This is a genomic window from Nocardia vulneris (genome assembly GCF_001613425.1).
In the GTDB taxonomy this organism is placed as follows: Bacteria; Actinomycetota; Actinomycetes; order Mycobacteriales; family Mycobacteriaceae; genus Nocardia; species Nocardia vulneris.
In genome coordinates this window covers 230,686-286,873 of sequence record NZ_BDCI01000001.1, presented here as the reverse complement: position 1 = coordinate 286,873, position 56,188 = coordinate 230,686, and the positions used below count along the sequence as shown (strand labels likewise).

Below are 56,188 nucleotides of genomic sequence, written 5' to 3'. Positions count from 1 at the left end.
GGTGAAATCGGCACCGGCTTCGGCCGCCGCCCGCAGCTCGACCCGCAGGGTCAGCGTCTGTTCGAAGGCGGCGCCGGTCACGGTGGCCAGCACGAACTTTCCGGTCACCTGCGCGGCGACCTCGGGCTGCTCCAGTGCCGCGCGGACGTTTTCCGGGTACAGCTTCACGGCATAGAAGCTCGCGGCGACGTCCCGGCGCCGGTGCAGCGCGAGGAAGCCCGCACCGATGGTGTTGGTGTGCACCGGAATCCGGTGCCCGCAGCGGCGCAGCGCCGCGGCGACCTGCCACGGGGTCAGGATCGACCCTTCGTCGTTGATCCGGTACCGCACCAGCGGCAGGGCGCCGTCGACAGTGAACAGGAACCGGCCCTGCGCATCGGTTTCGGTGTAGCGCAGGTGTGGGTCGTACTCGACGAAGGTGGGCAACGCGGGATCGTCGTCGCCGAAAAGCGCCGCGCGCAAACGGGCATCGGTGCGGGCCAGCCGGCGGATGGCGATGGTGGTCGGTGTCTCGTGCCCCATCACACCCGCGTCGGCGGTGCCGTAGATCGCACAGGTGCGCTCCGGCCGATCCGGTTGCCCCGTACGGGCGAGCACGTGATCGCGCCAGGCTTCGGTGATGTTCTCCCCCGCCAGCAGCAGCGCGGGTTTCAGCGCGCGCACCTCGGCCGGCGCGTGGTCCAGCACGTCCTGGGCGAACGGCGGGTACGCGGCGAGCACCACCTGGTCGTAGTGCGGGCCGAGATCGGCCATGGTGGCGAGGACCGCGTCCACATCGATGCCGGGCGTGGCCACCGAGACCCGGTGCCCCCGGCGGCGCGCTTCGAGCACGCCGTGGTGGGTGTAGGTGCCGCCGATCCACGTGCCCATCGCGAAAGCGTTGACCAGCAACGTCGTCCGGCCCGGAACGTCGAACGCGCGCAGGATGCGGTCGTAGTACTCGCGGCTGTGTTGCAGCGACAACAGTTCTCGCGGCCAGTAGGTCGGCTTCCCGGTGGAGCCCGAACTGCTGGACCAGGTGCCCGCCTCGCTGATGTCGCCGTGCGGCATCAGCTCCGCGAGCGCGTGCGCCTTCAGGTAGTTGTCCTTGGTGACCACCGGCAGCTCGGCGAAATCCGCCGGCGTGCGGATCGTTTCGGGGTCGACGCCGTGGCGGGCCAGATGCGCCGGGTAGGCCCGCACGTGCCGGACCGTGCGGTGAAAAGTCGCCAGTGCCCCGCCGAATCCGGGCGGGCCGTCCGGGACGAGCGACAGTGGTGCGGTCATGGTGTGCTTCTCCTTCGTGAGCGGCGGACCGGAGTCCTGTGCTCGGAGAAGCGATCCCCCGGCGGGTGGGGTCAGAGGCCGCCGCCACCGCCGATCAACCACGGGTTGAAGGTGCAGACGAGATCGGGGTGCCCGGCGGGATCGAGCGCGCGCAACACGATCGAGAGCGCACGCGGCGAATACATGAGCGTCTGGTGATCGGAGAGATCCTGCTCGCAGCCGTCCTGCAGGGTGATGTCGGCGACAGACGCGCCCGCGCCCGGGCGCAGAAAGGTCGACTGATATGGCGTGACGATCTCGTCGTAGCGGGTGCCGACCACGGTGTAGTCGATGCCGGGCACCGTGTCGCCGTCCGCGTTCAGCCGTCCGACGAAGTTCGAACCGACCGTCTGCTGGATCGCGGCGTCGCCCACCACGACACCGGCCGCGCCGATCACGTTCAGGCCGATGTTGTTGATCATCCGGCCGAGCAGGCCGATGCCGTCGAGGGTGGTCCCGTGGTGGGTGCCGCCGAAGCTGACCAGCTGCCCCACCTTGTCCGCGCCACCCTCGAACCTGGTGTACCAGTTCGCCATCGCCGCGCCCTGCGAGTAGCCGACGAGATCGACCTGCGCCGCGCCGGTGGCCGCGCGCACCCGGTCCACGAAACCGGCCAGCTGCCGAGCCGAATCCGCGATGTCACCGGTGCCCATCACGCCGGGCAGCAGCGGCGGCACGCCTCCGCCCTGGATCGGTCCGGAACGGCCGTAGTTGAAGGCGAAGGTGCACAGGCCCGCGTCCTGTAGCGGCCCGCTCATGTACGCGAAGCTGTTGTACGCGTTCATCCAGGTGCCGTGCAGCAGCACGACCGGACGCGGATGTGCCGCGGTCGGCCGGCAATTCCAGTCGTTGCTGCCCGGCGGCGCCGCGTCCGGATGGAACAGGCCGTAACCGAAAGCGGCCAGGAACGAACGCTGTGGCGGACCGTAGCCGACGGTGTCACTGGCGAATCCGCCGGACAGGCCCGAGATGCTGTCGGACGCCGCGATCGCCGCGGGCCGCCCGTCCACCCCGATCAGCTCGGCGAGTCGCGCCGCCACCGACGGATCGGACGGTGCGGCGCTCGCGGCCGGGGCCGCCACCCCGAGCACGAGCATCGCGACACCGACCAACACCGCGGCGATCGGCCACCTACCGGCTGACCTTCGTCTCATCACACGCCTTCCGCTTCGCACACCTTGCCGAGAACTGCCGCACAACAACGCGATCCGGTGCGGGCGGGCCCGGATCCCCTGCACGTGGTCCCGGACCTGCCCGCACCGGATCGGCGCGACTTCGAGCAAAACAGCGCTCGATGGAGACGATGCGACAGCGCGGCCAATGGGCGGTGAATCTCGTTCAGGTGCCCCTACAACGAGTACAGATGCCGCCACAACGAGTACAGACCGAGCGGCGCGTGCGATCGCCGCTCGGTCTCTCACCCGTGCGTTGCTACAGCGATCCGCCGCCGCCGACCACCCACGGGTTGAATGTGCACTCCAGGTTCGGATGACCGACCGGGTCGAGCGCGCGCAGCGCGATGGAGAGGGAGCGCGGCGAATACATCATCGTCAGATGGTCCGAAAGGTCCTGTTCGCAGCCGTCCTGCAGGGTGATGTTCTGCACCGTGGCGCCCGGCCCGGGCTGCAGGAACGTCAGCGGGTACGGGTTGGTGACCTCGTCGTAGCGGGTGCCGACGATCGTGTAGTCGACGCCGGGCACGGTGTCGCCGTTGGCATTGAGCTGGTTGACGAAGTCCGAGCCGATCGTCTGCTGGATACCCGCGTGCCCCACGAAGATCTCGATGAAGCCGAGGATATCGATGCCGAGGTTGTTGATCGCCCGGCCGAGCGCGCCGATGCCGTCGAGCGAGGTGCCGTGGTGGGTGGCGCCGTAGGTGATCAGATTCTTCGTCTTCTCGGCTCCGCCTTCGAACTTGGTGTACCAGTTCGCCATCGAGCCGCCCTGCGAGTGCGCCACGATGTCGACCTCGCCGGCGCCGGTCGCCGCGAGCACCCGGTCGACGAAGACGGCGAGTTGCTTGGCGGAATCCTGGATGTAGCCGGTGCCCATCACGCCGGGCAGCACCGCGCCGAGCCCGCCGCCCTGGATCACACTGGAGCGGCCGTAGTTGAACGTGAAGGTGCAGAAACCCGCGTCCTTGATCGGCTGGCCCATGTACGCGTAGCCGTTGTAGGCGTTCATCCAGGTGCCGTGCAGCAGCACGACCGGTCGCGGATGCGCGGCGGTCGGCTTGCAGTTCCAGTCGTTGGCGCCGGGCGGCGCGGCGTCGGGATTGGCCAGGCCGTAGCCGAAGGCCGCCAGCCAGGAGGTCATCGGCGGTCCATAACCGACGGTGTCACTGGCGTATCCACCCGAGAGCCCCGAACTGCTCCCCGATCCGCCGTAGCAGTTGCCGGAGCCGTTGCCCGACCCCGCGCCACTGCCGGAGTTGCACGCGGAACCGGACGAACTGCCCGAGTCCGCGACCGGCGCGGCCTTGCGGCCCGCCGCGATGTAATCGGCCAGCTCTTGTTCGGTCGGTTGCGCTGTGGGTTCGGCGTTCGCGCCGACACCTCCGACGCCGAGCACGAGCACCGAAACACCCAGCATCACCGCCGCCGCGAACGACGAACGGCCTGAGGTACTTCGCTTCATTGCATACCTTCCTATTTCGAGCAGAAGAGTTCGGACGCGCTGCCGAATTCCGCTCGACAGCGTGGAAACTGCGCCAACGCTAAATCCGCCGGAAAGTGCGACCTAGCTCACGACGGGGTATCTGGACAGCTCACCAATGTCGTTGTCGGGCTTAGGTAAACGGCACAGTTCGCCCGCTCCGGAGCTTTTCCCAAACACAGCGGCCCGCGGATCGTGAATTCTCCAGAAAAGCTGCCGACCAGCAGCTGTCGACCGCGCACGGACCGAGTATGGGCCGATGACCGAGGTGAACACGTGGACGCCGGCCGACCGGCGGTGCCGGGCGACGGCGCCCTATCTGGTCGATGCCGCCCGGATTCGCGAATTCGCCCGGGCCGTCCAGGATTTTCATCCGGCGCACTGGAGTGCCGATGCCGCCGCCGAGCTCGGATTCACCGGCCTGGTCGCCCCCGCGACATTCGCCGGCGCAATTCTCGGTGATGTCCAGAGCGAATTATTGGATGCGGTGCTCGCCGACTATCGGCCGACCCGAATTCTGCACGCGGACCAAGTGTTCGACGCCACGCGGCCACTGGTCGCGGGCGATCGGCTGACCGGCGACCACACCGTCGAATCATTTCGCCAGTTCGCCGATTACGACGTCCTGACGATCAAGAGTGTGCTCACCGACCAATACGGCACACCGGTGCAGACCGGCACCACCTCACTGCTCGCGCATACCGGGGCGAGCGGGCCGCGCCGCGCCGAGCCGGTCCGCGCGATCGGGACGCGTGGGCCGTCCTCATCGCACCCCCGGCACACCGAGCATCGAGCACTCGCACGGCGCGGGGCCACGCCATTTCCACTGCGCCACACTGCGTTCCGTACCTTGACCATCGGCACCGTGCTGCCCGCACAGACGGTTCGGCTCTCCCGTGACGACCTCTTGGACTTCGCCGCGATCGTCGGCGACCGGGCCCCCGACACCCCCGGCACCGCCTCGGCCACGGAGTACACGCTGCCCGCGACCACCGCACCGAGCATGCTGAAACTCGGCCTGGCCGCGGCCTTCGTCAGCTCGCGCCTCGGCCACCCGGCCGCAATCACCCGGCTGCGCGCCCAGTTCGCGCACTACACGCACTATCTGCGGATCGGACCGGCGGCGACCTGCGAGATCGAATTCACCGGCCGGGTCACTGCGGTGGACGCGCGGCGCCGCCGTGCCACCATCGCCATCGACGCCCGATCCCGCGGCCGCACGGTATTCGGCTATGCGGCCGCCGAAGTCGCCTTGCCCCCGCAGGATTGAGCTTTCAGGCGGCCGATTCCGTTCGCGCGGTGGTCAATCCGGCCACCCGCGCCAGCCGCCGGTGCGATTCCAGGCGCGCCGCGCGGTCGAAGGTGCTGGTGTGCACCAGGATCTCGTCGGCGCCGGTGGCGCTCACCCAGTGCTCGAGTTGCTCGGCGACCTCGTCTTCGGTGCCGTGCACGTGCCCGGCCAGCGATTCCTCGAAGATCCGCCGTTCCCGCTCGGTCATGCTCATCGCCTCGATCTCCGCGGGCGGGATCAGAGCCGGAAACTCGCCGCGCGTGCGCGAGTACGCGGCCGACCACGCCTCCGGCAGCAGCAGCCGCCGCGCCTGCGCGGTGGTATCGGCGATCACGACCGAGCCCGAGACCATGACGTACGGCTCGGCGCCCCACGCCGTGGCCTGGAAACCGTCGCGGTACCGGGCGATCGCCTCGATCATCCGATCCGGCCCGCCGACCGCCGCGATCACCAACGGCAACCCGAAACGGGCTGCCCGCTCCGCGCCCGAGCCGGTGGCCAGCAGGAACGCCGGGACCCGCAGACCCTCGGCCGGCCAGCCGTGTACGCCGTCGCGGCCGTGGGTGAAATAGTCCAGCACTTCGGTCAGCTGCGCGTCGAAGTCCTCGGCGTCGCGTTTGTCGTGCCCGAGCGCGCGCCGGACCCCGTCGGTGAAGCCGACCGAGCGGCCCAGACCCATATCGATCCGCCCCGGATACAGCGATTCCAGCACGCCGAACTGTTCGGCGACGATCAACGGCTGATGGTTGGGCAGCATGACCCCGCCGGTGCCGATCCGGATGCGCGCGGTCGCCGCCGCGGCGGCCGCGGCCAGCACCGTCGGCGCCGAGCCGGCGACGCCGGGCACGCCGTGGTGCTCCGATACCCAGAATCGGTGGTAGCCCCATTCCTCCGCGAGCCGCGCGAACTCGATCGTGTCGCGCAGCGCCGCGGGATGGCTCTGGCCGCGCCGGACGCGGGAGCGGTCCAGGATGGAGAACCGGACGGAGGGAAGTGCCGAGGTCATACCTGTCTCAACGCGCGCACCGAGCGGTGATTCCCCGTCACTTCGGCGACGGCAGTTCCAACGCCTCGGCCAATACCCGCCACGCCCGCGGCAGCTGGGCTTCGAAATCAGGCCAGGTGTGCATGCCCTCGGGCGCGTACTCGACGACGGCGGGGATCTTCAGCTCGTGCAGCCGCTCCGCGAAACGTTCGGTGCAGGTGCGCGCCCCCGCTTCCAGCGCGGCGCCACCGCCGGCCAGCCGCAACGCGTCGACGATCGACGGTGACTGCGCGATCGACACCAGGTCGGCGCCGGTCGGCGTGCCGGTGGCGGCCGACAGATAGATCGCGGTGCCGCGCAGCGCCGGCGCGCCGAGCAGACTGTCGTGCGCCGCCCACTCCGGGGAAGTCGGTGGCCCCCAGAGGTTTTCGACATTACCGCCGCGCGAGGCCACGGTGATCGTGGTGACCGCGTGACCGAGCGGGTCGGCGGTGGAATAGCAGCCGCTCATGCCCGCGACGGCGCGGTAGCGGCCCGGATGGCGCTGCGCCAGCATCATCGCCGCCTGCGCCCCCATGGACACGCCCGCGATGGCCCGGCGTCCGTCGGCCTTCAGCAGCGATTCCACGATCGGCGGCAGTTCCTCGGTCAGGAAGGTCTCCCACCGATTGAGTCCGAGCGCGGTGTCGTGGCGGACCCAGTCGCTGTACATGCTGCCGGTACCGCCGCTGGTCAGCACCACGTCCACCGGCTTGTCCGCGAAGAACTGCGCCGCGCCGCCCTTGCTGAGCCAGCCCGAGGTGGTCTCGCCGTCGACGCCGTCGAGCAGGTACAGCGTCGGGCGCGGTGCCGGGCCGGTGCCGCGCAACACGTCCACCTCGATCACCCGGCGCATGGCCGCGGACGCGATCTTCAGGTGGTCCCGCTGCGGTCCGGCGCTCTCGATGGACAGCAGTCCGGTCCGGGTCATCGCGGGATCGATCGCGGGCGGCGGTGCGCTCGGCACGCCGGGCACGTCGTCCGCCTGCGCGGGCACACCGGCCAGCACGGCGATGGCTACCATCGCCGCCGCGGTGATCGGCCCTCGGGTACTCATTGCGCCGCGGCGGCTCGTTCTGCCTGTCTGGCCGCTACTCGATCGCGTTGCTCCTCGAATCGCGTTGCCTGCTGCGCTAATTCGTCGAGGTAGGCCGCCAGCTCGTCGCGTGCCCGTTCACCGTCGCCGGACAGATCGGTGCGTTCGAACACCCGCCACGCCCGTAGCACCGGCTGTACCACGGTGTCCAGGTGCTGGCGGAGGTCGTAGATGCCGTGCTTCGCCAGCACGACCGCGTTGCGGCGGAAGTTCGGCTGGGTCAGGCCCGGCATCTGGAAGCGTGTGACGATATCCGTGACGGCACGCAGCATCTCGTTCGGCAGCAGGTCGAGTGCCGCGGCGCTGATGTTGCGATAAAAGATCATGTGCAGGTTTTCATCGGCGGCAATACGTTGCAGCATACGCTCGGCGACGGGTTCATTGCACGCGATCCCGGTGTTCCGATGGCTGATTCTGGTGGCTAATTCCTGCAGTGTCACATAAGCGACAGAACGTAGAAACTGCGGCCCTTTAACGGGTTTCGCGATTCCCGTCGTCATGTGCGCCATCCTGGCCTGCTCCAGCGCCACCGGGTCCACCGCGCGGGTGACCACCAAATAGTCGCGCATGACTATCGCGTGCCGGTTCTCCTCAGCGGTCCAGCGCCCCACCCAGGTGCCCCAAACGCCGTCGAGCGAGAACGATTCCGAGATCTCCCGGTGATAGGAGGGCAGATTGTCCTCGGTGAGCAGGTTGGTCACCATCGCGATCCGGGCCACCTCGGTGAGCTGCGATTGCTCGGGCGCCCAATCGATTCCGCCGAGCGCGGCGAAATTCCGCCCATCATCCCAGGGCACGTAATCGTGCGGGTGCCACGCCTTCGTTTTGCGCAGATGATCATCGAGCAGGCGCTCGGCGACGGGTTCCAGTTCGCGGAGAATATCCGTATCGGTCAACGCGGTGGTCACTGGCACTCCTCTGCTCGGCGCGGTGCGCACGCCGATTTCGACGATAACGCGGAAATATCAGGCGGAACGGCCTATTTCGTGATCATTGGTGGAGGTGACGACCGGTACCCGGCCCGGCTGTTCGGCATCACAATCCGGCGCGTTCACCGGTTCGCAGACCCGATAGAGACCCGGCGGCCGGCCCGCCGCTCGCATGCGGTCCAGCAGATCGTGGGTATGCGCGGCCAGTTCGGGGATGCACGCGGTCTCGCCCGTGGCCACCACCGCGGTCAGCGACACCTCTGCGGCCTCGCCGAGCAGGGTGAGCACGTCGGCCGTCAGCGCGGGTGCACCGACCCGGGCGTGCGGGGCGTCGACCGGGACCAGGATCGTGCCACCCGCCGCCGAGAGCAGCGGCAAGGCCCGGGAGCCGAGCGGATCGGCCAGCGCCGCCTGCAGCCTGCGCAGTTTGCGCCGCGCGGCCACGGTTCCGGCACCCGGTCTTCGCTCGTCCGGGTGCGCCGGGATGTGCAGCGCCACCACCTGATACCGCGCGGCGATCGCGATCCCGGTCTGCGCCGCCAACTCCCCCAGCGCGTGCCCGCCGAGCAGCGCGGCGACCAAAGTCTGTGCGGCGGTCTGATGTTCGCGGGCAACCAGCCGATGTTCGTCCACGTAGGCGGTCGAGGCGGTGAGCGTGACCATTTCCAGTACCTGCAAGATCAATTGCGCGCCCGCGACCAGCTCGTCGTTCTCGGCGCCGGCCGCGACGAATTCGAGGCCGGAACGGATTTCGTCGTGGTAGGCGCCGAGCACCGTTTCCAGTGCGACACCCTCGCGCGCCGATCGCGTTGCGATGCCCGCGATTTCGGGTGGTTCACCCAGCGCCGCCTGCCACCGTGGCGTCCGCCGCTCCACTGCCGCCACCACACAGCTGCGCGTGGTTCGCGCGACGTCGCCGTGCAGACCACCACCCGTGTGCTGCGCCAAGTAGTCCAGCAGTTTCGACGCGAGACTCTCGGTGCCCGAACTCATCCGCATAGCCGTCATGACTGACAAAGGCTAGCGACGAATCGTGATCGAATCGGGATACGCCGGTGGAATCAGGTAAGTCATCAGCCTCGGCCGCTCGCATTGGGCGAAATCACAAGCCTGCGAGTGATTTTCGACATATTGGTTGCCTCGGTGCGGATTTCTTCTGTTGACCGGCAACACAATACGTTCGCCTCGATATCCGGACGATGCTCGATCCCCCGCGGCACCAGGGTATGACGCAGCGCCGACCGCGCATTCCGGCGCTGCGTCGAGCCCACCCTAGAACCTGGCGCACACCCTGCAAAAGGTGAAGCCACGGCTGTCATGAACACTCATCGCAACCTGCGGCAGCGACTGGTAGTTCGCACAACTCGCGCCGCGCACACAGGTCGCACCGGGACCGGTCGGGCCGGAGCGGGAGCCGGGTAAACCTGTGAACTGTCCCATCGGTAACGACCGACAGGTGTGCAGCGACACGGTCCACGGATACCATCGAGCGCTGCGCCCCCGTCCGGCGACGCGGCAGAGTTTTCGAAGGGCTACACCACATATGAGCGGTACGCGAGACAAGCTGGAAGAGCTGCGGGGGATCCTGGAGCTGGCCGAGGAACCCGCGGGCGAGACCGGCATCGCGAAACGCAAGGCGAAAGGCATACCCAGCGCCCGCGAGCGGGTGCGCGCGCTGCTCGACAAGGGCAGTTTCGTGGAGATGGGCAAGCTGGTCCGGCAGCCGGGCGCGAACAACGCGATGTACGGCGACGGCGTGGTCACCGGTCGCGGCACCATCGACGGACGACCCGTCGTGGTGATCGCGCACGACCAGACCGTGCACGGCGGCTCGGTCGGTGAGATGTTCGGCCGCAAGGTCGCGGCCGCGATGGAGTTCGCCTACGAGAAGGCCTGCCCTGTGGTCGCGATCAACGACTCCGGCGGCGCCCGCATCCAGGACGCCGTGACCTCGCTGGCCTGGTACGCGCTGATGTGCCGGCGCCAGGAGGAGCTGTCCGGGTACGTGCCGATGGTGGCGATCATGCTCGGCAAATGCGCGGCGGGTTCGGTGTACGGCCCGGTCAACATGGACGTGCTGGTGGCCACCGAGAAGTCGTACATGTTCGTCACCGGGCCCGAGGTGATCAAGGCGGTCACCGGCGAGGTGGTCAGCGCCGAGGAACTCGGTGGCGCGGCCGTCCAGGCCGTGAACGGCACGCTGCACCACGTCGCGCCTGATGAGCAGGCCGCGTTCGATTGGGTGCGCAACTATCTGAGCTATCTGCCCACCAGCTGCCTGGAACAGCCGCCGCTGGTGAACCCGGGCCTGGAGCCCGAACTCACCGCGCACGACCTCGAGCTGAACTCGATCATTCCGGACTCGGACAAGGTCGGCTACGACATGCACGAGGTTCTGCTGCGGATGTTCGACGACGGCGAGTTCCACGAGATGGCCGCGGGCACCGCACAGAACCTGATCACCGGCTTCGCCAGGGTCGACGGCCGCAGCGTCGGCGTGATCGCCAACCAGCCGCAGGTGCTCGGCGGCGCGCTGGACGCGCAGTGCTCGGACAAGGCCACCCATTTCATCCGGCTGTGCGACGCCTTCGGGCTGCCGCTGGTGTTCGTCGTCGACACCCCGGGCGTGCTGCCCGGGGTCGAGGAGGAACGCAACGGTGTCATCAAGCGCGGCGGACGGTTCTTCCGCGCGGTGATCGAGGCGACCGTGCCGATCGTGACGGTGGTGACGCGCAAGGCCTACGGCGGCGGCTACGCCGTGATGGGTTGCAAGCAACTCGGCGCCGATATCAGTCTCGCCTGGCCGACGGCGCGGATCGCGGTGATGGGTGCGGAGAGCATGGTCGGCATCATCGGCCGCAAGCAGCTCGAGGCGACCCCGGTCGCGCAGCGCGCCGCCGCGCGCGAGCAGATGATCGACTTCTACAACGCGACCATCGCAACGCCCTGGATCGCCGCCGAGCGCGGGTACGTGGACGCGGTCATCGAACCGGCGCAGACGCGCCTGGAGATTCGCAAGGCGCTGCGGTTGCTGCGGGAGAAGGACACGGCGAAGCCGAATCCGCGCAAGCACAGCCTGATGCCGGTGTGAGTTGACGTGCCCGGTTGTGTTGTCTCACAACACAACCGGGCCTTCCTTGGTCAGATTTCCGGGGATGGTTCGCACGGATTCCGGGGCGGCTGATCACCCTTTAGTGTCTTTCCCGTGCCCGGTCGTCGTTCGCCGCGATGGAACCCGGTACGGCAGCGTGTCCGTCGCCTGCACCCTACCCTCGTCGGCGGGCGCGCTGCACTCTCTTCAGCTGTGGCTACCCCAGCGCAGATCGGCTGTGGCCCATTCCATTTCCCACATCCGCAGGCGCTTGCGATCGAGGCGGTGGCGCAGCCCGAAGTAGCAACCCGCGAGCACCGTCACCGCGCCGAAGAGGGCGCCGCCGGTGAGCAGCACCGCTTTGCTGAGGGCCTGGGTTTCCGACGGCGGCTCGACGATGCGGCCCGCGCCGTTGAGCCAAATGGTCACGTTCTGACCGGGTTCCACGACCGTGGTGGACTGATAGTCCTCGGTGTGCGCGGTCCCGTCGGGGTCGGTCCAGGCCACCTTTGCGGGCATGATCGGCGCGTACAGCGGCGCCTTACCGGTCGCGGTCACCACCGCCTCGACCCGGTGCAGTTCGGCGATTTCCGCTTGCACCGCAGCGGTTTCGGTGCGGTAGACGGTGGCCCCCACGGTCAGCACCAGCAGCGGCACGAGCAGCACGAACAACAGCAGCAATCCGGCGGCGACCCAGGTTTGCACGCGATCTTCTCTGCGGCGCATCGGGTTTCGATCCAGCCCGACGCGGCGGCAGGTCCTGCGGTACATATTCACCGACCCTGTGGTCATGACGGTGACTCCTCGTTCCGGAATTCGGTGGTGAGTGCGACCAGGGTGTCGAAGTACCCGTCGATCAGGTCGGGCAAACGATCCGGATCGTCGCCGGCGGCCCAGGTCTGCAATGCCGCCATCAACAAGCCCGCGCCCGCGGCGACCGCGGCGGCCGGACGCAGGTCGAGCACCGGGTCGACACCGAGCCGTCCGGCGATGATCCGCACCGATTCTCGCTGACCCTCGACCCGGATTCGCTGATATCCGGCAAACAATTCGGGCTCGTCTTCGAATCGCTGGAATAACGTCCACCGCCTGGCCAGCCGGACCGACCGCGCGCCGCCGTATTCGGCGTCGAACCAGTCGTGCACGGCGTTGCGATAGGCGGCCAACGGCGACTCGCCGAGCGGCCGACGGCAGAGCGCCTCGTTGAACATGTGCACGTCTTGGTCGACCTCGCCCAGCACCGCCTCGGTGATGGAGGCGAAATGCCGGCTGAAGGTGCGCCGGGTGACACCCGCCCGTACCGCGATGTCCTCGACGGCGACCGCGTCCAGACCCCGCTCGGTCAACAGGTCGAACGCGGCGCGCGTCAGCGCTTCCCGGCTGCGCCGGGTACGCAGCCTACGGCCATCGAGATCGACACCGGTGTCGCTCATACCCGCAGCTTACCACCTTATTGTCCCGCCGAGACAATACTTCGCGGTCGATTGCGGATCAGGCCGGACCGGCGGGCTGATCGAGAATCCGCGGCTGCCGCCTGCGCAGCGCCTCCAGCAGGCCGACGGTGTACTCCGGCGGCGCGGCATGCACCGAAAGTTGGTTCGCCACAGCGCGATACGCGTCCAGGTCGACCTGCTTCTCCAGATACAGCGCGCTGGTGAGCTGCTGCAGATAGACGATGTCGGGCAGATCCGATTCGGCGAAGCGCAGCATGGTGAACGCGCCCTCGGCGAGCGCCGGGCCGCCGACATGGTCGGCCAGCACCTGCAGGGTGACATTCGGCCGGGTCACCGCGCGCAGCAGGTGCTCGATCTGGGCGTTCCACACCGCGGAACCGCCGATCGGGCGGCGCAGCGCCGCCTCCTCCACGACCACCCAGAGCTGCGGCGGGTGCTTGCGATCCAAGATCTCCTGCCGGCCCATGCGCAGCGCGACCCGTCGTTCGATCGCGGCCTGCGGCTCGCCCGAATGCGCCAGCGAGAGCAGCGCACGCGCGTATTCCGGTGTCTGCAACAGTTCCGGCACGGCCCGCGGTTCGTACGAACGGACCAGTGTCGCCGCCTGTTCCAAACCCAGGTAGGTGTCGTACCACTTGGGCAGCCAGTCACTGTCGCGATGCCACCAGCCCGACGCGTTCGCCTGCCGCGCGAGTTCCAGGTATTCATCGATTTCCGTCGGATCGGTGACCTGGTAGAGGTTCAGCAGATCGATCAGATCCCGTTCCCGGAAGCCGGTGCGGCCGAGTTCGAGCCTGCTGATCTTCGAATGCGAACCGCGGATCGCCTCGCCCGCGTCCTCCCGGCTGATGCCGGCCGTCTCGCGGAGTTTGCGCAGCCGACCGCCGAGCACCATGCGCAAAACGGTCGGTCCGCCCGCCGGCGTCGCGCCGGCGCGCGACGTCTCGGTCGACTGTCGTACCTCCGCAGCACGCATTCACCGAGTCTGCCATGTGAAGCTTGTCAGTTTCTACTGACCGAAGACCCTGGCGCTACTACGGCGAGTCGTGCTCGATGTGCGACGGATACGCTGCGTCCGATCCGACCGCGGTCCGATCCGGTCGCGCGCGCTCAGCGTAGCGCGACGTCGGCTGTCGCACGACCGAACAGCTTCCGGCCGTCACACGTGGCGGTGAGCGCGACGGTTGCCGTGCGCTGTGCGGCGTCGAGATCTTTGATCTTGCCGCGGAATTCGAGCACACTCGCCTTGGTCGCCGCGACGGGCGCGAACCCCGCGAACCGCACGCCGTATCCGGTGACGGCGGCCGGGTCGCCCAGCCACGAGGTGAGGTATCCGGCGCCGAGTCCCATCGTCAGCAGGCCGTGCGCCACCACGTCGGGCAGCCCCGCGCTGCGCGCGACCTCGTCGCTGAAGTGGATCGGATTCGAATCACCGGACACGCCTGCGTAATTCACCAGATCGCCGCGCGAGAGCAGCACCGCCCGGGGCGGCAGTGCCATGCCCACCGCGAGGTCCTCGAAGCGGGGCACGGTGTGCGGGGTCCTGGCGCGATCGCGCGGATCGGCCACGGGCGGTTCGTCGAAGCATTCGACGATGCCGGATTCCTCGCCCAGGCTCGCCCGCCGCGCGGCCGCGTCCAGTCGATCGGCCCCGGACTGGCCGGTCATGATGACGCCGTCGACGGCGGAGCGCAGCTCGGTGGCGATCGCTACGCCGGTCTGCGCCACGGCGGTCGAGGTCGCGGTCTGCAGCAGTTCCTTGTGCTGGTTGGTGAGCACGTTCTTGGTCACCATGAAGTCTTTGTCGCCGAACTGCCGGAACGACTCGATATACGACACGCACTCGAGCCGGTCACCCGCCAGCACCGGCCGATGCACCTGGATCGCCTGCTCGGTCTGCAGTACCTGGCCGATGTCGTAGGCGGTCAGGACGGACTCGAACATCTTGCGCTGCATCAACATCAGCATGATCGAGGTGAAGGTCATCGGCGCGAGCAGGCCGTCGTAGCCGAGTTCGGCGGCGGCCTCCTCGTGCCAGTGCGCCGGATGCTGTTCCTGGACCGCCCGCGCGAACTCGCGGATCTTCTCGCGCCCCACCTCGTAGTGCTCGGTCATCCGGTAGTGGCGGCCCACCAGGGCCTGTGCCTGTTCCGACGCGGTGATCGTGATGTCGTTCATGTGCCTCTTTCGCGAATCCGAAGCGTCTAGCTCGCCCGGACCGGCCAACACTACCGAAACCGCGGCCGAGTCGCACAGCGCGGGCGGTGGGTCCGAGCGCCACCCGATCGCCCTCGTGGGATGTGAGTCGTCCGTCATACATCGCGGCCGCGGCCGTGATCTGTAACAAAACCGTTCAGGGGGCTGGACAGCCCACCATTACCGCGGCAAACGCTCAGCACTCGTTCGGGGCGTCGACACCTTGGAGCCGTTGATCCAGCCAGTGCATCGCCTCCGGGTAGCCGAGCCCGGCCGCGATGATGTGTTCGCCCGGCACGCTCCGATACACCGCGGGCACGCCGAGCGCGCACTGCTCGCGGTAGAGATTGCGCGCTCCCTCGGCGGGGATCCAGAACTCTTGTTCCCCGTTGTAGATGTAGAGCGGTGTCGCCGAAGGCATCCCGGGCATCCTCGTCACCTGGTAGATCTCGGTCGCCAGCGCGGAATGCAACGGATCGGGGATGTTCGCGGCGATGTCGATCGGCAGCATCAGCACACCGATCGCCCCGTACGTGCTGCCGCAGGCGTTCTTCAGCGGCGAGGTCGCCACCCATTGCGCCAGGTTGTTCATCCTGGTCAGGATTTCCGGTCGTTCCCGGCCGATCCCGAACACCGCGGCCATGAACACCGCCGAAGCGAGATTGCCGTTCATGCTGCGCGCGAGGATCTCATAATCGGCGGGCACCCCGCCGAGTGCCGCGCCGACGATGCGGCCGGTCAGCTCCGGCGCGTACTGCGCGATCAGCTTCACCGCGCCGTGTGTCGCGATGGCGCCGCCCGAATAGCCGGTCAGGCCGAACCGGCTGGCGCCGAACTCGTCCGGCAGCAGCGCACGCACCGCGCGGATCGCGTCCAGCACGGCATGGCCCGCGGTGACCGGCTCGGCGTAGGCCATCCACGGACCCTCGTGATCCGGGATGAGCACCGCGTAGCCGCGCAGCGCTGCGACGTGGGTGGTGGGCGGAATGAAATCGGTGACGCTGGTTTCCGAGTTCAGGCCATGGGCCAGCGTGTATCCGGGCGTGCAGACCCGGCCCAGCGCGTCGATCGGCAGGTTGTTCACCACCACGGGCCGCGGGCCCGGACCGGGCCACGCCGCCGCGGGCACCACGAGGGTCGCGGTCGCGAAGGAGGGATGGCCGTTGGCGTCGGTGGTCCGGTACTTCAGCAGCTGCGCGCGCTGGATCGGCAGCACCAGCAGGGGTGCGGTGGTCGCGGTGACATCCCTGGCCTCGATGACCTCGCCGAGCGCGAGGTCCGCCAGGTTCGCCGGCCATGCGTCGAAGATCGGGTCGCCCACGTTCTCCGGCCGCACCGCGGCCCGCAACGCGAGCACCGGTGCCGGCGCACCGGTCGCCTCCCACACCGGCGACGGTTCGATCGGCGCGGCCGCGATCGGCGGCGGCGGAATCACCTGATCGATCAATTCGTGCAGGGGCGCAGGCGCGTTCGGCGGTGGCACGTCGGGCAGCGGCACGTCCAGAAGCTGCGGGAAGAGTTCGGGCAGGGAGGGCAACTGCGGCAACGCGGGCAGACCGGGTGGGGCAGGCGGCGGCTCGGCGGCCGCCTGCCCCGTCATGGCCGGATACATCAGCAGCAGTGCCACGGCAATGGCAGAAAAGCATCTCATGGCACACGCCTTCGGGTGCGAACATCGGGTTACCCTGGCGCCCGGAGATGCGACCTGCGGCCCTCGGAAAGTCCCCTTTGCTACCGAGGCCAGATGGTCAGGCTAACCCGCCCGGTCGGCGCGGTTCCCGCAATGCGGCCGAGTCGTAGGAGACACGTGGCCGAACCGCAACAACCGAGCCGAAGACCCGTTCCGGCACGGGCGTTCGGCTCGGTCGCGGTCGTTCGTTCAGCAGTTGCTCGGGGCCCGCTCCCCGCGGAAGCGCGCGTCCAGCCAGCCCAGTGCCGCCGGGATGCCGAGCACCGCCGCGGTCAGGTGATCGGGCACCGGAATCTGCTCGGACTGCACGGTGGCACCCGCTGCACACCAGCGCCGGTCGGTGTTCACCACCGCGTCCACCGGGATCAGGCCGTCGATCGGCGAATGCCACTCGAACACCGGCGTTTTCGGCACGCCGTCGTAGAGTTCCAGGCTGTTCTCCTCGACCACGCCGCGCGCGGTGCTGTCGTTGATCATCGAGGTGGTCTTCGCGAAATCGAGCGCGCCGCGACCGGCACCCGCTGCCAAGATGTCGTTGGTGCAACTGTTCGCGATCTGCGCGCGAGCGGCGAGGCCCCGTTCGTTCAGCTGGTCACTGAGCGGAAAGCGGTCCGGGTATTCGCGTTCCAACCCCAGCCCCGCCGCCAGTGCCAGGCCGAACACCGGATGCGAACTGAGCCCGAGCGCTTCGAGCATCTTGACCAGATTCATCGGCACGCCGCCCATCGCGGCGCCGGCCAACTCGAGCTCCGGCGCGTACTTCGGCGCCAGCGCGGCCGCCCACGCGGTGGCCATGCCACCGCCGGAATAACCGACCAGCGCGGTCCTGCTGTGCCGCACACCGAGTTCGGCGACCTGTTTGACGGCACGGATGCCGTCCAGGGTGATCTGCCCACCGAGTTTCGCGGCGCCGTAGGCGAAGTTCGGACCGAGATGGTCCGGCAGCGCGACGGTCCAGCCGCGCTGCAGCAGCACATTCCAGCCCGGCGCCTCCCGCACGACCAGGTTCGGGTCCCCGGTGTAGAGGACCTTCGACACCGAGCACTCGGCGCCGAGCCCGTTGATGATGTGCTGGAACGACAGCAGCGGGCCGTCCGGTACGTGGGCACGCGGCGTGAGCACGGTGGTGGTCGCGGCGATGGGCTTGCCCTCGGAACTGGTGGAACGGAACCGCACCAGGGTCACCGTGGTGTCGGGGAAGATCGGCAGCGGCGGCATCGGCTTGGTGGCGAGCACCTCGCCCGGCTGCCGGTCCGCGATATCCGCCGGTGTCGCGTAGAAGGGATCGGGATCGGGGGCGGGATAGAGCGGCGCGCTGTGGCCCGCGCCCGCCATGGTCGCCACCAACATCACACCGGCCGCCATGGCGCCGAATGCGCGGCCGAGTCGAGTGCGGGACGCTCCCCCCGCAGAACGTGGGGCCTGGCTCATCGATCGGTACCTCTCGAATGGTCCAACGTTGCGATCATCCTCGACAATTTCTCCGGCGAGCGGCACCGGCTGCGGAGATCGTGTTGATAATTCACAAGTGTGGAGCGACCGGTCTGTGACGTGGCGGCGCATTCGCTCGTGACGAAGCCTCACCGACCCCTACCGGCCCTGTGACATGTCCAGCCAATAAGACGGAACATGTTCTAAGCCATGGTGTCCCCTTACCTTCACACGTACCGGTGCGGTTACGCGGCCGGCGGGAAAGGAGACGGTGGCATGGACGGCACTGCACACAGACTCGCTTACGACACGCACGCCGAGGAGGCGCCGACTCGGCGGGTCACCGTCTACTTCGACGGACCGACCCCCGACGACGCGCTGATTCTCGAATACGCCGCGAGCAACACCGAAGCCTGGGAGTTCACCTCGGCCGCCCTGCATGCCGGACTCACCGTCACCGTGGACGGCAAGGTCCGTCCCGGATTACGCCGACTGCCCTGCCGATCCCTGTGGCACTGAATATCTTCCGCTCCGAAACGGCCGGAAATTCGCCATTCTCAACATATTCTGCGCATTAGCACGGCGTGCATCGGTGCATCGCGCGCACTTATTCCTCACATTTCCGTGAATTCCGAACATCGAAACACGCTCCGACCGCGCTCGAGTTCGAGTTCGAGCGCGGTTGTTGCCTACGGTGCGGATCGTCAGGCCGGATCGAGGACGCGATGCAGGAACGCCAGCGAATCGGGCAGCGAAGTCCGGGCCGCGCCGAGATGGTCGCCGGGATAGACGTGGGTCTCCAGGTCGGTGCCGGACAGCGCCAGCTCGGCGATCAGCTTCGCGGTCAGCGGCGCGGGCACCTCCATATCGGTCAGCCCCTGGCCGATGAAGAGCGGGACGGTGTAGCCCGAGGTCGGGATCTGCAACATGGCCCGGGCCGCGGACCACAGCGCCGGATCGTCGAGCGTTTTGGCCAGCATCGCGCCGATCGGCACCTCGGCCAGCCGTGCGTTGGCGTCGGTGATGCATTCGGTCTCCACCACCCGCAAAGCCGCCAGACCGGTCGGTGTCAGATAGCTGTCGACATCGAGTTCCGGTGCGCTGGCGCGCAATCCGGCCAGCAGCATCGCCACATAGGCGGGCGTCTTCTCCAACGGCAGGCGCGGAATCCACGGTCCCGCGATCGCGATCGCCAGCTCGAGATTCGACGGCGGCCCGGTGGCCGCGGCACCGCGCAGCTGCAGTTCCGGCGCGTCGGCCGGCGCGAGCGCGGCGGTGAACAGCGCCGCCTGCGCACCCTGCGATTGGCCGAGCGTCGCCCATTTGGTGCCGAGCTCGGGCCGGATCGATTTCGCGGCGTGGACCGCATCGATCACGCTGCGCGCCTGCGACGGTCCGTCCAAGTAGGGATGCGTGCCAGGCGTACCGAGCCCGACATAGTCCGTGATCACTACCGCGTAGCCGGCACGCAGCAGCTCGGGGTACAACGTGTCGAGATAGTAGGGCCGGGGTTCCAGGGTGAACGCGCACTGGTCGGCGATACCCGTGGTGCCGTGCGCGTAGGCGACGATCGGCCAACCGCCCGGCGGCGGCGGTCCCGGTGGCAGGTAGACCACCCCGGTGCTCTCCATCGGTCCGCGCGGCCCGCGCGACCAGTAGGTCAACCGTTGCGCGGTCGCCGCGCCGTCCACTCGAAATCGCCCGGTGAGTTCCGTCAGCGTCGTCACCGTTCCCGGTGCCTCGCCTGCCCCCGCCGTCGCCGGCGTTGCCAGCGCGACCGCCACCGAGACCACGACTCCAACCGCCCCAGCCATGATCCGTGTACACATCATCGACCGACTATCCCCACCCGGCCGAGCGACGGCAAGCCACCACAATCAGTGGCCTGAGCGGGGCCTCGAGCTCGGCGACTGTCGAAGGTACCGGGTGGTCGCTAGGCTCAGGTGGTCAGATCCACGGACGCGACGGCACTCGGCGCCGCCGCGGAAGGAGCCCGAATGGAGTGCCCGGACCGGTCGGTTCGCGTCCACCGGCACAGCGACCCGGCACGTCGGGCCCGTGCCCTCGCGCTCGTCTGCGGCGCACTGCTGCCGGTCCTCGCAGGCTGCGGCTCCGACAGCCCGGCGTCGATATCGCTTACCGCCACAACGACTCCCTCGGCCCGCACGCCGAGCCCGCCCCGCACGGCCGCCGCGACGCCGACCATCGATCCCTATGCCGGGCTGCCGCTGATCGACCGCCTCCTGTGGACCGACACCATCGACGGCGCCCGGCTGCTCGTCTTTCCCACCGACGCCGGACGCAAGACCACCGCCACCGACGCCGAGGCCCGGGCCTGGCAGGAGGTGCTTGCCCGCTCGCCCGAAGCGGGTACTCCCGGAATGGACGACCAGTTCCGCTGCCATTGGATCTGGGCCCGCCTGATCCAGCCGGACAAGCCCAGCTGGAATTTGGAACCGTGGCGCCCGGCGGTCGGCTACCAGGCCACCGTGGACGCCCAGTGCAACCCGGGCGGCCCCGAACGCTGAGGCGGACCGCTCGCTACCGAAAGGACGCAGGCATGCGCGTTGTCATCGCAGGGGGACACGGCAAGATCGCCCTGTTGCTCGCCCGGCTGCTCACCAGCCGAGGCGACGAGGTCGCGGCCCTGATCCGCAAGCCGGACCAGGCCGACGACATCATCGCGACCGGCGCCGAACCCGTCCTGCTCGACCTGGAGCGGGCCGCGCCCGACGATCTGCTGGCCGTCGTGAATGGTTCGGACGCAGCGGTTTTCGCGGCGGGCGCCGGGCCGGGCAGCGGCGCGGCGCGCAAGTACGCGGTGGACCGGGACGGCTCGGTCCGGCTCGCCGAGACCGCCGAACGCGCCGGCACCCGGCGGTTCGTGCAGATCTCCAGCATGGGTGCCGGCCAACCACCGGCGGCCGGCACCGACGACGTCTGGGCGGCCTATATCGACGCGAAGACACAGGCCGAGGACGACCTGCGCGGGCGCGAGCTGGAGTGGACGATCCTGCGCCCGGGCCGCCTCGTCGACACGGCCGGTAACGGATTGGTCACGCTGGCCGGACCGCCGGTTCCCCGCGCCGATATCCCCAGAGCCGATGTCGCGCAGGTCATCGCCGCGTTACTGCCCGCGACGCACACCGCGGGCGCGACGCTCGAACTCGTCGCGGGCAACACGCCAGTTGACCGCGCGGTGGCCGCACTCGCCGGCGGCGCGAACGGTGGTGCCGCCCTTACCGATTGACGTTGCAGTCGACGTTCTCGATAGGAGAGGAACTGTGTTCAGCCGCATCGTGTCCATGAAGATCCGGGAGGGCGCACGCGCCGACTTCCTCGACGCCATCTCGCGCAGTGCCGTGTCGTCGGTCCGCGACGAGCCGGGCTGCCTGCGCTTCGATGTCTGCGCCGACCGCCTCGACCCGCACCGCTTCTTCCTCTACCAGCTCTACACCGACGACGAAGCCGCCGAAGCGCACCGTTTCACCGAGCATTTCCTGGCCATGCGCGCCGCGGCCGATCGTTTCGTGGAGCCCGGTACGCAGATCGACTACAGCACCGATGTCGTTTTCGGCGCGAGCTGATCAATTCCGCGTAACCGCCGCTTCAGCAAACTTTCAGACGCCAATCATGCACGTGCGCTTGCAAATCGATCGTGCAGATGTACTTGCATATGAAAGGTACAGCGACCTAAACTCAGTCCCGCAACGCTTTACAGGGGACAACCAGGGGAGGCCGCATGGGCGAGCCGAAGGCCGAAGTCGCCGTGGGTCCGCTGCCGCCAAACGTCAGGGGCGTTCGAATGAACCAACCACTTTCCGGCGTCCGGTTCGGCATAGCCGATGTCGCACTGGTCGACCAGCCAGCGAACGGTACAGAAATGATGAGCACACCGTCGGCCCGGAGCGGCCACAGGAACAGCGCATACTCCCGGGAGACCGCCGTCGCGTTCGTCATCGACGCCGTCGAGTCCACCGGCGCGGCCACCCGGCACGATTTCGATATCGACCGGATCGTCACCACCGCGCACGATGTCGTCGACGACTGGGATTTCCACACCATGCAGCCCGCGACGTTCTGGCGGATCGCGTCCAGCTTCATCCGGCAGTAGCTCCACCGGGCGGCTCGGCGCGTCACGCCTGCCGAAATGCCTTGTCCCGCAAGCCCTGAGCCATCTTGCTCCACTGGCGATGATTCACCCTCGGGCACAGGGCTTGCGGCGCAAGGCCTTGCGGTAGCCAGTGCCGCCGAGCCGACCGACCCAGTTCGGATCGAGTAGCCCCTCGCTCGTGCCGAACCACGTACCGGCGCTCGCACCGACACCCTCGGTGCGGGCGCTGCGTCGTTCGGCGCGCGCGCCGAATCTTGTGGCACCCGAGCCGAACTGCGGGGTCCGACCGCGATCGGATGCGTCGGCCATAGATCGTCACGTGACAACACTCGCGCCGTGCTCGGCACCCGTCCAGCACCGCGACCAAGGCCCTGAAAACCGGAAAACCACGCCCGTCCTCGTGGCGGTGCGTGGCGTTCTGGAAACCCCGGCGCGGGGTGGCTCATAGTTCGGCGGCGTAACCGGCGAGGATCTCCATCGACTTCTCCGGCCGCTCGGCCTGCACGCTCAGCCGGTCCATCACCGACAGATACAGCGCCAGATCCTGCCTGCGGTCCAGGTACAGCGCGCTGGTCAGATGCTCCAGGTACACGATGTCCGGCAGTTCGGCCTCGGCGAAGCGCAGAATGCTGAACGAGCTACCCGCGGCGGCGTGTTCGCCCGCCGAATAGGGCAGCACCTGGACGGTGACATTGGGCAGCTGGGCCAGTTCGATCAGGTGCTCGAGCTGCTCGCGTTGCACGCGCGGCCCACCGACGGGCCGATGCAGCGCCGCCTCATCGATCACCGCCCACACGACCGGCGGATCGGTCCGGTGCAGAATTTCCTGCCTGCGTTGCCGAACCTGAACCCGCCGATCGGTGTCGGCGTCCTCATACCCGAGCGCCACCACTGCCCTGGCGTATTCGGGGGTTTGCAGGAGTCCCGGAACAAGATGCGCTTCATACGTGCGGATCTTGCTCGCGGCTTGTTCGAGACCCAGGTACGTGCCGAACCACTGGGGCAGCAGGTCGCTGTAGCGATGCCACCACCCGGGCTCGTTCGCCTGCCTGGCCAACTCGAGGAAACGCTGGCGCTCCTCGGCGTCGGTGACACCGTAGAGGGTCAGCAGATCCCGGATATCGCGTTCCTTGAAACCGGTGCGGCCCAACTCGAGACGGCTGATCTTCGCGTGCGAGCCGCGGATCGCATCGCCGGCGGCCTCGCGGGTGATGTTCTTGCTCTCCCGGAGCTTGCGCAGCTGACCACCCAGCGCGATGCGTAGCACCGTCGGGCCTCGTTCTGCGACAACGGCATCGACCTGACCATCGTCATTGGGTTCAGCGATCATTGAGTTCGTCTCCGATACTCGAGGTTGCCCACAGTGTGTCACAACCACCTGTCGCGAAACACACCGCACCGATCGCTAATGCTACCGCTCAGCTCGTCAAATAGTCGAACTCCCCCGCCTTCGCGCCGCGCACGAACGCGTCGATCTCCGGACGGGTGTAGAAGAGCGTACCGCTCTCCGGATCACGCGAGTTACGCACTGCGACCTGGCCGTTGGTCGCCTCGGCGACCTCGACGCAGTTACCGCTGGGGTTGCTGAACGAGCTCTTACGCCAGGTTCCGATGACCTTGTTCATGGCTGTATCCGACATGTTCCCCACTCCTCAGTATCGCCAGTTGTTGCAAATCGGTTCGTGCATCTGCACTCTCAAACGTTCTTGCATTTGCACCAACAGTTTGGACGATAGCACGATGTTCGCCGCCGCGCCTCTACTAATTCGGACCACTCGGTCCGAGATCTGAGGCAAGCCTGTTTCGACCCGGAGGTACGGACCGCGCGGCCTGGCTCACAACCGCTTGACCTGCATGAATCCCTAACGGCCGCACCACGGGTGGGCCCGGTGGGACATGCACGCCAGGGGCGCGAATCGACCATTCCGAGGTGCCGCCAGGCGCGTGCCAGACCGCTGCACCCGTCCGCCGGAGCCATCATCGGCCCACTACCCGCACTGCGGGCGCCGGCGGTCCGGGGCACATCCGGAGCTACCGAACGCCCGGCGAAGACCGTTCCGTGATCGACCGTGTCACGGTGCGGCGATGACCGGTCCGAGGCGTCGCCCTATATAGAGGACGACCCGATCGAGCGACCCCATCCCCCGCAAAGTCCCGCGTCAGGTCCACCATCGACCGGCCGCGCCGGGTCGACGACCCGGAGACAGCCGGAACAACCGACGACACCTGGGCCCCCCGCGCGTCCGCCCGCCGGTGCCATCGAACAGCTATCGCCACGGCCTATTCGCCCGATATGCCCCCGAGGTTCGCGACAGTTCGTCGCGAAGGCGTTTCCCGTCCCGTTCCCCCATGTTCATCGGTGGCGTCCGTGCAGATGTACTTGCATCTGTAAGCGACGGCGGCCTAGACTCGGTGCCATATCGGGGAGGTACGCAGGGAGTTCGAGCCGGCGGCGCCTACACAGCAACCTCCCCACACGCCACACGCGAGGGGCGGTCGAATGAGCCAGCCATTCCGGACTCCCCGCCGGGTCGCCGTCATCGGCGGCACCGGCGTCGAGCTGCCGCGGCAATGTCCTGCACCGGAGTTCCCGGTGTCCGACTGCGGTGTCGAACCGCCGGGCCTCACCTATCGACTGGCGCGTGACATATTGTCGGCCCACGAAGTCCACGGCCCGCAATGCCGGCAGTGGCTCGCTGCCGCCGCGTACCTTTCCGCCGGCCTGGACGACGAGTAGCAGCCCGATTTATTTCCGCCAGAGTAGCGTCGTGACTGCCAAATGTCTTGTGCACTGTGCCAGGTCATGACCAGACGGCTCAATAATGTCGTAGGCTCCCAATAGATCTCATCGATAAGCCACCACGCGCAGCACCCTTTCGTATAGTGAGCCGAACGATTCGGGCACCGTTCTTTTCCGCCCGACGTGGCAATGGAGCGACCCGAATGACCTTCTCCGCGCTGGATCTTTCCGCTGATTCGTCCGACACAGCGCTCGAAATCGGCGGCCGGCCGGCCTCGATGCCGCTACAAAATACCGACCGGGTTGCTTCGCGAATGGTGGGATATTTCGCCACCTGCATGGCACCGTGCCGCACCCTGCCCGGCGAGCAATTACGCGGGGACGTCACGAAACTCACCCGCAGCTGCCTGGGCCTGGTCGCGGAAATGTTCGATCGCCGGGCCGTGCCCGGCGACGAACGGCTCGGCGAGGTCCGTGAGGCGGCCACGCAGTGGGCCCGGGAAGGCGTGCCGCTCAGCACCATTCTGCGCGGCTACCACGAGGGCGTGCGCATCGCGTTCGGTCTGGTCACCGCGCCCGCGAAGGCCGACGACGTGCGCGAACTGCTCGTCGCCAGCGATCTCATGCTGGAACTGCTCGAGGCGGTCACCGCCGCGGTCGCCGACGCCTACGTCGAGGAACAGCATCTCGTCGCCAAGGAGCACCAGACCGCCACGCAGACGCTGGCCTCCGCGCTGCTCAGCGGCCGCGGCAGCTCCGCGCTCGCCCGGCAGGCCGGCATCCCGATCGCGGACGCGTATCAGGTTGTCGCGCTGTCGCTTTCGGAACACGCCGACGAGCGCGACCCGCGGGTCGACGCGCATGTCGCGGCCCGGCGCAAGCTACGCAGGCTGCAATCCGCGCTCGCGACCGTGTTCGCCTCGCGCGCGCTGGCGCTGCTCAGCACCAAGGGCGGCACCATGCTGGTTCCGATCGGCGAGGACGGCGAAACCACCATGACCGCAGAGACATTGGCGCGGCTGGCCGAGGCGGCCGAGGTGCCGCTCACCGCGACCGTCGTCGCCAGCGATACCGACGAGGTGCCCGAATCCGCCGACCAGGCCCACGAATTGCTCAATCTGGTGCGGGTCGGTGGTAAGCCCCCTGGCCTCTATCAAATGGCCGACCTCGCGGTGGAGTACCAGCTCACCCGCGGCGGTCCGGCCACCCGGCGCATCGCCACCGTGCTCGCGCCGCTCGACGCCCACCCCGAGCTGTTCGAGACCATGCGCGCCTACCTCGGCAACGATATGAACCGGCAGCTCACCGCACGTCAGCTGTACGTGCACCCGAATACCGTCGACTACCGGCTGCGCCGGATCGCCCAGCTCACCTCGATCGATCTGGCCACCTCCGCGGGGATTTCGCAGGCCGCGATCGCCCTGCTCGCCCGCGATCTGGATCGCAGCGTCACCCGTCGCCTGTGACCCCGGCGTGACCCGTGACGGATTCGTGCTGGCCACCGGGACCTCGACTTTGGGATCCTGGAACTGCCGCGCGGACGTCTGGATGGTGAAGCATGCGAATAGCCGAGATCTTGCGTAGAAAAGGATGCGACGTGGCCACGGTCGCACCCGATACGACGGTACGGAGCCTGCTGGCCACGCTGGCCGAGCACAATATCGGCGCGGTGGTGGTGACGCCCGACGGTGACGGGATCGTCGGCATCGTCTCCGAACGCGACGTGGTGCGCACCCTGCACGCGCGCGGCGCCGAGCTGCTGGACACGTCGGTCGCCGACATCATGACCACCGACGTGCGCACCTGCGGTCCCGACGACGAGGTGGACAGCCTGCGAAACACCATGACCGAGCACCGGATTCGGCATCTGCCGGTGGTCGGCGAGGGCAGGCTGGTCGGCATCGTCAGCATCGGCGACGTGGTGAAGAGCGCGATCTCCGAGCTGGCCACCGAGCGCCAGCACCTCGTCGAGTACCTGCAGGGCAAGTACTGACCCGAGGGCGCTAGATGCTGCCGAGGTCCTTGGACAGCCAGTGCTCGGGGCGCAGGTAGACCACGACCTGTTCACCGAAGTCCGCGGCCTGCTTCAGGTACGCGTCGACCGCGTCGCCGCTCAGATAGCGCTCGACCATCTCGTGATGCAGCGCGTCGGTGATCGGGGTGATCTTCGAGACCGGCCCCTCCACCGTCACGTAGCGCACGCTCGGCTCGGTGCGCTGCACCATCAGGGTGAACCGCCCGGCCGCGTCGATGGCGCTCATCTTCTGCGAATCCGCTCCGGTGAGCAGCCACGGCTCACCGCCGGGTGTGTACTGATACCAGACCGGCACGGTCAACGGGCCGCGATCGGGGCCCGCGGCCACCGACAACGCCGCGATATGCGGCTGGGCGAGGAACTCTTGACGCTCTTTCAAGGTCAAAGCCATGACCCCCAGACTAGCCGGAAACCGGTGGTGTGAAAGGCATTGCCCACGAGAAACCTTCGAGACCTCAGGAAAAGTGCGTATCGTTGGGGGCGTCCCAGCGCATCCGGCTCAGCGCTTTTTCGGAGGGAGCGTCACGTTGCGATCCCACGCCTCGCGGTCGCATGTCGTGCGACCACCGGCTGAGCGGTCCTCCGCTGCGCCCGCGCAGGCCGCGGTCCGCAAGCTCTTCCCGGCGCTGGCCGAATCCACCGAGGTGTACCTGGACAGCGCGGCCACCACGCAGAAGCCGCGGCCGGTCATCGACGTGATCAACCACTATCACAGCTCGCGCACCGCCAATGCCGGTCGCGGCACTTATCCGTGGGCCACCAGCCTGAGCGGGCGGATCACCCGCATCCGGCAGCGCGCGGCCGCCTTCATCGGCGCCGCGCACGCCGACGAGGTGGTCTTCACCGGCGGGGCGACGGCCGCGCTGAACGCCGTGGCGCTCTCCTGGGGTCTGGCGGTGCTCGAGGACGGCGACGAAATCCTCTACAGCCCACATGATCACGCGTCCAATGTGCATCCGTGGCATCACCTGCGCGGCCTGCTCGCCCGGTTCGGGCGGCGGCTGGAGCTGGTGCCGTACCGGGTGACCGCGACGGGCGCGGCAGACACCACCGACATCCTGACCAAGGTCGGTCCGCGCACCCGGTTGATCACCACCAGCCACCTGCATCACGTGTACGGCGGGCTGACCACCCTGGAGGAACTGCGCGGCCGGCTCGACCCCGAGATCCTGCTGTGCTTCGACTGCAGCCAGAGCGGCGGGCATCTGCCGGTGGACGTGACCGAGCTCGGCGCGGATTTCGCGATCTTCGCCGCGCACAAGATGTTCGGTACACCGGGCACCGGAATCCTCTACTGCCGCAGGCGGGTTCACGATCGGCTCGTGCCGTTCCTGCCCGGTGGCAATTCCGGGGTGCGGGTGAGCGCGGCCGGCCTGGTGCCCGCGGCGATGCCCGCACTACTCGAGGGCGGCACGCACAACATTCCCGGCATCCTCGCGCTCGGCAGCGCGCTCGAGGTGCTCGAATCGTTCGACGTCGCCGCCATCGCCGCGCACAACCGCATGCTGACGTTGCGTCTCATCGCCGGGCTGCGACCGATCCGCGGGCTGGAGTTCCGCCCGGGCCCCGCCTACGCGGCCGACCCGGTCGGTTACGGCATCGTCTCGTTCACGCTGGACGGGATCTCGGCGGCGGACCTCGGGTTCGTGCTGAGCGAGTTGGGTTTCCTGGTCCGGACCGGTCTGCACTGCACCGTCACGCCCGAGGAGCACCCCGCGGGCCACGACGACTCGGTCCGGGTCAGCACGCACATCTACAACACCGCCGACGAGATCGACCGGTTCACCAAGTGCGTCATGACGATTGCCGAGGAGGTCACATGACCATGGACACCCCGCGCTACGACCGCAGGGCCGCGTCCCGGGTGCTGGCGGGTCTGGCCCAGCCCGGGCTGTTCAGCACGCCGGTATCGCTGCCCGATCCCCGCCGCTTCGAATACACCTGCACCGCACTGCATACCGAGCCGAACAGTCACCTCACCTACTCCCAGCGGCTGTACCTCGAGCGGTTCATGCGCCCGTGCCGTCCCTACCAGGTGACCAGCGCGACGCACCGGATCACCTGGACCGACAGCGACGGCATTCCCAACACCGGCCACTTCCGCGCGGACGGCCTCGGCCCGCTGGTGCCGATCGCCATGCGCGAGACCGTGCTCGCGCTGTGGCACGCGTTCGAGGCGAATAGCGCCTTCGCCGACCGTGTCTCGGCGCTGGGCCCGCGCGAGCACGCGGTGCTCGACGCGACCACCACCGACCACGAACCGACCGATATCTTCCGGGTCGGCATCGAGGCGGCGGGCCGCGCGCTCGCCCAGCACGCGCTGCTGGCCAGGCAGACCCCGTATCGCAGTGCCGCCGAATTCGCCAGGGGCATACATGAATCCGGCCTGTTCGCCGCGGTCGCGACCCGATGGTATTGGGAACTGCAGGCTTCCACGTACCGGCGCGGCATGATCCCGGTGACACTGATCGCCCAGCCCGACGGCACGGTCCGGTACTCCGCGGAGACCGTGGCGACACTGCGGGCGATGAAGGACGCCACCATCTCCGATGCGCACACGGTGATGCGGCGCGCCACCCACGTCGAGGGCCTGTCCATTCCCGAGGCGATCGCCAAGTACCACGACGATCTCGACCTCATCTCCCGTCAGTACGCCCTGCTGCCCGCGGGCACCCGGCCCGCCTGCCTGGCCGCGATGCCGCACCATCTCGGCGGCGGGCACTACAGCATCCTGCCGGTGGTGGTCGACCGCTTCGTCGCGGTGTTCGAGCAGTTGGTCGCCCGCTGCGAGCTGGTCGAGGTGAGCGCCGAGCTGAGCGAGGCGACGGCCGACCGGGCGGCGACCGCCGAGGATCAGGTGTTCTACGTCCCGGACATGACCTGCAAGCACTGCGTGCGCACGATCGGCGGCGTGCTCGAGTCGATGGATATCCGGGTGGTGGAGATCGATCTGATCAGCAAGCGCGTGGTGGCCGAGTTCCGCAGCCCGCGCAACCGGGCGCGGGCGTTCGAGGCGATCCGCGACGGCGGTTACAACCCGGTCGCCGAGCAGCCGCAGACCCCGGCCGAAGACGCGGTCGCCGCTCAGCCGTCGGAATCCGCGGTATGACGGCAGCGCCACCGGCGCTACCCGCGAAGATCCATCCGCTGGTACGCGCCTATCTCGACACTCCCGGTACGGTCGCCGAGGTCGTACGCCGGTTCGGTTCGCCGGTGCATCTGCTGTTTCCGCAGGTGTTCGCGGAGAACCTGGGGCGGTTCCGCGCGCTGCTCGAACAGCGGCTGCCCGGCCATCGAATCTGCTACGCGCACAAGGTCAATCAGTCGCAGGCGTTCGTCCGCACCGCCGAGCTGGCTGGGATCGCCATCGATGTCGCCTCGCCGCAGGAGCTGGCGAGCGCGGCCGGTGCCGGCTTCGGGCCGATGCGGATCGAGGTCACCGGGCCGAAAGGCGAAGCGTTCCTACGTGATCTGATCGCCCGCGGCGTGACGATCAACGTGGACAATCTGTGGGAGTTGCGGCGGATCGTCGAACTCACCGAGCCGCAGGCCGCCGTCCCGGTGCTGCTGCGCGTTTCCGGATTCCACGACGCACAGGTGAGCCGGTTCGGCGTGCCGCTGTCCGCGGTCGCGGCCGCTTTCGACCTGCTCTGTGCGCATCAGGATCGAATCACCTTCCTCGGCTTCGCTTTTCACCTCGACTCCGGGGACGCGGGAGAACGCGTCCGCGCGATCGACGCCTGCCTGTCGCTGATCGAGGAAAGCTATGCGCGGGGCCTCACGCCCTCGGTGGTCGATATCGGGGGTGGGTTCCGGCAGGTCTTCACCGCCGACGCCGATCGTTTCGACGAGTACGTCCAGGCGCTACGCGATGCACTGCTCGGCCTGCGGGCGCCGATGAGCTGGGGCAGCAACACCTTCGGGTATCACGTGGCCAACGGCGCGGTGCACGGGATCCCGGTATTCCACAAGTACGCCAACACGATTCCGGCGACCGCGCTGCTCGAGGACGTGCTCGGCGCCGCACTGGAGCGCCACGGCGGACGCACCGTCGCCGAGGTGCTCTCGGACAATCTGCTGGACATGTGGCTGGAGCCGGGAAAGGCGCTGGCCGATCACGCGGGGGCGACGGTGGCCGAGGTCGAGTTCGTCAAGGAGATCGCCGACGGCAGCGTGCTGGTGCACCTCGATCTCAGCCGGGACTGTGTGACGCCGGCGGACCAGGAGGTGATGGTCGATCCCGTCATCCTGCCCGGCGCCGGCCGGACCGTCGCGGACAGTGCCCCGGTGGGTGTGTATTTCGCCGGCCGCCTCTGTCTGGAGCGCGATCTGATCACCAATCATCAAGTGTGGCTTGCCGATCGGCCGCAGCCCGGTGATCTGGTGGTGTTCCCGAACACCGCCGCCTACCACATGGATCTGTCCGCGGCGACCGCGTCCATGCGCCCACGCCCGAACAAGCTCGTCGTGACCCACGACGACAGCGGTTTCCGAGTGTGCCCCGACGCGGAGTACCGCCCGGCCCCCGCCCACACCCCACCACGCGCGTCCCGGCCGCCGTCGGCCCCGCGCCAGAGCACCGAGGCGCGCTGATGCGCTACGACCACATCACCGAACTCATCGGCAACACTCCCCTGCTGCGCCTCGATCCGGCGGTGCACGGTCTGCGCAATGTCGAGTTGTACGCGAAACTGGAGTCGCACAACCCCTTCGGCTCGGTCAAGGATCGGGTCGCGTGGGGCATGATCCGCGACGAGCTCGACGATATCGTGGCGCGCGGCCAGAGCTTCATCGAGGCGTCGAGCGGCAATACCGCCAAGGCGTTGCGCATCCTGGGCGCGGTGCACGGCATCGGACTGCGCGCGGTCACCAATCGAATGAAGGTCGCCGAGGTGCGCGAGCTGCTCCAGCTGTTCGGCACCGAGATCGTCGAGCTGCCAGGGCTTTCCGAGTGCCCCGATCCGACGACGCCGAACGACGTCTACGCGGTGATCGAGGCGACCATGGCGCAGCGGCCCGGCGCGTACCACCATGCCTCGCAGTACACCAACGAGAAGAACATCGAGGCACATCACCACGGCACCGGCCGGGAGATCCACGAGGACCTCGCCGCCGACGGGATCACCCGGGTCGACTACCTCATCGGCGGACTCGGCACCACCGGCTCGACCAGGGGCACCGCCACCTACCTGCGCAAGCACAACCCTGAATTGCGCACTGTCGCCGTCGTTTCCGAACGCGCCGACTTCATCCCCGGTATCCGCTCGGAGAGCGAGATGTGGGAGGTGGGCCTGTTCCAGCCCGATTTCTACGACAGCATCGTGACCGTCGAGGCCGCCCGCGCGGTCGACGCCACGCTGCGCCTGGCCACCGGCTACGGCATCCTGGCCGGGCCGACCAGCGGCGCGAGCTACGTGGCCGCATTGGATACCCTTGCCGCCGAATCGGATTCGGCGCGCCCAGCGGACGACCCGATCGTCGCGGTGTTCATCGTCTGCGACCGGCTGGAACCGTACCTGTCCTATATCAAGAAGCGCAGGCCCGACCTGTTCTCGCCCGCCGCACGCGCCACCGCGCCGACCTCGGCCGAACTGACCGCGACCCCGACCGTGTCCCCGGACGAACTCGCCGAACTGGACCGCACCGGCAAGCCGACCATCGTCGACACCCGCGGCGCCATGGCCTATCGGATCGGGCATGTACCCGGCGCGCTCAATATCCGCGACGATCAGCTCGATGACATGTTCGCCCAGGGCATTCCGTTCCCGCGGTCGCGGCCGCTGGTGTTCGTGTGCCCGGTCGGCGAGCTCTCGCTGCGGTTCGCGGCGCGCGCGCAGCAGGCCGGGTACGACGCCACCAGTCTGGCGGGCGGGGTCGCCGCGTGGCGGGCCGCGGGCCTGCCGCTCGAGCGCGGCTGATCCATCGCTCGATTCCGGGCGTGTCCCGGGGCCATCGCAGGCAAACTACCGGTGAGCGCAGCACCGTGCTGCAGTTTCTCTGCCAATGCCCGAAAGAGATGGTTCATCATGTTCCGCTCGAACAAATCCATCGCCGCCGCGTTGACCTCGTTCGGCGCCGTGTCCGCGGCCCTGGTGGTCGCCGCACCGGCCGCGCCCGCGACGGTCAACGCCGTCGGTGTGGCGCCCGGACTGAGCTTCGGCAGCTCCACCGCCTTCGGCACGAGTTGCACCTACATCGCCACGGCCACCGCGACACCCGGCGACGTCGTCGGCTTCTTCGATCCCACCGGCACCTTCGATCCCGGCGGCTGGATCACGGTCCCCAGCTCCGGCACCGTGACCGCGAAGTGGACGCCGCTGGTCCCCGGCAATCACACCGTCTACGCGGTGCGCAACGAGGGCGAGTTCGTCTCGACCCAGGCGACCGTCGGCACCGGTGTCAACCTGGGCTTCGCGTGCCTGGTGTTGCCCTGATCGCATCGAGCGAGTCGCAAGCCCGGTGACGACCGGCCCGCCGATACCGGTGGGCCGGTCGTCCGGCCGCGTCGCGGGTCGCCGTTGCCGGGGGCGACCAGGCACTAATGTGGTGCCGTGCAATCAGGCCAGGAATCAGACGACGACGCGGGCCCACGGATCTGGGGCGGCACGACCCTCACCGAACGCCGGGAGGCGCGCCGCGGCGCGCTACTCGAGGCCGCGCTCGATCTGATCGGCGAGGCGGGCGCCAGCGGGGTGACGATGCGCGCGGTCTGTCGCCGAGCCAATCTCACCGACCGCTATTTCTACGAAAGCTTCAGCAGCCGAGACGAACTGCTCGACGTGCTCTACCGCCAAGTCGCCGAGGAATTCCTGCAGCCGATGACCGCGTTCGCCGCGGCCGACGAGCCGTCCCGGGATCGCGAGCTGGCCCAGATCCTGGTCGACAAGGTGCTCGCCGATCCCCGCAAATCCCGGCTGTTCCTGGTCGAGCCGTACTCCAGCACCGGCCTCGGGCAGACCACCATCTCGGTGATGCCCGAATTCACCCGGTTGATGCAGGACCACCTGTTCGCCCACATCGACGACCCGGTCAAACGCAGGCTCGCCGCGGTCACCATGGCCAGCGGCAACGCGGGCATGTTCTCCGCCTGGCTGAACGGCTCGCTGCGCGCCACCCGCGACGAGATCGTCGACCACTGCGTCGCGGTGCTCACCGCGTACCGCGCGATGTACCGCGCCTGATTCGCCGCGTGCGCGGCTCAGGCACAACAGGATTGGGCACTGCGACCGCGATCACATCGGGTTGCCAACGTTTCCATTCGGGTGTTTACTGGCCACCGCAAGGTGCCGATCGTTCGCTGAGGCTCCTTCACGGAAACAGGCCAGCGACCCCGAACGTCGAGAGACGCCCCGGGTCAGGACAGATCTCCCCGGCTTAAGGGGTGATCCCGATTGGCTCCCGGTCCGCCGGGTTCACGCCGTGAAGTGCCAAAGGTCTTACGAGGAGGGGTGCCCACCGGCGTTTTTGCCGGGTTCCCCTGCTGTGCTCTGCAACGATCAAGTCATGACGCTCGGTGGATGCCGTGTGCCGAGAGGCGAGGGAGGTGAGCCGGATGCCCGGCGGTAACAGTCCGAATACCAGTTTGCCCATTATTCACCCAGCGACCACCCCGCCAGCGTTCCGAAGGCGGCCACCGCGGCATACCCTCGCGGCAACCCCGTGACCTAGCCGAGCATCGGCTCGGCGCGGCCACGGGCGGGCGGCGCTGATTGTTCAGGAGTGCGGTCATGACAACAGTGGAAATGATCCTCCGGCTGCTCACCGGCGTCGGTCTGGGCGCGGCCATCGGCTTCGAACGGCAATACCGCGCCCGGATGGCGGGCCTGCGCACCAACGCGCTGGTCGCCGCCGGGGCCACCCTGTTCGTGCTGCTCTCGGCGCACGGCTTCGCGGGCGGCACCGCCGACCCGACCCGGGTCGCCGCGCAGATCGTGTCCGGCATCGGCTTCCTCGGCGCGGGTGTCATCATCCGCGACGGGCTCAACGTGCGCGGCCTCAACACCGCGGCGACGCTGTGGTGCGCGGCCGCCGTCGGCGCGCTCGCCGGCGCCGGAATGTACAGCACGGCCGCGGCGGGCACCGTGGCGGTGGTCGTGGTCAACATCGCGCTGCGCGCCGCCGGACGCGCCGTCGACCGGCAGCCCGAGGCGGGCGGCGAACAGCCCGCGTCCTACGCGTTCGCCGCCGTCACCAACGACGACAACGAGGCGCACGTCCGGGCCCTGCTCGTACAAGCGTTGACGCGCACCGACTTTCAGCTCGTCTCGATCTCCAGTGCGAACACCGGCACGCCGGGCCGGGTCGAGGTGCGCGCCGAACTGTTCGGCGATCAGCGCGACGATCGGCAGATGGAATCCGCCGTCAGCAGGCTGAGCCTGGAGCCGTCGGTGACCAGCGTCGGCTGGCACATCGCGGGCACCGCCGAAGCGAAGGGAACGCAGGCATGACGCTGTTGCGCTCCTACCCCGCCGGGGCCGCGCTCGACCGGCCCCGCAACCGGTACGCCGATGTCGTCGTCTTCGTCGGCGCGGCGGTCCTGGTCTGGCTGATCGTGCGGGTCTCCGCGAGCGCGAACGTGCCGTTCGACCAGGCCGCGGCGCCCGCCACGGTGTCCACCGATCCGGATCAACTCCCCTACTACGCGGCCCGGTCGCTGCTGCGCATGTTCGCCGCACTCGGGCTCTCGATCCTGTTCACCTTCGTCTACGCGACCGCGGCCGCCCGGCTGCGGCGGGCCCGCGCGGTGCTGCTGCCGCTGCTGGACATCCTGCAGTCGGTGCCGATCCTCGGCTTTCTCTCGATCACCGTGGCCGGGTTCATCGCGCTGTTCCCCGGCTCGCAGCTCGGTCTCGAAAGCGCTTCCATCTTCGCCATTTTCACCTCGCAGGCATGGAACATGGCGTTCGCGTTCTACCACAGCCTGGCCGCGCAGCCGCGCGAGCTGGACGAGGCGTCGCGCAACCTGAGACTGTCACGCTGGCAACGGTTCTGGCGGGTCGACGCGCCCAGCGGCATGATCCCGCTGGTCTGGAACGGCATGATGAGCTTCGGCGGCGGCTGGTTCTTCCTGGTCGCGTCCGAGGCGATCAGCGTCAACAACCACGAGTACGCGTTGCCCGGTATCGGCTCCTATGTCGCCACGGCGACCGCGGACGGCGATCTCGGCAAGGTGTTCATCGCGATCGGCGTGATGGTCCTGATGGTGGTCGGGGTGAACTTCCTGTTCTGGCGACCGCTCACCGCCTGGGCCGAGCGCTTCCGGGTCGAGGACACCGGCGCGGCCGACGCACCGCGCAGCATCGTGCTGAACCTGTTGCGGCGCTCGCACATTCCACTGCTGCTCGGCAAGGTGTTCGGCCCGTTGGTCGCACCGCTGGATCGGATGATGAGCGTGTTCGGGCTCGCCGAATACCCGCTGCACAGCTCGCCGCTGCGGCGTCGGGCCGGCGATCTGGTGTTCGCCGCGGTGATCGCGGTCGCCGTGGCCTACGGGGCCTACCGGGTGGTCGGCTACATCGACTCGACCGCCGGATTCGGCGAAGTCGGGCACGCGTTCGGGCTCGGCTTCCTGACCCTGCTCCGGGTGGTGGTGCTGCTGGTGCTCGCGACCGTGGTGTGGGTGCCCGTCGGGGTGTGGATCGGGTTGAACCCCAAAGTTTCCCGGCTCGCCCAGCCGGTCGTGCAGGTACTGGCCAGCTTCCCCGCCAACTTCCTGTTCCCGTTCATCACCGCCGTGCTCGTCTGGAGCGGAGCCAGCCTGAACTGGGCGGGCACCCTCCTGATGGCGCTCGGGGCGCAGTGGTACATCCTGTTCAACGTCATCGCCGGGGCCAGCGCGGTGCCGACCGATCTGCGCGAGGCCGCCGCCAACCTGCAACTCCCGCGAAAACTGTGGTGGCGCAGGCTGATTCTGCCCGCCATCTTCCCCAGCTATGTGACCGGCGGGATCACCGCGGCCGGCGGTGCGTGGAACGCGTCCATCGTCTCCGAGGTCGTCGACTACGGCTCGACCACCCTGGTCGCCGCCGGACTCGGTTCCTACATCCACGAGGCGACCACCGTCGGTGACTCACCGCGGATCCTGATCGGAGTGCTGGTCATGAGCATCTACGTGGTCGGCATCAACCGGCTGTTCTGGCGGCGGCTCTACGCACTGGCGCAGCGGAGGTACTCGCTGTGAGCACCGCACGGACGCTTGCTCTTTCACCGGTCCATCCGCGAAATGATCTGGGCCGGTTCGCTCTTCGCTCGACAGGAGGTCGCTCATGACCACGTCCACCCCCACTGCCGAAGTCCTGCTCGACATCGCCGCGGTCGGCAAGCGGTTCACCGGCGCCGCGGGCGACGAGCTGCGGGTGCTGGACGGCATCGATCTGCAACTGCGCAGCGGCGAAATCGTGGCGCTGCTGGGGCGTTCGGGTTCAGGCAAGTCCACGCTGCTGCGCATCATCGCCGGACTCATCGCACCGTCCGACGGCGAGGTCCGATACCGGGGCACCCCGCTGAACGGCAGCAACCCCGGTGCGGCGCTGGTTTTTCAGTCCTTCGCGCTGATGCCGTGGCTCACCGTGCAGGACAACGTCGAGCTCGGACTCGCGGCACGGAATGTGGCACCCGCCGAACGTAAGCAGCGCGCGCTCGCCGCCATCGACATGATCGGTCTCGACGGCTTCGAATCCGCCTATCCCAAGGAGCTTTCCGGCGGTATGCGCCAGCGGGTCGGGTTCGCCCGGGCGCTGGTGCTCGAACCGGATCTGCTGCTGATGGACGAACCGTTCTCCGCGCTCGACGTGCTGACCGCGGAGAACCTGCGCACCGAGCTCGTAAATCTCTGGGCCACCGACGATTTCCCCACCAAGGCGATCTGCGTCGTCACGCACAACATCGAAGAGGCGGTGCAGTTGGCCGACCGGGTGCTCGTGCTCGGCGCCAATCCGGGACGGATCATCGCCGAGATCGCGGTATCGCACCCGCGTCCGCGCGATCGGCGGGCGCCGTGGTTCGAGGCCATGGTCGATCAGATCTACGGTCTGCTGACCGGGCGGGATACCGAGCCGGTCGTCACCGGACCGGACAAGGCCACACCCACCGCCCAACCGCTGCCCGACGCCTCGGTCGGCGGGCTCGCCGGCCTGGTCGAACTGGTCTACGCCGGCGGCGGGCGGGCCGATCTGCCCGATATCGCCGACGAACTCAACTTCGAGATCGACGATCTGCTCCCCCTGGTCGACGCCGCCGAGCTGCTCGGCTTCAGCACCGTCGAGGACGGCGATGTCCTGCTCACCGAGATCGGCACGGCGTTCACCAGCGCCGACATCCAGGAGAGCAAGCGCATCTTCGCCGAGCAGGCCCGCCATCGCGCCCCGCTGGTCCGCACCATCTGCAAGGGCCTGGCGGGCAGCTCCGACGGCAGCCTGCGCGCCGGCTTCTTCCTCGACCTGCTGCGCCGCGGCTTCGGCCCCGAGGACGCCCGCCGCCAACTCGACATCGCCATCGACTGGGGCCGCTACGCCGAGCTCTACGACTACGACACCGACTCCGACAAGATCACCGCCGACCCCGCCGCCAAGGTCTTCGCCGGCGTCCGCGGCCGCTGGACCGCCTAGGGTCGGGCGGGTCGATTACCTCAGGGGTAATCGACCCGGTGGGGTGCGCCGGGGCAGGCTCGGGGTATGGGAATTACTAGTGCGCTGCGCGGTCTCGCGGTGGGCCGGATCGTCCTCGGGGTCGCGGCGCTGGCCGTCCCCGGGCCGTTCGCGAAGGCGTTCGGAATTCGGCCCACGCCGGAACTGACCTATATGACAAGGATTTTCGGTGCACGGGCACTCGCGCTGGGGCTGGGGTATCTCGGCGCGACGGGTCCGGAGCAGACGCGGTGGCAGCGGCTGGCGTTGCTGGTCGACCTCATCGACACGACGCACGGCGCCGCACACAGCGTGCGCGGCGACCTCCCGCGACCGGTCGCACTCGCCATGACCGCCCTGACCGGAAGCTACTTCCTGGTCGGCGCCACCAAACTGGCCCACGATCTGCGCTGATGTCCGTGGTCAGGGGGCGGGTCGGGACAGCCAGTGGGTGAGGTTTTCCCGGGTGCGGACGGTGTCGGGGTGGTCGGGGCCGAGGATGCGCTCGCGGTCGCCGAGGAGGGCGGTCAGTTCGGCGACCGCGCCGGGCACGTCCCCATTTCTGGCGCGGTAGGCGGCGAGGTTGTTGCGGGTCAGCAGGGTTTGCGGATGCTCGGGGCCGAGGACGCGCAGTTGATCCGCGAGCAACGCACGGCTTTCCGCCTCCGCGGCCACCACCTGCCCGGTCTTGGCTCGGAAGGCCGCGAGATTGCCGCGGGTGACGAAGGTGTCCGGGTGGTCGCTGCCCAGGACCCGCACCTGGTCGTCCAGTACCAGCCGCGCCTCGCGCAGTCCGCTGTGCAGGTCGCCGTTCTTCGCCCGCAGATAAGCGAGATTGCCTCTGGTGTAGAGGATTTCACGGTGATCAGGCCCCAGCACCTTGATCCGCTCGGTCAGTGCGCTGTACAGCTCCTCGATCGCCGCGTCCAGGTCCCCGCCGCGCGCCCGATAGCCGGCCAGATCGGCCCGAGTGCGCAAGGTGACGGGATCCTCGGGACCGAGCACGCGCACCTGATCGGCCAGCAGCACCTCGCCCGCGGCGATCGCTCCGGCGGTATCGCCGCCACGGGCTCGCGCAGTGGCGAGTTTGGCCCGGGTGAGCAGTACGCGCGGGTCATCGGACGCCAGCACCCCCAGCTGCTCAGCCAGCAAACTCTGTAGCTCGTCGACGGTAGTCGCCGAATCACCGCCCATGACGCGATATCCGGCCAGATTGCCCCGGGTCGCCAAGGTCTCGGGGTGCGCCGGACCGAGCACACGACGCCGAATCGCCAGCAGCTCTTCGGTTTCGGCGATCGCACCGGCCAGATCGCCCTGTACCGCACGCAACGACGCCAGCTTGCCGCGGGTACGCAGGGTATCCGGGTCGTCCGCGCCGAGGACGCGGCGCTGGTCCGCGAGCACGTCTTCCAGTTCCGCCGCGGCGCCCGCCGGATCGCGGATCTCCCCGCGCGCGGCCGCGAGCCGATAGCGGGTCGAGAGGGTGTTGCGATGCTCGGCGCCGAAGATCGCGATCTCGTCGGCGAGCACCCGCTCGTAGTCGGCGACCGCACCGCGGAAGTCACCGCTGTCCGCGCGCCGGATCGCGAGATACTCCCTGGCGCGCAATGTATCCGGATGCCGATCGCCGATCACGGCCGCGATCGAGGGCACCCACGCCGCCCACATGTCCCGGTTGTCGGCGGCGCGGGCGGTTTCGAGTTCGACGAGGTGCTCGACCGCCCGGCGGCCGTCGCCGCCGGCGAGGTAGTGCCGCGCACCCGCGGCACGGGCGTATTCCTCGCTCCGTTCGCCGTCGCGCGTCCGGATCGCCAGCAGTATCGCGGTGTGCGCGTCCTCGATGCTCGCCTGCAGCGCACCGCAGGCTTGCGCCAGACCCGCGAGCAGCACATCGTGCGCGATGCCGAGCGCTTCGTCCGCCGTCCCGGGACGGCTGCGGGTGAGCAGGGCGCCGAGTCCGGCTGCGGCGTCCCGGATTCCGGCGGTGCGCAGCGGTCGCTGCCATTCGGCCAGCGCGGTTTCCAGCACCTCGATGGGCAGCACCGGGCCCACGCCCGCCGCGACGAGGATCGCCACCATCGGGCCGATGGCGTTCGCGACCTCGGGTGCCGCCGACTCCGCGGCGAGCCGGAGACGTTGGGCGGCAAGGGTATCGATGTCGGCGCGCGAGGACAGCCGGTCCCGCGCGCTCGGATGTAGTTCGCGCAGCAGCTTGGCCAGCAGCCAACCGGCCGGAACCCGTGCACCCGTACTGGGTCCGAGATCGCCGCCCATGTAGTCGATGCCCTGGTACCCGGTGTCGGCGGAGTGCGGCGGCCGATCGCCGCGCTGCACCTCGGCAGCGATCTCACCGACCCCGGGCCCGGTGATCGCGATCGAATGCATGTGCCCGAGCCGAGGATCGGCCTGCGCCGCCGCGCCGGCCCGCACGCCGACGATGACGCGGACGTGCGGCAGCTCGGGCCGCTCGGTCAGCTCGGCGACGGCGTCGATCAGCAGATCCCGGCTCCCCGGCTCCGGTAGATCGAGTCCGTCGAACACGAGCGTGATCCGCTGCCCCGCCCGGCGCAATCGGGCCAGCGGGGCGGCCAGCTCGAGTTCGAAGATGTCCGGCTCGCCCGCCCCGGCCCAGGGCACGCGGGCGGCGCGGGTATACCCGGGCAGCCGATCCGCCAGCTGCTCCGCCAGCTCCCCGACCGCGGTCTCGAGCGAGCTGCTCGCGGTGAGAAACACTGCCGCGGTGACGTATTCGGGCGCGATCGGCAGCCCCTCGGCCACGCTCGGCCGGATCAGCAGTGCCAGCAGCGTCGATTTGCCGGACCCGACCGGCCCGACCACCGCGCGCAGGCGCCGCCCGCCCGATTCGACGAGATCGATCAGGCTTTCGCGCAGCGCGTCGGTCACCACCACGTCTCGCGTGAGCTGATCCAGCAGACCGGCCGCGGGCCGCCCGGTCAGCGCGTCGCGCCGCCGAGCGGCGTTGGGCACCAACCACAATCCGGGATCGCCGCCCGCCGTGCCGGTCACCGTGCCCGCGGTGAAGGACAGGTGCTGTGGTTCCTGGCGCAGGCAGCTGCGCGCGATCGGGTCCACCAGATCGTGCGCGAGCAGGGTCTCACCGCGCAGCGGCAGGCCGGTGTCGAACGTCGCCAGCACCGTGCGCGTGAAACAGCCGGAGTACGCGGGCCCGGCCCCCGAGGCGACCAGTAGCTCCATCCGGCCCGCGGCGTCGGCGAGCAGATCGGTCCATCGGGTGGCCGCACCGCGGAGGCCCTGTTCGGTCTCGCAGGCGTCGATCAGCACGATCAGTCCGTCCAGCGTCGACTCGTTCAATCGTTCCCGGATACCCTGGGCGAGGTGAAAGGCGTTGTGCGAGCGCGGCACCGCCGGAGAATCGTGCGCGAGCAGGAAGAAGTCGCCGGCACCGGTCGCGACCCCGTGGCCGATGAACGCGACGAGCAAGGTCGCCCGCTGCTCGGACGCGACCCGGAACGCCTCGTCCATCACCGACACCAGCTCGGCGGCAGTGGGATTCAGCACCGGCCCGGCCGTGCCGGTCGCCGCCGCCCATCCCCCGGACCGGCACAGGCCGCCGTACAGGTCACCGGCCAGCGCCGCGGTGAACCCCAACTCCCCCAGCGCGACGCACTCCGACCCCACCACCAGCGCGAGCCGTCCTCCCATGCAAGCAAGATACCCGCCGGCCGGACCGCGCTATCCCGCGAGACGGGCGCGCCAGTGCGCGAGCGTGGTCTGCGTGCGGATCGTCGCGGCGTGGGTCGGCCCCAGGGCGCGGAGTTCGGCCACCAGCAGGACTTCCAGTTCGGCGATCGCTTTGCGGAGGTCGCCGTGTTCTGCCTGCCGGGACGCCAGGTCGTTGCGGGTGGCGAAGGTGTCGGGATGATCGGGACCGAGCACCCGCAGGCGATCGGCCAGCAGCTGTTCGAGTTCGGCGATGGCGCAGGGCAGCTCACCCGCGTCGGCGCGATACGAGGCCAGCGTGCTCCGGGTGGTGAGCGTGTCGGGATGATCCGCGCCGAGCACCCGGACCCGGTCGTCGAGCAGGTGCGTGAATTCGGCGCGCGCACCGGCGATATCACCGCTGCGCGCGCGAAACGCCGCGAGATTGTTGCGAGCGTTGAGGGTGGCCGGATGGTCCGGGCCGAAGATGCGCAGGCAGTCGGTGAGCAGTTGCTCGAATTCGTGCAGCGCCGCGGTGACGTCGCCGTGTTCGCCGTGCCAGTAGGCGAGGCTGTTGCGGGTGCGCAGGGTTTGCGGGTCGTCGGGACCGAGGATGCGGGCACGGTCGGCACGCAGGGCCTCGAAATCGATGATCGCACCGACCAGGTCGCCCTGGTCGGCACGATTGGACGCCAGGTCGTTGCGGGTGCGCAGGGTATCGGGATGGTCGGGACCGAGTAGCCGGATCTGATCGGCGAGCAGGCGCTGGTAATCCGCCCGAGCACCGGGATAGTCGCCGCACCGGGCGCGGTAGGTGGCCAGATTGGTGCGCGTACCAAGGGTTTTCGGGTGATCGGGGCCCAGCACCCGGAGCCGGTCGACGAGCAGCTGCTCGAAAGCCGTGATGGCACCGAGGTAGTCACCGCTCTCGGCCCGGTGATAGGCCTCGCGGCTGCGGGTCGTCAGGGTGTCCGGATGGTCGGGGCCGAGGGTTTCGACGAACGCGGGTACCCAGGCCGCCCACAGGTCCCGGTTGTCGGCGGCGCGCGCGGTCTGCAACATCTCCAGGAAGTGCAGCGCGCTGGTGGAATCCCGGTAGGCCAGGCAGTGCCGCACCGCCGAACCGCGGGCGTAGTCGGCGGCGCGATCGCTCTGACTGTGTTTGATGGCGGCGATGATGGCCCGGTGCGCGTCCTCGATCTCCACGCCGAGCTGCTTGCATTCCGCGCGCAGGCCGGGCAGCAACGCGCCGTGCGTCACGCCGATCGATTCCCGCAGCGTGCCGGGGTGACTGCGGGTGACGAGCGCGCCGAGCGCCACCGTGATATCGCGGATCCGGGCGATGTGCAGATCGATGCCGAGCGAGGTCAGCGCCGCGTCGGCGAGTTCGATCGGCAGCACCGGCCCGACGCCCGCGGCGATGAGCACGCCGAGGTAGGTGCCTGCGGCGTGCACGGTGTCGGGCTGCATGCCGCGCAGCGCCGCGTCGACGCGCAGGGTGACGATCCGGTCCAGGCCGATCCCGGCGGCCACCGCGCCGTCGGTGATGCTCGGCGCCACCTCGAGCAGCATGCGTGCCAGCAGCCAGCCGCCGGAGACCACGTGCGTGTCGTCCTCGACGGCCGTTGGTGTTTCGGACAGCAGGCCCTGGATCCACTGCACCCAATCGGCGGGATCGGCCGGCGCACCGGTGCCGCGCGCCGATCCCACGACGGTGGCGATATCGTCGGCGGCGGGCTCGCCGACCTCGATCCGGTGCATGTGCGCCAGGGTGGGCTCGTCTTCCACGCCGGTACCGTCGCGCACCCCGGCGATCACCCGGACATGGCGCAGGTCTTCGCGTTTCGTGAGATCGCAGATGGCGGCGCAGAGCAGCCGCCGGGTGCCCGGCTGGGGCTGGTTGAGCCCGTCGAACACCAGCGTCACCCGGCGGCCCGCGGTGGACAGCCGCGCCAGCGGATGACGCACCGCGATGTCGAAGATGTCGAACTCGTCGCGCGATCGGTGCGCGCGCACGGACCGCGCGGCATCGGCGAAACCGGGCAGGCGCGCGCTCAATTGGGCGGCGAGCTCGGCCGCGACCGCCTCGATCGAGCTCGCGGCGGTGAGAAACACTGCCGCGGTGATGTATTCGGGAGTCACCGCCAAGCCCTCGACCAGGCTCGGCCGAATCAGCATGGCCAGCAACGTCGATTTGCCCGCACCGGTCGGTCCGATCACCACGCGCAGGCGATGCGACCCGGCGTCGACGATGGCGTCCAGGTGCTCGCGCACGTCGGGGGTCACCAGCAGCCCGCGGGTGAGCTGGTCGACGAATCCCGCTGCGGAGCGCCCGCTCACGGCGTCGCGGTGCCGGGCGGTGTTGGGCACCAACCAGAGTCCCGGGTCGGCGCCGTGTTCCACCGACACCGCGCCGGAGGTGAACGAAAGGTACTGCGGCTGTTGATGAACGCACTCGCCCGCGATCGGATCGACCAGATCGGCGGGCAACAGGTTCTCGCCGCGCAGCGGCAACCCGGCGCCGAAGGTGGACAGCATGGTCCTGGTGAAGCATCCGGAGAACGCCGGGCCGTCGCTCGCCGCGACCAGCATCTCCATCCGCCCCGCCGACTGCGCGAGCAGATCGGTCCACCGGCGCGCGGCACCGAGCACGCCCTGCCCGGTCTCGCAGGCGTCGACCAGCACCACCAGCCCGTCCAGCGCCGCCTGGTTCAGCCGCTCCCTGATCTCCTGCGTCAGATGAAAGGCATTGTGCGAGTTCGGGTTCGCGGGCGAGTCATGACCGAGCAGATAGAAATCCTCGGCATTGGTCGCCACGCCGTGGCCGATGAAAGCGAGCAGCAATGTCGCCTGCCGCTGCGCGGCCGCCGCGAACGCCTCGTCCACCGCCGTGACCAGTTGCGCCGCTGTCGGATTCAGTACCGGACCGTCCTCGTCCGTCGCCGCGCGCCACCCACCGGCCTCGGTCAAACTCCCATACAAACCCGTTGCGAGTTCGCCGGTGAATCCCAGCTCCCCCAGCGCCACACATTCGGACCCGACCACCAACGCGAGCCGTCCTCCCATGCAAGCAACATACCCGCGCACATCTCGGCATACTGAGACACCCGCAACCTGGTCGTTCACCCCCTACGCCCGCGCGCGGAGCAACTCCCGTGGTCACGAACCGGATTCACCCGGCCCTGTCGCCTGGGAAACCCACTGTCCGGGACGTAGTGTGACCACTCGGACTGTCAGTGGGAGGAGATCGGTGCGATGAGCGACCCCGTGGTCGGTTTGACGGGTACGCTCACCTCGCCCATCCGGGGTGCGGGCATGTTAGGGGAGGTCTTGGTGGCGATTCGCGGGGGCACAGAGCTGTACATCGCCCGTGCGGCCGAAGCGATTCCGGCAGGCACCGCGGTGCTGGTCATCGAGGTCCATCCCGGACGCATCGTCGATGTGGTGCCCTGGATTCCGCTGACGCCGGATCCGGCCGAAGGAATTTGAAACAGTAAGGGAGACAACCGTGCTGGGTTACCACGTACCCGACCCGGACGAGGCGATGCTGATCAGCGGCGCCAAGAGCAAAGACAACACGCCGTTCAAGGTGGTGATCGGCCGCGGCAGCTGGGTGGTGCCGCTGTTCCGTAAGGTGCGCTACCTCTCGCTGGCCATGTTCGAGGCCGAGATCAAGGAGCGCTGCGTCACCAAGCAGGCGATCCAGCTCGAAGTGCGCGCGGTGATCGCGTTCAAGGTCGCCAACGACACCCAGTCGATCGTCAATGCGGCGCAACGCTTCCTGTCCGAACAGGAAAAGGAGATGTCGGTGCTCACCGGCCGCATCTTCTCCGGTCACCTGCGCTCGATCGTCGGCTCGATGACGGTCGAGGAGATCATCCGGGAACGCCAGAAGCTGGCCGACGAGGTCCTGGTCGCGTCCAAAGTGGAGATGGGCAATATCGGCCTCTGGGTCGATTCGTTCCAGATCCAGTCCATCGACGACGGAAATCTCGGCTACATTCAGGCGCTGGCCGCACCGCACAATGCCAGCGTGCAGCGCGACGCGCAGATCGCCCAGTCCCAGGCGGCGCAGCTCGCGGCGCAGGCCGAACAGGAGTCGCTGCGCAGGCAGGCCGAGTACCAGCGCGAGACCGCGATCCTGCGCGCGCAGTACCAGCGCGATATCGACAAGGCGAATGCCGAAGCGGCACAGGCAGGTCCGCTCGCCGAGGCGATGGCCTTGCAGGAGGTGCTCACAGCGCAGGCCGAGCAGGCGCGCAAGGAGGCCGAGCTGCGCGAGCAGCAGTTGCAGACCGAAGTCGTGAAACCCGCTCAGGCGGAAGCGGATCGGGTGCGCATCCTGGCCGAGGCCGAGGCCGACCGCACCCGGATCCAGGCCGCCGCGGCCGCGTCGAACAACCGGATCGCGTTGGACCAGTTGTTGATCGAGCAGCTGCCCGAAATCGTGAAGCAGGCCTCGAACGGGCTGGCGAACGCCAATCTCACCGTGCTCAACGGGCCGGACGGAGTCGGCGAACTGGTGAACGGAATGGTCGGTCAAGGACTCACGGTTTTCAATTCATTACAAAAGGCGCTTTCGTCCAACGACGAGGATAAGGCGGGCTAAGGTGACCGGGTAGTGACCGCGTGGCGAGGAGTGGGTGTTGGTGTCCATCGGGAAATTGGTCTCGTTCGACAGCTCTCGGGGATTCGGTTTCATTCGACCGGAGGACGGCGGTCCGGACGTATTCGTGCACGTCAACGACATCGGACTGGATGAGGACGAGTTACGCCAGGGCCGGGTATTCGAATTCGACATGACCGAGGGCGATCGGGGGCCGAAGGCGGTGAACCTGACCGTCGTCGGCGGTCAGCCGAACCCGCCGGTGCTACCGCACAAATCGAAACACCGGTCGAACTCCGGGCACCTCACGGTCGCCGAACACAAACGCCTCATCACCGAGCTGCTGCTGGACGCCAGTCCCGCCTTGACCGCCGGGGAGATCCTCACCATCCGCGACCGGCTCACCGCCTTCGCCGAGCAACACGGCTGGCTGGACAACTGATACGGGTTTCGCCGCAGCCGCCAATTCCCGATCTTGTCGGCTGCGGCGCTTACGATCATCGGCAAGTGCCGATGAATTCTGCTCGAACATGCCGTCTGCATCGGTAAGGAACACGAACCGAGGAGGGTAGTTCGCGTGGACTTACCGGTGATGCCACCTGTCCGGCCGATGCTCGCCAAAACCGCGCCGGGCGTGCCCCGTGAACCCGGGCTCAGCTACGAGCCGAAATGGGACGGCTTCCGCTGCATCGTCTTCCGCGACGGGGCCGAGGTGGAGCTCGGCTCCCGCAACGACCGCCCGTTGACCAGGTATTTCCCCGAGGTCGCCGAGTTGTTGCAGCAGGCGCTGCCGGACCGGTGCGTGGTCGACGGCGAGATCGTCGTGGTGACCGATCAGGGCCTGGACTTCGACACGCTGCAGAACCGGCTGCATCCGGCCGCGTCCCGGGTCAACAAGCTGGCGGTGGAGACGCCGGCCAGTTTCGTCGCGTTCGATCTGCTCGCCCTCGGCGACCGCGACCTCACCGAGGAGCCGTTCGCCGAACGCAGGCGACTGCTCGAGACCATCCTCGACACCGAACCCGCACGAGTGCACCTGACTCCCATCACCCAGGACCCCGACGTCGCCGAGGACTGGTTCACCCGGTTCGAGGGCGCGGGCTTCGACGGTGTCATGGTCAAGGCCGACGGGCTGGCCTACCTGCAGGACAAGCGCGTGATGCTGAAGGTCAAGCACGAACGCACCGCCGACTGCGTGGTCGCCGGGTTCCGCTGGCACAAGGACGGGGAAGGCGTCGGCTCGCTGCTGCTCGGGCTCTTCGACGACGAGGGCAACCTGCACCACGTCGGCGTGGCGAGCAGCTTCACCGCGGCCCGGCGCAAAGAACTGGTCGACGAGCTCGCGCCGCTGCGGGAGAACGCGCTGGAAAACCATCCGTGGCGTGAATGGGCCGACGCCGCGGCGCAAGCCAGGGCCGACGGCAAGATGCCCGGCGGGGTGAGCCGCTGGACCGGCGGCAAGGACCTCTCCTGGGAGGCGTTGCGCACCGAACTGGTCGCCGAGGTCCGCTACGAACACGTGCAGTCCGGCCGGCTCCGGCACGGCGGCAGACTGGTCCGGTTCCGCACCGACCGCACCCCCGAATCATGCACCTACGCACAGCTGGACGAGGCGCCGCCCGCGGAGCTGAGTGAGATCTTCAGCGAGGTGCAGTCGTGAGCGAACGTAGTGAGCGAACCATGTCACAGCGCGCCTCGCGCATGACGGAACCGAGCGCCAGCGAGGTGGAGTCGTGAGCGAACGTAGTGAGCGAACCATGTCACAGCGCGCCTCGCGCATGACGGAACCGAGCGCCAGCGAGGTGGAGTCATGAGCGAACGTAGTGAGCGAACCATGTCACAGCGTGCCTCGCGCATGACGGAACCGAGCGCCAGCGAGGTGCAGGCATGAGTGAATCGGTCGATATCGAGGTCGACGGCCGGACCGTCACCATCAGCAATCCCGGCAAGGTCTACTTCACCAAGCGTGGCGAGACGAAGCTGGACCTGGTCCGCTACTACCAGGCGGTGGCCGAGCCGTTCCTGAGTGTCGTCGGCGGGCGGCCGCTGCTGTTGGAGCGGTATCCCGATGGTGCGTCCGGGAAGTCGTGGTTCCAGAAGCGGGTGCCCAAGTCGGCGCCGGACTGGTTGCACACCGTGGAGGTGTCCACACCGAACGGCACCACCAGCGACGCGCTCGTCGCGCACGACCTCGCGCACATCCTGTGGGCGGTGAACCAGGGCTGTCTCGGTTTCCACGTGTGGCCGAACCGGGCGGACAATCTGCAGATCGCCGACGAACTGCGGATCGACCTCGATCCGTCGCCCGGCATCACGTTCGACGATCTCAGACGGGCGGCCGGGCTCACCCGCGACCTGTTCACCGAGCTGGGCATCGAGTCGCGGATCAAGACCTCCGGCTCACGCGGTCTGCACATCTACGTTGCGCTGGCACCGAATTGGGACGGCTACCAGGTGCGCGCGGCCGCCGTCGCGCTGGCCAGGGAACTGGAGCGCAGGCATCCGGACGAGATCACCGCGCAGTGGTGGAAGGAAGAGCGCGGCAATCGGGTATTCGTCGACTTCAATCAGAACGCGCCGCACAAAACGGTTTTCGGTGCGTGGTGCGTGCGCCCGAAGGTCGGCGCGCAGGTGTCCACGCCGATCACCTGGGACGCGTTGGCCGACGTCGTGCCCGACGAACTCACCATCGCCACCGTGCCCGCGCGGCTGACCGAGTTCGGCGATCCGTGGGCCGACCGTACGCCGCAGTCCATCGCGCCGCTGTTGGAGATGTCGGAGCGGGATATGGCCTCGGGTCTGCTCGACGCGCCGTGGCCGCCGCAGTATCCGAAGATGCCGAACGAACCGCCGCGGGTGCAGCCGAGCCGGGCCAAGAAGGAAGAGTAGACCGGGCCGGTTATTCGGTGGTCCAGGTTATTCGGTGGTCCACAGCGCCCAGGTGCCGTTGCGTCCGGGGTTCTCGCAGATCAGCGCGCGGCCGTCGGCGGTGCGGGCCGTCTTGCCCGTGGTGCCATCGCATTTCGTGCCCGGCTGCTGGGTCGTCGTGGACACGTTGACCGGGCCGGACCACTGGTAGCTGCTCGCGCTTTGCAGGCAGAGCAGCGTCGTGCCGTCCGCCCCGGTGCCGATCTGGCCGGCCTGCGATTCGGTGCAGGCCGAGCCCTTCTTCAGGTTGCTCTGGCTCGCCGAGGTGGCGGTCACGCTCGGGGCCGCGGACGGCGGGACCACGGTGGTGATCACCGGCGGCGCCGGGCGCTCCGTCGTCGCCTGCGCCGACAGGTTCATCGTCGGCTTGTTCGCCCGGGTCACGCTGTCGGGCAACACGTTTCCGGCCAGCACGACGAAACCCACCAGCGCCGTCACCTCGGCCACGCCGATCAGCAGCGCGAACAGCGCCATCACCCGGCCCCGCGGATGGGAGAAGGCGATGAAGCCGAACACGATGGCGACCGGGAACAACCCGAGCAACGCCGCCACCAGCGCGACGATCGCGTAGGGGTTGACGATGGGCGGGATCTCCACCCGCAGCCGGCCGGTGCGGCGGCGGCTCGGCACGGGCTCCTGCCACCGCTCGTCCGGGTCGGCTTCGCCCCAGCGCTCTTCCTCCGCCGCCTCCGGCCACCGATCGTCCTGCTGCGCTGCCGCAGGCCAGCGTTCCGTTTCACGGCGTTCTGCCCGTGCCATGCCAGGTTCCCTCTCCACACCACACACCGCGCAGGAACCTCGGACACTCCGGACCCGCCCCGATATCCCGACCCACAATAGGGGTCCGACGGCGGCCGGATCATCCGAAAGGTCGAAATACGGTGATGCAACCGTAATAACGAACCGACAACGTTGCGCGCCGTTTCGTGCGACGACAGTTCATGCTGAGCACACCGTGCGGTCTCGCACGCGCTCCGTGTCACTGATCTTGCGCTGACTCTCAGGAGGAACCATGTTCGGTAGCACCGATCCCGACGGCCGCGACGATCGGCCGTGGCATGCGCAGGCCGGCGATCTGCTCGGCGACAACTACAACGTGCCCGGCTTGATCCTGTGCGCACTCGGCATCGTGGCGATGGCGTGCACGCTCACCGCGGCCGGGTACGGCTTCAGCGACTGGGTCCAGATCGGCGCGATCGCGACCGCGACGCTGTGGATCCTCGGCGTCGGTGCGCTGGTGGTCGAGCACCGGCGGGAGGAAGTCATCGAGCTGAAGTACGGGCGGCAGGGGCACGCGCCGGGCACTCGGCGGCCGGTGCGCTACAGCGCGGCGCCGGCGGCCGCCGAGGTGGCGCCCGAAACCGGCAACTGACCCGGGCGACCGCGGGCACGCTCAGTGCCTGCGGTCCACCCGCGGCAGCGATTCGGTGACCAGGGTCGTCAGCATGTCGGCGAGCAGGTCGTGCACCTGCGGCCGGGTCAGCGTGGCGCGGGTGATCCATTCGCGCCCCGCCACTTTCACCAGCCCGCCGTAGGCGCGGACCATCGCGCGCAATGCCGCACTGCGTGCCGAATCGGCGAGGCCGATCATGAGCAGCAGGCGTTCGGCCGCGGCGTCGTCGGCCTGATCGAGGATCTGCTGCACCTCGGGGTCGTCGCCGACGCCCTCGTGGCTGGTCACCTTCACCCAGGTGCTGCCGTGCTCGGCGATGGTGTCCAGCAGCCAGTGCACACTTGCGTCGACTCGCTCGCGCTCGGTGCCGGTGGGCACGATCATGTCGTCCAGCTTGGGCAGCGTCACCATCCGGCGCACGACCGCGAGATACAGATCGCGCTTGTTGCCGAAGTAGTGGTTGATCAGACCGCGCGCGACACCGGCTCGCTGCGCCAGCTCGGCGGTCGAGACCGCGGCGTAGGGCCGCTCGCCGAACATGTCGATCGCGCACGCGAGGATCTGCGCGCGCCGCTCGTCGGGTTCGAGCCTGCGGCGGCGCGGCGACGCAGCACCGTCCGCGGTCTCACTCGTGGTATCAGAGAGACCGGGCAATGAGATCCTTCATCACCTCGTTGCTACCCGCCAGGATGCGCAGGACGCGGGCGCCGGTGTAAAGCTGCGAAATCGGATACTCCGTCATGTAGCCGTAGCCGCCGAACAGTTGCAGGCAGCGGTCAACCACGATACCCAGCTGATCGGTGAGCCAGTACTTCGACATCGCCGCGGTGGGGATGTCCAGCTCGCCGCGCAGGTGTTTCCCGATGCAGTCGTCCAGGAAGGTACGGCTGATCTTCGCGAGGGTGGCGCACTCGGCGAGTTCGAACTTGGTGTTCTGCATCGCGAACAGCGGCTTGCCGAACGCCTCGCGGCCCTTCGTGTAATCGATCGTGAGTTGCACGGCCTGCTCCATCATCGCGACCGCGATAATGCCGGTGACCAGGCGTTCCTGCGCGAGCATCTGCATCATCTGATAGAAGCCGAGGCCCTCGGACTCGCCGAGCAGATTCGTCGCGGGCACCCGCAGGCCGTCGAAGAACAGCTCGGCGGTGTCCTGCGCCTTGCCGCCGATCTTGTTCAGGATGCGGCCACGCTTGAACCCCGGAGTGTCGTCGGACACGTCGGCGTAGATCAGCGAGACCCCGGCCGCGCCCTTGGTCGGGTCGGTCTTGGCGGCGATGACGATGCCGTCGCAGAGCCAGCCGTTGGTGATGAAGATCTTCGAGCCGGTGATGACGTACTCGTCGCCCTCGCGCACCGCGCGGGTCTTGATGTTCTGCAGGTCGGAGCCGGTGCTCGGCTCGGTCATGCCGATGGAGAGCACGATCTCGCCCGCGGCCGCCTTGGGTAGCACGCGGCGCTTGAGTTCCTCGGTCCCGAATTCCTTGATGTAGGGGGCGATGATCGAGGTGTGCACCGGCATCCCCAAGGCGCCGTCGCCCGCCCGGGTCTGCTCCTCGATGATCGCCGCCTCGTGCGCGAAAGTGCCGCCGCCACCACCGTATTCGGCCGGGATGGCGGTGCACAGCAAGCCCAGCTCGCCGGCGCGGTTGTACAGCGCGCGATCCGGATGGCCCTGCGCGACGAACTTCTCCTCGTGCGGGACCACCTCCTTTTCGAAGAACGCCTTCGCCAGGTCGCGAACCGCCTCGACCTCGTCGTCACTCCACGCGGCGCGTGCCATCTCAGATCCTTTGCTCGCTCGGTGCTTCCGCATCAGATTCGCGCACTATTGGCACTCTGTCAACAAGGCTGGCACAAGAGTGCGCCGCGGGCAGCGAAAGCGCTGATGAGCGGTCAGCCCGTGGGCCGCTGCGCCTGATTGACGGCGGTGAGCGAGGCGAGTATCGGGGTGTCGGGATCCGCGGAGATGCCCTGCCTGCGCAGGAAACCGTCGATCAGGCCCCACACGAATTCGGTGGCCTGGTCGACGAATTCCGCGGTGCGCGTCGACGGCGCCGGATCGGCCAGCCAGAGATCGGTGATCGAGACGACCACGCCGACCACCGCGCGCGACAGATAGTCGATGCCCGCGGTCTGGATCGGAATGGACTCGGCGATCTCGCGCGCCTGCCGGGCGAAACGGTCCGAGGCGGCACGGCCGAGGTCGAATTGCAGCACGGTGCCGTCGGACTGCTGGGTCACCTGAGCCTGGCCGAGGAAGCGAAAGACATTGGGATGCTGCAGAATACTGTCGGCGTAACCCGTCAGCACCCGGCGCAGCGCGGCGCGCGGGGGCTGCAGCATGAGCGTCAGATCGTTACCCGCGGCCGCCGCGGCGGACTTCGCCATCCGGTTGCCGATCTCGGTGTAGAGGTCGGCTTTGTCGGCGAACTGCCGGTACAGCCGCGGCTTCGTCATCGCGGCTTCGCGGGCGATGTCGTCCATGCTCGGCCGCGGCCCGGCCCGGTCGATCACCCGGATCGCGGCATCGACGATCTCCGCACGGGAGGTCGCCGACGGACGGGAGCTGGGACGGGGCACGACCGCAGCATACACGTACCGTCAGTACGGTTATCGACGTGAGGTACGCCATAGTCTGGGCGTACCCCTCGCCTTGCCCGGGTTTACTTCGTACTGTCGGTATCGGAAAACGTACTGGCGGTACGGCCCTGGTGACCGGCCGGCAGCTCGCCCCCGAACGAGGCTGACAACATGACCAACCTGATCGACACCGATACGCCGCGCCCGGACCGGCAGTGGACGGTGACCGCCGACGGCGCCGATCTCGCCGTTTTCGAATGGGGCGACCCCGCGGCCGAACCCTTGGTTCTCGTGCACGGCCTCACCGACACCCATCGCGTGTGGGCCACCGTCGCCGCCCTGCTGAGCGACGGCTTCCGGGTGATCACCTACGACGTGCGCGGGCACGGCAGATCAGCCACTCCGGCCCTGCTCGCGGACTTCCGCCTGGACCGGCTGGCCGCCGACTTCTTCGCGGTGATCGACGCGGCGAGCCCGAAACAGCCGGTGCACACCTGCGGCCACGGCTGGGGCGCGGTGCAACTGTGGGAGGCGGTGTGCGATCCGCGGGCGAACACCCGGATCGCCTCGTTCACCGCCATTTCCGGTCCCAACCTCGATCATCTGGGGTTGTGGCTGCGCGCGGTCGCGCCGCACGCCAAAGGCATGCTCGGCGATCTCGGCTGGTGGCTGCACGGCGCGCGCTGGACCCTGCGGCCGATCCCCGTCGCGCGACGGCTGTACCCGCCGCGGGTGCGGACGTTGCTGGTCGAGCGGCTCGGCGGGCTCTCGCCGATCCCGGCCCGGATCGCCCGCACCTGGCGCACCGACCTCGTCTCGGGCGGGCGGATCGCGCAGGCCAACCTGCTGCATCATCTGCGCCGCCCGCGGCTGCGGCGCACCGCGGTACCGGTGCAACTGCTGGTGGACTCCACCGACCCGTTCGTGCCCGCCGCCATCTACGACACCTCGATCCGCTGGGTGGACCGGCTCTGGCGCTGTGCCGTGCCGGCGGACCACTGGCTGCCGGTCACCGAACCGCTGCTGGTCGCCGAGGCGATCGCCAACTTCGTCGACGACCTGCGCGCCGACCGGGCCGCGATCACCCCGCGCCGCAGCTGACCCGCGCGGCCGCCGGAACACGGCCGCGCGCAACACAATTCGACACCGATACGGAGATGCCATGCCGGACCCGGCGCACCCGCTGACCCAGACCCTCGGCGCACCGCTGCCCGACGAGTTCGGCCGGCTCACCGAGGCCGACCTCGCCGAACTCGACCGCCTGCTGCGCACCGCCGTCAGCGCCCGCGGCGAACGCCTCGGCGCGGCGGTGGAATCCTCGCTGCAGCTGATCCCCCGGCTGATGCGGCCGGCCGTGAAGAAGGCGCTCGGCTTATGAGCGCACAACTCATGGTGCGCGCGGAAACGACGAAACTCGCGCGCCTGCTGGATATCGCCGACCCGGCGGATCTCGCGTTCCTGCACAGCCTTTCGCCCGAGGCGATCCGGGCGTTCCGGGAACGCGCCACCGACCTGCTCTTCGATCGCGACGCCGCGCGGATGCGGCGGGTCGCGGCGGCGACGAAGTTGGTGCCGACCGTGATCAGTGCCAAGGCCGCCGAACGCGCGTTCGGGCCGGTGCTGTGCGCGGCCGTCGCCGGATCGGTCGAACCGGCCCGCGCGATCGATATCGCGAAGGCGCTGCCCGCTCGCTTTCTCGCCGAGACCGCGGCCCAGCTGGACCCGCGGCGCACCGCCGACATCATCGCGTCGGTACCCACCCGGCTGGTCGCCGACGTGGCCCGGGAACTGCTGCGGCGCGACGACCACGTGACCATGAGCCGGTTCGTCGGCGTCGTACCGGAGGAATCGATGCGCGCCGCGGCACCGGTGCTCGGCGATGCCGATCTGTTGCGCGTCGGTTTTCTCATGGAGGACAAGTCCGCACTGGACCGGCTGATGGGTCTGTTCACCGACCGGCTCGCCGGGGTGATCCGGACCGCACACGAACAAGGCCTGTGGGCAGAGGGTCTCGACCTGCTCGACAGCGTCGGTCCCGAAAACCGGGCCGCGCTCGGCGATCTCGCGGCCGGACTCGGCGGCGAGGTACTGGACGGCCTGATCGAGGCGGTCCGGGCGCTGGACGCCTGGGCTTCGCTGCTGCCGGTGACCAGCGCGATGAGCCCGGACAGCTTGCGGGCTTTCGCCGAAAGACCTGCGGTACAGGAGGAATCGGTGCTCGCCTCGATCATGAACGCCGCGTTGCAGCAGGGCTTCTGGCTGGATCTGCTACCGCTGGCGGTGCACCTGCAACCGGATCAGCTGGCCATCCTGGCCGCGCGT

The 56,188-nt window shown here is 68.6% G+C and carries 52 protein-coding genes and 1 riboswitch (2 of these 53 running past the window's edge); of the genes, 29 read left to right on the top strand and 23 right to left on the bottom strand.

Annotated elements, in window-relative coordinates:
* The 3 genes from NVU01S_RS01230 to NVU01S_RS01220 form a co-directional block, all read right to left on the bottom strand.
* Positions 1-1,266, bottom strand: partial view of a phenylacetate--CoA ligase family protein gene (locus tag NVU01S_RS01230; protein WP_052280718.1) — the 5' portion only. It extends 171 nt beyond the left edge of the window; 1,266 of the gene's 1,437 nt are visible here — the first part of the coding sequence; its start codon is at positions 1,264-1,266; its stop codon lies beyond the left edge, outside the window.
* A gap of 71 nt (positions 1,267-1,337) precedes the next feature.
* Positions 1,338-2,459 carry an esterase/lipase family protein gene (locus NVU01S_RS01225; RefSeq protein ID WP_043672377.1) on the bottom strand — a complete coding sequence of 374 codons (1,122 nt, stop codon included), beginning with the start codon at positions 2,457-2,459 and terminating at the stop codon, positions 1,338-1,340.
* Between the two features lie 277 nt (positions 2,460-2,736).
* Entirely contained in the window at positions 2,737-3,942 is a 1,206-nt protein-coding gene (locus NVU01S_RS01220) for an esterase/lipase family protein (protein WP_244467297.1), read from the bottom strand.
* A 277-nt stretch (positions 3,943-4,219) separates the two neighbouring features.
* Between NVU01S_RS01220 and NVU01S_RS01215 the strand changes: the two genes are divergently transcribed.
* Positions 4,220-5,230 carry an FAS1-like dehydratase domain-containing protein gene (locus tag NVU01S_RS01215; protein WP_043672380.1) on the top strand — a complete coding sequence of 337 codons (1,011 nt, stop codon included), beginning with the start codon at positions 4,220-4,222 and terminating at the stop codon, positions 5,228-5,230.
* Positions 5,231-5,234: 4 nt separating this feature from the next.
* Here NVU01S_RS01215 and NVU01S_RS01210 read toward each other — a convergent pair whose 3' ends face one another.
* The 4 genes from NVU01S_RS01210 to NVU01S_RS01195 are packed head-to-tail and all read right to left on the bottom strand — an operon-like array spanning position 5,235 to position 9,308.
* Entirely contained in the window at positions 5,235-6,257 is a 1,023-nt protein-coding gene (locus NVU01S_RS01210) for an LLM class flavin-dependent oxidoreductase (protein WP_043672383.1), read from the bottom strand.
* 37 nt (positions 6,258-6,294) lie between these two features.
* Positions 6,295-7,332, bottom strand: coding sequence for an alpha/beta hydrolase (locus tag NVU01S_RS01205; RefSeq protein WP_043672385.1), 1,038 nt, complete (start codon positions 7,330-7,332; stop codon positions 6,295-6,297).
* A complete protein-coding gene (locus NVU01S_RS01200; protein ID WP_043672388.1) occupies positions 7,329-8,279 on the bottom strand; it encodes an acyl-ACP desaturase in 951 nt (316 codons plus the stop codon). Before NVU01S_RS01200 ends, NVU01S_RS01205 begins: the two co-directional genes overlap by 4 nt.
* Positions 8,280-8,336: 57 nt before the next feature.
* Entirely contained in the window at positions 8,337-9,308 is a 972-nt protein-coding gene (locus NVU01S_RS01195; protein ID WP_244467298.1) for an RsbRD N-terminal domain-containing protein, read from the bottom strand.
* Positions 9,309-9,843: 535 nt separating this feature from the next.
* Here NVU01S_RS01195 and NVU01S_RS01190 point away from each other — a divergent pair.
* Entirely contained in the window at positions 9,844-11,391 is a 1,548-nt protein-coding gene (locus tag NVU01S_RS01190) for an acyl-CoA carboxylase subunit beta (RefSeq protein WP_042255654.1), read from the top strand.
* Positions 11,392-11,598: 207 nt separating this feature from the next.
* Here NVU01S_RS01190 and NVU01S_RS01185 read toward each other — a convergent pair whose 3' ends face one another.
* From NVU01S_RS01185 to NVU01S_RS01160, 6 genes are all read right to left on the bottom strand, one after another.
* Positions 11,599-12,183, bottom strand: a complete 585-nt coding sequence (locus tag NVU01S_RS01185) for an Rv1733c family protein (RefSeq protein WP_156161620.1) — start codon at positions 12,181-12,183, stop codon at positions 11,599-11,601.
* On the bottom strand, positions 12,180-12,824 hold the full coding sequence (locus NVU01S_RS01180; protein ID WP_043672395.1) for a TetR/AcrR family transcriptional regulator: 645 nt from the start codon (positions 12,822-12,824) through the stop codon (positions 12,180-12,182). The genes NVU01S_RS01185 and NVU01S_RS01180 overlap by 4 nt, the downstream gene beginning before the upstream one ends.
* A 58-nt stretch (positions 12,825-12,882) precedes the next feature.
* A complete protein-coding gene (locus tag NVU01S_RS01175; protein WP_043672398.1) occupies positions 12,883-13,821 on the bottom strand; it encodes a Sco1979 family transcriptional regulator in 939 nt (312 codons plus the stop codon).
* 134 nt (positions 13,822-13,955) lie between these two features.
* Complete coding sequence (locus NVU01S_RS01170) at positions 13,956-15,023, bottom strand: fused (3R)-hydroxyacyl-ACP dehydratase subunits HadA/HadB (protein WP_043672401.1); 1,068 nt, start codon at positions 15,021-15,023, stop codon at positions 13,956-13,958.
* A gap of 214 nt (positions 15,024-15,237) precedes the next feature.
* The gene (locus tag NVU01S_RS01165) at positions 15,238-16,692 is read right to left on the bottom strand and encodes a lipase family protein (protein WP_043672403.1); all 1,455 of its coding nucleotides are present in this window, start codon (positions 16,690-16,692) and stop codon (positions 15,238-15,240) included.
* Between the two features lie 228 nt (positions 16,693-16,920).
* The gene (locus tag NVU01S_RS01160; RefSeq protein WP_167829397.1) at positions 16,921-18,162 is read right to left on the bottom strand and encodes a lipase family protein; all 1,242 of its coding nucleotides are present in this window, start codon (positions 18,160-18,162) and stop codon (positions 16,921-16,923) included.
* Positions 18,163-18,438: 276 nt separating this feature from the next.
* On the opposite strand from NVU01S_RS01160, the gene NVU01S_RS01155 reads away from it, so the two are divergent.
* On the top strand, positions 18,439-18,681 hold the full coding sequence (locus tag NVU01S_RS01155) for a hypothetical protein (RefSeq protein WP_043672409.1): 243 nt from the start codon (positions 18,439-18,441) through the stop codon (positions 18,679-18,681).
* A 185-nt stretch (positions 18,682-18,866) separates the two neighbouring features.
* On the opposite strand, the gene NVU01S_RS01150 is transcribed toward NVU01S_RS01155, so the two are convergent.
* Positions 18,867-19,976: a lipase family protein gene (locus tag NVU01S_RS01150; RefSeq protein WP_043672412.1), complete on the bottom strand. Its 1,110-nt coding sequence runs from the start codon at positions 19,974-19,976 to the stop codon at positions 18,867-18,869.
* Positions 19,977-20,159: 183 nt separating this feature from the next.
* Here NVU01S_RS01150 and NVU01S_RS01145 point away from each other — a divergent pair, with 183 nt between their 5' ends.
* The 4 genes from NVU01S_RS01145 (at position 20,160) to NVU01S_RS01130 (ending at position 22,276) form a co-directional block, all read left to right on the top strand.
* Positions 20,160-20,690 (top strand): DUF2599 domain-containing protein, encoded by a 531-nt coding sequence (locus tag NVU01S_RS01145; protein ID WP_043672482.1) that lies wholly within the window; start codon positions 20,160-20,162, stop codon positions 20,688-20,690.
* Between the two features lie 32 nt (positions 20,691-20,722).
* Positions 20,723-21,412 carry an SDR family oxidoreductase gene (locus NVU01S_RS01140; protein ID WP_043672415.1) on the top strand — a complete coding sequence of 230 codons (690 nt, stop codon included), beginning with the start codon at positions 20,723-20,725 and terminating at the stop codon, positions 21,410-21,412.
* Between the two features lie 34 nt (positions 21,413-21,446).
* Complete coding sequence (locus NVU01S_RS01135) at positions 21,447-21,749, top strand: putative quinol monooxygenase (RefSeq protein WP_029899627.1); 303 nt, start codon at positions 21,447-21,449, stop codon at positions 21,747-21,749.
* 218 nt (positions 21,750-21,967) lie between these two features.
* A complete protein-coding gene (locus NVU01S_RS01130) occupies positions 21,968-22,276 on the top strand; it encodes a hypothetical protein (protein ID WP_106386981.1) in 309 nt (102 codons plus the stop codon).
* A 442-nt stretch (positions 22,277-22,718) separates the two neighbouring features.
* Here the strand turns inward: NVU01S_RS01130 and NVU01S_RS01120 are convergent, their stop codons facing one another.
* Both NVU01S_RS01120 and NVU01S_RS01115 read right to left on the bottom strand, forming a co-directional pair.
* The gene (locus tag NVU01S_RS01120) at positions 22,719-23,606 is read right to left on the bottom strand and encodes a Sco1979 family transcriptional regulator (RefSeq protein ID WP_014984802.1); all 888 of its coding nucleotides are present in this window, start codon (positions 23,604-23,606) and stop codon (positions 22,719-22,721) included.
* Between the two features lie 88 nt (positions 23,607-23,694).
* Entirely contained in the window at positions 23,695-23,916 is a 222-nt protein-coding gene (locus tag NVU01S_RS01115) for a DUF397 domain-containing protein (RefSeq protein ID WP_029899630.1), read from the bottom strand.
* Positions 23,917-24,776: 860 nt separating this feature from the next.
* On the opposite strand from NVU01S_RS01115, the gene NVU01S_RS01110 reads away from it, so the two are divergent.
* The 3 genes from NVU01S_RS01110 to NVU01S_RS01100 all read left to right on the top strand — a co-directional run bounded on the left by NVU01S_RS01110 (position 24,777) and on the right by NVU01S_RS01100 (position 27,009).
* Positions 24,777-25,013 carry a hypothetical protein gene (locus NVU01S_RS01110; protein WP_014984799.1) on the top strand — a complete coding sequence of 79 codons (237 nt, stop codon included), beginning with the start codon at positions 24,777-24,779 and terminating at the stop codon, positions 25,011-25,013.
* A gap of 206 nt (positions 25,014-25,219) precedes the next feature.
* Complete coding sequence (locus NVU01S_RS01105; protein ID WP_029899631.1) at positions 25,220-26,482, top strand: PucR family transcriptional regulator; 1,263 nt, start codon at positions 25,220-25,222, stop codon at positions 26,480-26,482.
* Between the two features lie 92 nt (positions 26,483-26,574).
* Positions 26,575-27,009, top strand: a complete 435-nt coding sequence (locus NVU01S_RS01100; protein ID WP_042255643.1) for a CBS domain-containing protein — start codon at positions 26,575-26,577, stop codon at positions 27,007-27,009.
* Positions 27,010-27,019: 10 nt separating this feature from the next.
* Here NVU01S_RS01100 and NVU01S_RS01095 read toward each other — a convergent pair whose 3' ends face one another.
* Positions 27,020-27,442: a pyridoxamine 5'-phosphate oxidase family protein gene (locus NVU01S_RS01095; RefSeq protein ID WP_043672421.1), complete on the bottom strand. Its 423-nt coding sequence runs from the start codon at positions 27,440-27,442 to the stop codon at positions 27,020-27,022.
* Positions 27,443-27,608: 166 nt separating this feature from the next.
* Between NVU01S_RS01095 and NVU01S_RS01090 the strand changes: the two genes are divergently transcribed.
* From NVU01S_RS01090 to NVU01S_RS01045, 10 genes are all read left to right on the top strand, one after another.
* Positions 27,609-28,874: an aminotransferase class V-fold PLP-dependent enzyme gene (locus NVU01S_RS01090; protein WP_043672423.1), complete on the top strand. Its 1,266-nt coding sequence runs from the start codon at positions 27,609-27,611 to the stop codon at positions 28,872-28,874.
* Complete coding sequence (locus tag NVU01S_RS01085) at positions 28,871-30,160, top strand: heavy-metal-associated domain-containing protein (RefSeq protein ID WP_043672426.1); 1,290 nt, start codon at positions 28,871-28,873, stop codon at positions 30,158-30,160. The genes NVU01S_RS01090 and NVU01S_RS01085 overlap by 4 nt, the downstream gene beginning before the upstream one ends.
* On the top strand, positions 30,157-31,644 hold the full coding sequence (locus NVU01S_RS01080; RefSeq protein ID WP_043672429.1) for a type III PLP-dependent enzyme domain-containing protein: 1,488 nt from the start codon (positions 30,157-30,159) through the stop codon (positions 31,642-31,644). The genes NVU01S_RS01085 and NVU01S_RS01080 overlap by 4 nt, the downstream gene beginning before the upstream one ends.
* The gene (locus NVU01S_RS01075; RefSeq protein WP_043672432.1) at positions 31,644-32,969 is read left to right on the top strand and encodes a pyridoxal-phosphate dependent enzyme; all 1,326 of its coding nucleotides are present in this window, start codon (positions 31,644-31,646) and stop codon (positions 32,967-32,969) included. Before NVU01S_RS01080 ends, NVU01S_RS01075 begins: the two co-directional genes overlap by 1 nt.
* 108 nt (positions 32,970-33,077) lie before the next feature.
* The gene (locus tag NVU01S_RS01070) at positions 33,078-33,485 is read left to right on the top strand and encodes a hypothetical protein (RefSeq protein WP_029899638.1); all 408 of its coding nucleotides are present in this window, start codon (positions 33,078-33,080) and stop codon (positions 33,483-33,485) included.
* Between the two features lie 117 nt (positions 33,486-33,602).
* Positions 33,603-34,232: a TetR/AcrR family transcriptional regulator gene (locus NVU01S_RS01065; RefSeq protein WP_052280720.1), complete on the top strand. Its 630-nt coding sequence runs from the start codon at positions 33,603-33,605 to the stop codon at positions 34,230-34,232.
* Between the two features lie 101 nt (positions 34,233-34,333).
* Positions 34,334-34,504: riboswitch (M-box (ykoK) riboswitch) on the top strand.
* A 274-nt stretch (positions 34,505-34,778) separates the two neighbouring features.
* Complete coding sequence (locus NVU01S_RS01060; protein WP_043672435.1) at positions 34,779-35,498, top strand: MgtC/SapB family protein; 720 nt, start codon at positions 34,779-34,781, stop codon at positions 35,496-35,498.
* Complete coding sequence (locus NVU01S_RS01055; protein WP_043672438.1) at positions 35,495-37,231, top strand: ABC transporter permease; 1,737 nt, start codon at positions 35,495-35,497, stop codon at positions 37,229-37,231. The genes NVU01S_RS01060 and NVU01S_RS01055 overlap by 4 nt, the downstream gene beginning before the upstream one ends.
* An 85-nt stretch (positions 37,232-37,316) precedes the next feature.
* Positions 37,317-38,657: an ABC transporter ATP-binding protein gene (locus NVU01S_RS01050; protein ID WP_043672441.1), complete on the top strand. Its 1,341-nt coding sequence runs from the start codon at positions 37,317-37,319 to the stop codon at positions 38,655-38,657.
* A 66-nt stretch (positions 38,658-38,723) separates the two neighbouring features.
* Positions 38,724-39,089: a hypothetical protein gene (locus tag NVU01S_RS01045; protein ID WP_052280721.1), complete on the top strand. Its 366-nt coding sequence runs from the start codon at positions 38,724-38,726 to the stop codon at positions 39,087-39,089.
* A 9-nt stretch (positions 39,090-39,098) separates the two neighbouring features.
* On the opposite strand, the gene NVU01S_RS01040 is transcribed toward NVU01S_RS01045, so the two are convergent.
* Both NVU01S_RS01040 and NVU01S_RS01035 read right to left on the bottom strand, forming a co-directional pair.
* Complete coding sequence (locus NVU01S_RS01040; RefSeq protein ID WP_052280722.1) at positions 39,099-42,359, bottom strand: ATP-binding protein; 3,261 nt, start codon at positions 42,357-42,359, stop codon at positions 39,099-39,101.
* 30 nt (positions 42,360-42,389) lie between these two features.
* The gene (locus tag NVU01S_RS01035) at positions 42,390-45,422 is read right to left on the bottom strand and encodes a tetratricopeptide repeat protein (protein ID WP_052280723.1); all 3,033 of its coding nucleotides are present in this window, start codon (positions 45,420-45,422) and stop codon (positions 42,390-42,392) included.
* A gap of 189 nt (positions 45,423-45,611) precedes the next feature.
* Between NVU01S_RS01035 and NVU01S_RS01030 the strand changes: the two genes are divergently transcribed.
* The 5 genes from NVU01S_RS01030 (at position 45,612) to ligD (ending at position 49,851) form a co-directional block, all read left to right on the top strand.
* Positions 45,612-45,845, top strand: a complete 234-nt coding sequence (locus NVU01S_RS01030) for an NfeD C-terminal domain-containing protein (RefSeq protein ID WP_043672444.1) — start codon at positions 45,612-45,614, stop codon at positions 45,843-45,845.
* A gap of 19 nt (positions 45,846-45,864) precedes the next feature.
* The gene (locus NVU01S_RS01025; RefSeq protein ID WP_014984781.1) at positions 45,865-46,965 is read left to right on the top strand and encodes an SPFH domain-containing protein; all 1,101 of its coding nucleotides are present in this window, start codon (positions 45,865-45,867) and stop codon (positions 46,963-46,965) included.
* Positions 46,966-46,999: 34 nt separating this feature from the next.
* Positions 47,000-47,404, top strand: a complete 405-nt coding sequence (locus NVU01S_RS01020; protein ID WP_014984780.1) for a cold-shock protein — start codon at positions 47,000-47,002, stop codon at positions 47,402-47,404.
* A 135-nt stretch (positions 47,405-47,539) separates the two neighbouring features.
* Positions 47,540-48,622 (top strand): ATP-dependent DNA ligase, encoded by a 1,083-nt coding sequence (locus tag NVU01S_RS01015; protein WP_218023622.1) that lies wholly within the window; start codon positions 47,540-47,542, stop codon positions 48,620-48,622.
* A 227-nt stretch (positions 48,623-48,849) separates the two neighbouring features.
* On the top strand, positions 48,850-49,851 hold the full coding sequence (gene ligD, locus NVU01S_RS01010; RefSeq protein ID WP_043681718.1) for a non-homologous end-joining DNA ligase: 1,002 nt from the start codon (positions 48,850-48,852) through the stop codon (positions 49,849-49,851).
* Positions 49,852-49,878: 27 nt separating this feature from the next.
* Here ligD and NVU01S_RS01005 read toward each other — a convergent pair whose 3' ends face one another.
* Positions 49,879-50,649 carry a DUF4190 domain-containing protein gene (locus NVU01S_RS01005; RefSeq protein ID WP_043681715.1) on the bottom strand — a complete coding sequence of 257 codons (771 nt, stop codon included), beginning with the start codon at positions 50,647-50,649 and terminating at the stop codon, positions 49,879-49,881.
* 253 nt (positions 50,650-50,902) lie between these two features.
* Between NVU01S_RS01005 and NVU01S_RS01000 the strand changes: the two genes are divergently transcribed.
* Positions 50,903-51,262 (top strand): hypothetical protein, encoded by a 360-nt coding sequence (locus NVU01S_RS01000; protein ID WP_043681711.1) that lies wholly within the window; start codon positions 50,903-50,905, stop codon positions 51,260-51,262.
* 21 nt (positions 51,263-51,283) lie between these two features.
* Here NVU01S_RS01000 and NVU01S_RS00995 read toward each other — a convergent pair whose 3' ends face one another.
* From NVU01S_RS00995 to NVU01S_RS00985, 3 genes are all read right to left on the bottom strand, one after another.
* On the bottom strand, positions 51,284-51,937 hold the full coding sequence (locus tag NVU01S_RS00995) for a TetR/AcrR family transcriptional regulator (RefSeq protein ID WP_043681708.1): 654 nt from the start codon (positions 51,935-51,937) through the stop codon (positions 51,284-51,286).
* On the bottom strand, positions 51,921-53,066 hold the full coding sequence (locus tag NVU01S_RS00990; protein ID WP_043681705.1) for an acyl-CoA dehydrogenase family protein: 1,146 nt from the start codon (positions 53,064-53,066) through the stop codon (positions 51,921-51,923). The genes NVU01S_RS00995 and NVU01S_RS00990 overlap by 17 nt, the downstream gene beginning before the upstream one ends.
* Before the next feature lie 113 nt (positions 53,067-53,179).
* Positions 53,180-53,866 carry a TetR/AcrR family transcriptional regulator gene (locus tag NVU01S_RS00985; RefSeq protein WP_043681762.1) on the bottom strand — a complete coding sequence of 229 codons (687 nt, stop codon included), beginning with the start codon at positions 53,864-53,866 and terminating at the stop codon, positions 53,180-53,182.
* Positions 53,867-54,037: 171 nt separating this feature from the next.
* Between NVU01S_RS00985 and NVU01S_RS00980 the strand changes: the two genes are divergently transcribed.
* The 3 genes from NVU01S_RS00980 to NVU01S_RS00970 all read left to right on the top strand — a co-directional run.
* Positions 54,038-54,967 (top strand): alpha/beta fold hydrolase, encoded by a 930-nt coding sequence (locus tag NVU01S_RS00980; protein ID WP_043681700.1) that lies wholly within the window; start codon positions 54,038-54,040, stop codon positions 54,965-54,967.
* Between the two features lie 61 nt (positions 54,968-55,028).
* On the top strand, positions 55,029-55,244 hold the full coding sequence (locus NVU01S_RS00975; protein ID WP_014984771.1) for a hypothetical protein: 216 nt from the start codon (positions 55,029-55,031) through the stop codon (positions 55,242-55,244).
* Positions 55,241-56,188: the 5' portion of a hypothetical protein gene (locus tag NVU01S_RS00970; protein WP_043681697.1), read on the top strand. It continues 576 nt past the right edge of the window; only the first 948 of its 1,524 coding nucleotides appear in the window; the start codon lies at positions 55,241-55,243; its stop codon lies beyond the right edge, outside the window. The genes NVU01S_RS00975 and NVU01S_RS00970 overlap by 4 nt, the downstream gene beginning before the upstream one ends.

What these genes read in the sequence shown, in the direction of transcription:
- NVU01S_RS01190 (WP_042255654.1), top strand. Translation starts at nt 9,844, where the DNA reads ATGAGCGGTACGCGAGACAAGCTGGAAGAGCTGCGGGGGATCCTGGAG.
- NVU01S_RS01185 (WP_156161620.1), bottom strand. Translation starts at nt 12,183, where the DNA reads ATGACCACAGGGTCGGTGAATATGTACCGCAGGACCTGCCGCCGCGTC.
- NVU01S_RS01035 (WP_052280723.1), bottom strand. Translation starts at nt 45,422, where the DNA reads ATGGGAGGACGGCTCGCGTTGGTGGTCGGGTCCGAATGTGTGGCGCTG.
- NVU01S_RS01215 (WP_043672380.1), top strand. Translation starts at nt 4,220, where the DNA reads ATGACCGAGGTGAACACGTGGACGCCGGCCGACCGGCGGTGCCGGGCG.
- NVU01S_RS01105 (WP_029899631.1), top strand. Translation starts at nt 25,220, where the DNA reads ATGACCTTCTCCGCGCTGGATCTTTCCGCTGATTCGTCCGACACAGCG.
- NVU01S_RS01150 (WP_043672412.1), bottom strand. Translation starts at nt 19,976, where the DNA reads ATGGCTGGGGCGGTTGGAGTCGTGGTCTCGGTGGCGGTCGCGCTGGCA.
- NVU01S_RS01140 (WP_043672415.1), top strand. Translation starts at nt 20,723, where the DNA reads ATGCGCGTTGTCATCGCAGGGGGACACGGCAAGATCGCCCTGTTGCTC.
- NVU01S_RS00975 (WP_014984771.1), top strand. Translation starts at nt 55,029, where the DNA reads ATGCCGGACCCGGCGCACCCGCTGACCCAGACCCTCGGCGCACCGCTG.
- NVU01S_RS01180 (WP_043672395.1), bottom strand. Translation starts at nt 12,824, where the DNA reads ATGAGCGACACCGGTGTCGATCTCGATGGCCGTAGGCTGCGTACCCGG.
- NVU01S_RS01120 (WP_014984802.1), bottom strand. Translation starts at nt 23,606, where the DNA reads ATGATCGCTGAACCCAATGACGATGGTCAGGTCGATGCCGTTGTCGCA.
- NVU01S_RS01220 (WP_244467297.1), bottom strand. Translation starts at nt 3,942, where the DNA reads ATGAAGCGAAGTACCTCAGGCCGTTCGTCGTTCGCGGCGGCGGTGATG.
- NVU01S_RS01210 (WP_043672383.1), bottom strand. Translation starts at nt 6,257, where the DNA reads ATGACCTCGGCACTTCCCTCCGTCCGGTTCTCCATCCTGGACCGCTCC.
- NVU01S_RS01005 (WP_043681715.1), bottom strand. Translation starts at nt 50,649, where the DNA reads ATGGCACGGGCAGAACGCCGTGAAACGGAACGCTGGCCTGCGGCAGCG.
- NVU01S_RS01045 (WP_052280721.1), top strand. Translation starts at nt 38,724, where the DNA reads ATGGGAATTACTAGTGCGCTGCGCGGTCTCGCGGTGGGCCGGATCGTC.
- NVU01S_RS00980 (WP_043681700.1), top strand. Translation starts at nt 54,038, where the DNA reads ATGACCAACCTGATCGACACCGATACGCCGCGCCCGGACCGGCAGTGG.
- NVU01S_RS01160 (WP_167829397.1), bottom strand. Translation starts at nt 18,162, where the DNA reads ATGAGCCAGGCCCCACGTTCTGCGGGGGGAGCGTCCCGCACTCGACTC.
- NVU01S_RS01030 (WP_043672444.1), top strand. Translation starts at nt 45,612, where the DNA reads ATGAGCGACCCCGTGGTCGGTTTGACGGGTACGCTCACCTCGCCCATC.
- NVU01S_RS01050 (WP_043672441.1), top strand. Translation starts at nt 37,317, where the DNA reads ATGACCACGTCCACCCCCACTGCCGAAGTCCTGCTCGACATCGCCGCG.
- NVU01S_RS01000 (WP_043681711.1), top strand. Translation starts at nt 50,903, where the DNA reads ATGTTCGGTAGCACCGATCCCGACGGCCGCGACGATCGGCCGTGGCAT.
- NVU01S_RS01225 (WP_043672377.1), bottom strand. Translation starts at nt 2,459, where the DNA reads ATGAGACGAAGGTCAGCCGGTAGGTGGCCGATCGCCGCGGTGTTGGTC.
- NVU01S_RS01095 (WP_043672421.1), bottom strand. Translation starts at nt 27,442, where the DNA reads ATGGCTTTGACCTTGAAAGAGCGTCAAGAGTTCCTCGCCCAGCCGCAT.
- NVU01S_RS01060 (WP_043672435.1), top strand. Translation starts at nt 34,779, where the DNA reads ATGACAACAGTGGAAATGATCCTCCGGCTGCTCACCGGCGTCGGTCTG.
- NVU01S_RS01205 (WP_043672385.1), bottom strand. Translation starts at nt 7,332, where the DNA reads ATGAGTACCCGAGGGCCGATCACCGCGGCGGCGATGGTAGCCATCGCC.
- NVU01S_RS01165 (WP_043672403.1), bottom strand. Translation starts at nt 16,692, where the DNA reads ATGAGATGCTTTTCTGCCATTGCCGTGGCACTGCTGCTGATGTATCCG.
- NVU01S_RS01110 (WP_014984799.1), top strand. Translation starts at nt 24,777, where the DNA reads ATGAGCCAGCCATTCCGGACTCCCCGCCGGGTCGCCGTCATCGGCGGC.
- NVU01S_RS01080 (WP_043672429.1), top strand. Translation starts at nt 30,157, where the DNA reads ATGACGGCAGCGCCACCGGCGCTACCCGCGAAGATCCATCCGCTGGTA.
- NVU01S_RS01070 (WP_029899638.1), top strand. Translation starts at nt 33,078, where the DNA reads ATGTTCCGCTCGAACAAATCCATCGCCGCCGCGTTGACCTCGTTCGGC.
- NVU01S_RS01100 (WP_042255643.1), top strand. Translation starts at nt 26,575, where the DNA reads ATGCGAATAGCCGAGATCTTGCGTAGAAAAGGATGCGACGTGGCCACG.
- NVU01S_RS00990 (WP_043681705.1), bottom strand. Translation starts at nt 53,066, where the DNA reads ATGGCACGCGCCGCGTGGAGTGACGACGAGGTCGAGGCGGTTCGCGAC.
- NVU01S_RS01040 (WP_052280722.1), bottom strand. Translation starts at nt 42,359, where the DNA reads ATGGGAGGACGGCTCGCGCTGGTGGTGGGGTCGGAGTGCGTCGCGCTG.
- NVU01S_RS01155 (WP_043672409.1), top strand. Translation starts at nt 18,439, where the DNA reads ATGGACGGCACTGCACACAGACTCGCTTACGACACGCACGCCGAGGAG.
- NVU01S_RS01195 (WP_244467298.1), bottom strand. Translation starts at nt 9,308, where the DNA reads ATGACGGCTATGCGGATGAGTTCGGGCACCGAGAGTCTCGCGTCGAAA.
- ligD (WP_043681718.1), top strand. Translation starts at nt 48,850, where the DNA reads ATGAGTGAATCGGTCGATATCGAGGTCGACGGCCGGACCGTCACCATC.
- NVU01S_RS01085 (WP_043672426.1), top strand. Translation starts at nt 28,871, where the DNA reads ATGACCATGGACACCCCGCGCTACGACCGCAGGGCCGCGTCCCGGGTG.
- NVU01S_RS01175 (WP_043672398.1), bottom strand. Translation starts at nt 13,821, where the DNA reads ATGCGTGCTGCGGAGGTACGACAGTCGACCGAGACGTCGCGCGCCGGC.
- NVU01S_RS01055 (WP_043672438.1), top strand. Translation starts at nt 35,495, where the DNA reads ATGACGCTGTTGCGCTCCTACCCCGCCGGGGCCGCGCTCGACCGGCCC.
- NVU01S_RS01170 (WP_043672401.1), bottom strand. Translation starts at nt 15,023, where the DNA reads ATGAACGACATCACGATCACCGCGTCGGAACAGGCACAGGCCCTGGTG.
- NVU01S_RS01130 (WP_106386981.1), top strand. Translation starts at nt 21,968, where the DNA reads ATGAACCAACCACTTTCCGGCGTCCGGTTCGGCATAGCCGATGTCGCA.
- NVU01S_RS01145 (WP_043672482.1), top strand. Translation starts at nt 20,160, where the DNA reads ATGGAGTGCCCGGACCGGTCGGTTCGCGTCCACCGGCACAGCGACCCG.
- NVU01S_RS01115 (WP_029899630.1), bottom strand. Translation starts at nt 23,916, where the DNA reads ATGTCGGATACAGCCATGAACAAGGTCATCGGAACCTGGCGTAAGAGC.
- NVU01S_RS01075 (WP_043672432.1), top strand. Translation starts at nt 31,644, where the DNA reads ATGCGCTACGACCACATCACCGAACTCATCGGCAACACTCCCCTGCTG.